The 57,671-nt window shown below is 43.4% G+C and carries 51 protein-coding genes and 1 tRNA gene (2 of these 52 cut by a window edge); 43 read left to right on the forward strand and 9 right to left on the reverse strand.

The features are described 5' to 3' along the window. From fabG to ACO03U_RS05200, 11 genes are all read left to right on the forward strand, one after another. Window positions 1-420 carry the 3' portion of a 3-oxoacyl-[acyl-carrier-protein] reductase gene (gene fabG / locus ACO03U_RS05150; protein WP_204686618.1) on the forward strand. It extends 318 nt beyond the left edge of the window, so only the last 420 of its 738 coding nucleotides appear in the window; the start codon falls outside the window, past its left edge; its stop codon occupies window positions 418-420. A 16-nt stretch (window positions 421-436) separates the two neighbouring features. Next, window positions 437-1,675 carry a beta-ketoacyl-ACP synthase II gene (gene fabF / locus ACO03U_RS05155; RefSeq protein ID WP_204686621.1) on the forward strand — a complete coding sequence of 413 codons (1,239 nt, stop codon included), beginning with the start codon at window positions 437-439 and terminating at the stop codon, window positions 1,673-1,675. A gap of 3 nt (window positions 1,676-1,678) precedes the next feature. Further along, window positions 1,679-2,188, forward strand: a complete 510-nt coding sequence (gene accB / locus ACO03U_RS05160) for an acetyl-CoA carboxylase biotin carboxyl carrier protein (RefSeq protein WP_204686623.1) — start codon at window positions 1,679-1,681, stop codon at window positions 2,186-2,188. 13 nt (window positions 2,189-2,201) lie between these two features. Next, complete coding sequence (gene fabZ / locus ACO03U_RS05165) at window positions 2,202-2,621, forward strand: 3-hydroxyacyl-ACP dehydratase FabZ (protein ID WP_204686695.1); 420 nt, start codon at window positions 2,202-2,204, stop codon at window positions 2,619-2,621. Window positions 2,622-2,629: 8 nt separating this feature from the next. Next, window positions 2,630-3,994 (forward strand): acetyl-CoA carboxylase biotin carboxylase subunit, encoded by a 1,365-nt coding sequence (locus ACO03U_RS05170; protein WP_204686625.1) that lies wholly within the window; start codon window positions 2,630-2,632, stop codon window positions 3,992-3,994. A gap of 73 nt (window positions 3,995-4,067) precedes the next feature. Further along, window positions 4,068-4,943 carry an acetyl-CoA carboxylase, carboxyltransferase subunit beta gene (gene accD / locus ACO03U_RS05175; protein ID WP_204686627.1) on the forward strand — a complete coding sequence of 292 codons (876 nt, stop codon included), beginning with the start codon at window positions 4,068-4,070 and terminating at the stop codon, window positions 4,941-4,943. Beyond that, on the forward strand, window positions 4,936-5,718 hold the full coding sequence (locus tag ACO03U_RS05180) for an acetyl-CoA carboxylase carboxyl transferase subunit alpha (RefSeq protein ID WP_161868911.1): 783 nt from the start codon (window positions 4,936-4,938) through the stop codon (window positions 5,716-5,718). Before accD ends, ACO03U_RS05180 begins: the two co-directional genes overlap by 8 nt. 196 nt (window positions 5,719-5,914) lie before the next feature. Beyond that, window positions 5,915-6,769, forward strand: coding sequence for a transporter substrate-binding domain-containing protein (locus ACO03U_RS05185; RefSeq protein ID WP_204686629.1), 855 nt, complete (start codon window positions 5,915-5,917; stop codon window positions 6,767-6,769). Between the two features lie 24 nt (window positions 6,770-6,793). Beyond that, window positions 6,794-7,483, forward strand: coding sequence for an amino acid ABC transporter permease (locus ACO03U_RS05190; RefSeq protein ID WP_204686696.1), 690 nt, complete (start codon window positions 6,794-6,796; stop codon window positions 7,481-7,483). 29 nt (window positions 7,484-7,512) lie between these two features. Continuing rightward, window positions 7,513-8,244 carry an amino acid ABC transporter ATP-binding protein gene (locus ACO03U_RS05195; RefSeq protein ID WP_204686631.1) on the forward strand — a complete coding sequence of 244 codons (732 nt, stop codon included), beginning with the start codon at window positions 7,513-7,515 and terminating at the stop codon, window positions 8,242-8,244. A 141-nt stretch (window positions 8,245-8,385) separates the two neighbouring features. Continuing rightward, window positions 8,386-8,456: transfer RNA gene (locus tag ACO03U_RS05200), tRNA-Gly, on the forward strand. Between the two features lie 480 nt (window positions 8,457-8,936). Here the strand turns inward: ACO03U_RS05200 and ACO03U_RS05205 are convergent. Next, window positions 8,937-9,440 carry a cysteine hydrolase family protein gene (locus ACO03U_RS05205; RefSeq protein ID WP_204686633.1) on the reverse strand — a complete coding sequence of 168 codons (504 nt, stop codon included), beginning with the start codon at window positions 9,438-9,440 and terminating at the stop codon, window positions 8,937-8,939. 192 nt (window positions 9,441-9,632) lie between these two features. Then, window positions 9,633-11,129, reverse strand: coding sequence for a phosphohexomutase domain-containing protein (locus ACO03U_RS05210; protein WP_204686635.1), 1,497 nt, complete (start codon window positions 11,127-11,129; stop codon window positions 9,633-9,635). A gap of 408 nt (window positions 11,130-11,537) precedes the next feature. Between ACO03U_RS05210 and ACO03U_RS05215 the strand changes: the two genes are divergently transcribed. The 17 genes from ACO03U_RS05215 (at window position 11,538) to dnaJ (ending at window position 28,952) form a co-directional block, all read left to right on the forward strand. Further along, window positions 11,538-11,978 (forward strand): MarR family winged helix-turn-helix transcriptional regulator, encoded by a 441-nt coding sequence (locus ACO03U_RS05215; protein WP_204686637.1) that lies wholly within the window; start codon window positions 11,538-11,540, stop codon window positions 11,976-11,978. Beyond that, window positions 11,975-13,690 carry an ABC transporter ATP-binding protein gene (locus ACO03U_RS05220; RefSeq protein ID WP_204686639.1) on the forward strand — a complete coding sequence of 572 codons (1,716 nt, stop codon included), beginning with the start codon at window positions 11,975-11,977 and terminating at the stop codon, window positions 13,688-13,690. The genes ACO03U_RS05215 and ACO03U_RS05220 overlap by 4 nt, the downstream gene beginning before the upstream one ends. A gap of 10 nt (window positions 13,691-13,700) precedes the next feature. Continuing rightward, window positions 13,701-15,485, forward strand: coding sequence for an ABC transporter ATP-binding protein (locus ACO03U_RS05225; protein ID WP_204686697.1), 1,785 nt, complete (start codon window positions 13,701-13,703; stop codon window positions 15,483-15,485). A gap of 182 nt (window positions 15,486-15,667) precedes the next feature. Continuing rightward, complete coding sequence (locus tag ACO03U_RS05230) at window positions 15,668-16,198, forward strand: YqeG family HAD IIIA-type phosphatase (protein WP_204686641.1); 531 nt, start codon at window positions 15,668-15,670, stop codon at window positions 16,196-16,198. Next, window positions 16,191-17,330, forward strand: coding sequence for a ribosome biogenesis GTPase YqeH (gene yqeH, locus ACO03U_RS05235; RefSeq protein WP_204686643.1), 1,140 nt, complete (start codon window positions 16,191-16,193; stop codon window positions 17,328-17,330). The genes ACO03U_RS05230 and yqeH overlap by 8 nt, the downstream gene beginning before the upstream one ends. Window positions 17,331-17,383: 53 nt before the next feature. Further along, complete coding sequence (yhbY, locus tag ACO03U_RS05240) at window positions 17,384-17,695, forward strand: ribosome assembly RNA-binding protein YhbY (RefSeq protein WP_204686645.1); 312 nt, start codon at window positions 17,384-17,386, stop codon at window positions 17,693-17,695. A 72-nt stretch (window positions 17,696-17,767) separates the two neighbouring features. Further along, window positions 17,768-18,385 (forward strand): nicotinate-nucleotide adenylyltransferase, encoded by a 618-nt coding sequence (locus ACO03U_RS05245; RefSeq protein ID WP_423104413.1) that lies wholly within the window; start codon window positions 17,768-17,770, stop codon window positions 18,383-18,385. After that, a complete protein-coding gene (gene yqeK, locus ACO03U_RS05250; protein WP_204686647.1) occupies window positions 18,375-18,959 on the forward strand; it encodes a bis(5'-nucleosyl)-tetraphosphatase (symmetrical) YqeK in 585 nt (194 codons plus the stop codon). Before ACO03U_RS05245 ends, yqeK begins: the two co-directional genes overlap by 11 nt. Window positions 18,960-19,002: 43 nt before the next feature. Next, window positions 19,003-19,344, forward strand: coding sequence for a ribosome silencing factor (rsfS, locus tag ACO03U_RS05255; RefSeq protein ID WP_204686699.1), 342 nt, complete (start codon window positions 19,003-19,005; stop codon window positions 19,342-19,344). Window position 19,345: 1 nt separating this feature from the next. Beyond that, window positions 19,346-20,092: a class I SAM-dependent DNA methyltransferase gene (locus ACO03U_RS05260; RefSeq protein ID WP_161868900.1), complete on the forward strand. Its 747-nt coding sequence runs from the start codon at window positions 19,346-19,348 to the stop codon at window positions 20,090-20,092. Between the two features lie 213 nt (window positions 20,093-20,305). Further along, window positions 20,306-21,250: a tRNA pseudouridine(55) synthase TruB gene (gene truB / locus ACO03U_RS05265; protein WP_204686649.1), complete on the forward strand. Its 945-nt coding sequence runs from the start codon at window positions 20,306-20,308 to the stop codon at window positions 21,248-21,250. Then, a complete protein-coding gene (gene ribF / locus ACO03U_RS05270; protein WP_204686651.1) occupies window positions 21,237-22,172 on the forward strand; it encodes a riboflavin biosynthesis protein RibF in 936 nt (311 codons plus the stop codon). Before truB ends, ribF begins: the two co-directional genes overlap by 14 nt. Before the next feature lie 277 nt (window positions 22,173-22,449). Next, entirely contained in the window at window positions 22,450-23,616 is a 1,167-nt protein-coding gene (gene hemW / locus ACO03U_RS05275) for a radical SAM family heme chaperone HemW (protein ID WP_161868897.1), read from the forward strand. Between the two features lie 312 nt (window positions 23,617-23,928). Next, window positions 23,929-24,978 (forward strand): heat-inducible transcriptional repressor HrcA, encoded by a 1,050-nt coding sequence (gene hrcA / locus ACO03U_RS05280; RefSeq protein WP_161868896.1) that lies wholly within the window; start codon window positions 23,929-23,931, stop codon window positions 24,976-24,978. A gap of 26 nt (window positions 24,979-25,004) precedes the next feature. After that, the gene (gene grpE / locus ACO03U_RS05285) at window positions 25,005-25,565 is read left to right on the forward strand and encodes a nucleotide exchange factor GrpE (protein ID WP_161868895.1); all 561 of its coding nucleotides are present in this window, start codon (window positions 25,005-25,007) and stop codon (window positions 25,563-25,565) included. Window positions 25,566-25,624: 59 nt separating this feature from the next. Next, window positions 25,625-27,463: a molecular chaperone DnaK gene (gene dnaK, locus ACO03U_RS05290; RefSeq protein ID WP_161868894.1), complete on the forward strand. Its 1,839-nt coding sequence runs from the start codon at window positions 25,625-25,627 to the stop codon at window positions 27,461-27,463. Window positions 27,464-27,779: 316 nt separating this feature from the next. Beyond that, window positions 27,780-28,952: a molecular chaperone DnaJ gene (gene dnaJ / locus ACO03U_RS05295; RefSeq protein ID WP_204686653.1), complete on the forward strand. Its 1,173-nt coding sequence runs from the start codon at window positions 27,780-27,782 to the stop codon at window positions 28,950-28,952. Between the two features lie 158 nt (window positions 28,953-29,110). On the opposite strand, the gene ACO03U_RS05300 is transcribed toward dnaJ, so the two are convergent. Beyond that, window positions 29,111-30,007, reverse strand: a complete 897-nt coding sequence (locus ACO03U_RS05300; protein ID WP_204686700.1) for an IS3 family transposase — start codon at window positions 30,005-30,007, stop codon at window positions 29,111-29,113. Next, the gene (locus ACO03U_RS05305) at window positions 29,995-30,684 is read right to left on the reverse strand and encodes a helix-turn-helix domain-containing protein (RefSeq protein WP_204686655.1); all 690 of its coding nucleotides are present in this window, start codon (window positions 30,682-30,684) and stop codon (window positions 29,995-29,997) included. The genes ACO03U_RS05300 and ACO03U_RS05305 overlap by 13 nt, the downstream gene beginning before the upstream one ends. Before the next feature lie 126 nt (window positions 30,685-30,810). On the opposite strand from ACO03U_RS05305, the gene ACO03U_RS05310 reads away from it, so the two are divergent. Beyond that, on the forward strand, window positions 30,811-31,923 hold the full coding sequence (locus ACO03U_RS05310; protein ID WP_204686657.1) for an iron-containing alcohol dehydrogenase: 1,113 nt from the start codon (window positions 30,811-30,813) through the stop codon (window positions 31,921-31,923). A gap of 107 nt (window positions 31,924-32,030) precedes the next feature. Here the strand turns inward: ACO03U_RS05310 and ACO03U_RS05315 are convergent, their stop codons facing one another. Both ACO03U_RS05315 and ACO03U_RS05320 read right to left on the reverse strand, forming a co-directional pair. Further along, a complete protein-coding gene (locus tag ACO03U_RS05315; protein ID WP_204686658.1) occupies window positions 32,031-32,768 on the reverse strand; it encodes an amino acid ABC transporter ATP-binding protein in 738 nt (245 codons plus the stop codon). A gap of 3 nt (window positions 32,769-32,771) precedes the next feature. Then, complete coding sequence (locus ACO03U_RS05320) at window positions 32,772-34,190, reverse strand: amino acid ABC transporter substrate-binding protein/permease (RefSeq protein ID WP_204686659.1); 1,419 nt, start codon at window positions 34,188-34,190, stop codon at window positions 32,772-32,774. A gap of 362 nt (window positions 34,191-34,552) precedes the next feature. Here ACO03U_RS05320 and uvrB point away from each other — a divergent pair, with 362 nt between their 5' ends. The 6 genes from uvrB to whiA all read left to right on the forward strand — a co-directional run bounded on the left by uvrB (window position 34,553) and on the right by whiA (window position 43,708). Then, window positions 34,553-36,547 carry an excinuclease ABC subunit UvrB gene (gene uvrB, locus ACO03U_RS05325; RefSeq protein WP_161868889.1) on the forward strand — a complete coding sequence of 665 codons (1,995 nt, stop codon included), beginning with the start codon at window positions 34,553-34,555 and terminating at the stop codon, window positions 36,545-36,547. A 41-nt stretch (window positions 36,548-36,588) separates the two neighbouring features. Continuing rightward, window positions 36,589-39,408 carry an excinuclease ABC subunit UvrA gene (gene uvrA / locus ACO03U_RS05330; protein WP_161868888.1) on the forward strand — a complete coding sequence of 940 codons (2,820 nt, stop codon included), beginning with the start codon at window positions 36,589-36,591 and terminating at the stop codon, window positions 39,406-39,408. A gap of 168 nt (window positions 39,409-39,576) precedes the next feature. Beyond that, window positions 39,577-40,305: an amino acid racemase gene (locus ACO03U_RS05335; protein ID WP_204686660.1), complete on the forward strand. Its 729-nt coding sequence runs from the start codon at window positions 39,577-39,579 to the stop codon at window positions 40,303-40,305. Between the two features lie 545 nt (window positions 40,306-40,850). Next, window positions 40,851-41,735 carry an RNase adapter RapZ gene (gene rapZ, locus ACO03U_RS05340; protein WP_204686661.1) on the forward strand — a complete coding sequence of 295 codons (885 nt, stop codon included), beginning with the start codon at window positions 40,851-40,853 and terminating at the stop codon, window positions 41,733-41,735. After that, entirely contained in the window at window positions 41,732-42,736 is a 1,005-nt protein-coding gene (locus tag ACO03U_RS05345) for a gluconeogenesis factor YvcK family protein (RefSeq protein ID WP_161868885.1), read from the forward strand. The genes rapZ and ACO03U_RS05345 overlap by 4 nt, the downstream gene beginning before the upstream one ends. A gap of 39 nt (window positions 42,737-42,775) precedes the next feature. Then, window positions 42,776-43,708: a DNA-binding protein WhiA gene (whiA, locus tag ACO03U_RS05350; RefSeq protein ID WP_161868884.1), complete on the forward strand. Its 933-nt coding sequence runs from the start codon at window positions 42,776-42,778 to the stop codon at window positions 43,706-43,708. A gap of 205 nt (window positions 43,709-43,913) precedes the next feature. Here whiA and ACO03U_RS05355 read toward each other — a convergent pair whose 3' ends face one another. Further along, on the reverse strand, window positions 43,914-44,429 hold the full coding sequence (locus ACO03U_RS05355; protein WP_204686662.1) for a thioredoxin domain-containing protein: 516 nt from the start codon (window positions 44,427-44,429) through the stop codon (window positions 43,914-43,916). A 268-nt stretch (window positions 44,430-44,697) separates the two neighbouring features. Here ACO03U_RS05355 and cdaA point away from each other — a divergent pair, with 268 nt between their 5' ends. The 6 genes from cdaA (at window position 44,698) to clpB (ending at window position 53,011) form a co-directional block, all read left to right on the forward strand. Beyond that, window positions 44,698-45,585 (forward strand): diadenylate cyclase CdaA, encoded by an 888-nt coding sequence (gene cdaA / locus ACO03U_RS05360; protein ID WP_161868882.1) that lies wholly within the window; start codon window positions 44,698-44,700, stop codon window positions 45,583-45,585. Then, entirely contained in the window at window positions 45,582-46,844 is a 1,263-nt protein-coding gene (locus ACO03U_RS05365) for a CdaR family protein (protein ID WP_204686663.1), read from the forward strand. Before cdaA ends, ACO03U_RS05365 begins: the two co-directional genes overlap by 4 nt. Window positions 46,845-47,006: 162 nt before the next feature. Then, window positions 47,007-48,362 (forward strand): phosphoglucosamine mutase, encoded by a 1,356-nt coding sequence (gene glmM, locus ACO03U_RS05370; protein ID WP_204686664.1) that lies wholly within the window; start codon window positions 47,007-47,009, stop codon window positions 48,360-48,362. Between the two features lie 451 nt (window positions 48,363-48,813). Then, entirely contained in the window at window positions 48,814-49,092 is a 279-nt protein-coding gene (locus tag ACO03U_RS05375; protein ID WP_161868876.1) for a DUF1294 domain-containing protein, read from the forward strand. 44 nt (window positions 49,093-49,136) lie between these two features. Then, window positions 49,137-50,180, forward strand: coding sequence for a lysylphosphatidylglycerol synthase transmembrane domain-containing protein (locus ACO03U_RS05380; RefSeq protein WP_204686665.1), 1,044 nt, complete (start codon window positions 49,137-49,139; stop codon window positions 50,178-50,180). A gap of 224 nt (window positions 50,181-50,404) precedes the next feature. Continuing rightward, window positions 50,405-53,011 carry an ATP-dependent chaperone ClpB gene (gene clpB / locus ACO03U_RS05385; protein WP_204686666.1) on the forward strand — a complete coding sequence of 869 codons (2,607 nt, stop codon included), beginning with the start codon at window positions 50,405-50,407 and terminating at the stop codon, window positions 53,009-53,011. A gap of 53 nt (window positions 53,012-53,064) precedes the next feature. Here the strand turns inward: clpB and ACO03U_RS05390 are convergent, their stop codons facing one another. Then, window positions 53,065-54,285 (reverse strand): GNAT family N-acetyltransferase, encoded by a 1,221-nt coding sequence (locus tag ACO03U_RS05390; protein ID WP_204686667.1) that lies wholly within the window; start codon window positions 54,283-54,285, stop codon window positions 53,065-53,067. Between the two features lie 370 nt (window positions 54,286-54,655). On the opposite strand from ACO03U_RS05390, the gene fabZ (ACO03U_RS05395) reads away from it, so the two are divergent. Both fabZ (ACO03U_RS05395) and lepA read left to right on the forward strand, forming a co-directional pair. After that, a complete protein-coding gene (fabZ, locus tag ACO03U_RS05395) occupies window positions 54,656-55,093 on the forward strand; it encodes a 3-hydroxyacyl-ACP dehydratase FabZ (protein WP_161868872.1) in 438 nt (145 codons plus the stop codon). A gap of 594 nt (window positions 55,094-55,687) precedes the next feature. Continuing rightward, a complete protein-coding gene (gene lepA / locus ACO03U_RS05400) occupies window positions 55,688-57,511 on the forward strand; it encodes a translation elongation factor 4 (RefSeq protein WP_423104414.1) in 1,824 nt (607 codons plus the stop codon). 88 nt (window positions 57,512-57,599) lie between these two features. Here lepA and ACO03U_RS05405 read toward each other — a convergent pair whose 3' ends face one another. Further along, a protein-coding gene (locus ACO03U_RS05405; protein WP_204686669.1) for a site-specific integrase crosses the window boundary here: on the reverse strand, window positions 57,600-57,671 show its 3' end. 666 nt of this gene lie beyond the right edge of the window; only the last 72 of its 738 coding nucleotides appear in the window; its start codon lies off the right edge, out of view; its stop codon occupies window positions 57,600-57,602.

The raw sequence follows: 57,671 nt of genomic DNA on the forward strand, positions 1-57,671 counted from the left end.
CAAGTGGTAAAAATCAACTTGGGGGGCACCTTCAATATGACGCAACATGCCTTGAAGAAAATGATGAAACTGCGGGAAGGGGTCATTATCAATATGGCTTCGGTCTCGGGATTGATGGGGAATTTAGGTCAAGCCAATTATGCGGCTTCAAAAGCTGGCGTGGTCGGTTTTACCAAATCAGTCGCTCGGGAAGCCGCTGCTCGCGGAATTACCGTCAATGCCATTGCTCCAGGGTTTATTGAAACAGAAATGACAGCGGTCCTTTCTGATAAAGTCAAAGAACAAGCGGCTCAAAGCATTCCTCTGAAGCATTTCGGACAAGTAGCTGAAGTAGCCCAAGCAGCGGTATTTCTCGCAAAAAATTCATATATTACAGGGCAAGTCCTCAATGTGGATGGTGGCCTGGTGATGCAAGGATAGGAAAGGGGTTAGACAAATGACACGGGTAGTAATTACAGGGTTTGGAGTCACTTCTCCCATCGGCAATGATGCCGAAACTTTTTTAACCAGTTTGAAAAACGGTAAAAATGGGATCGGTCCGATTACTCGCTTCGATGCGAGTGAAACGGGAATCACATTGGCCGGTGAAGTATCTGACTTTCCATTAGAAAAATATTTCGTCAAAAAAGATACCAAACGAATGGATTTGTTCTCTCTTTATGGCATCTATGCGGCACTGGATGCCATGGCGATGGCTGGATTGACCAAAGAAACCATTGCCGATCCTGATCGTTTTGGCGTGATGGTCTCATCCGGGATTGGTGGTTTACCAACGATCGAAGAACAAGTCATCAAAATGCACACCAAAGGAGCAAAACGGGTCTCACCAATGTTTGTACCGATGTCCATCGTAAACATGGTCGCCGGTAATATCGCTTTACGGGTGGGAGCAAAAGGAATTTGTACTTCGACTGTGACGGCGTGTGCTTCGGGAACCCATTCTATTGGGGAAGCTTTTCGCAATATTAAACACGGGTATAGTGATGTCATGTTGGCGGGTGGTGCAGAAGCCTCTATTTGTGAAATCGGCATCGCTGGGTTTGCCTCTTTGACCGCTTTGACTGCAGAAACCGATGCGGATAAAGCGTCCGTACCTTTTGATCGTTCCCGTTCCGGTTTTGTTATGGGGGAAGGTGCTGGGGTCTTACTATTAGAGTCATTGGAACATGCTCAAGCACGGGGGGCCAATATCTTAGGTGAAATCGTGGGTTACGGGGCTAACTGTGATGCCTATCATATGACTGCACCAACTCCAGATGGCTCTGGTGCGGGAAAAGCGATGTTGTTAGCCATGAATGAAGCCGGTATTGCAGCCAAAGAAGTGGACTATATCAATGCCCATGGTACTTCAACACCAGCCAATGATGTCGCTGAAGCCAAAGCGGTGGCGTATGCCTTTGGTGAAGCTGCTCAAGATGTTTATGTGAGCTCAACTAAATCCATGACGGGTCATTTATTAGGCGGTGCTGGTGGGGTGGAAGCTGTTGCGACATTATTGGCGTTACAAGAGCAGTTTGTTCCCCCAACCATCAATGTTAGTGAGCAAGACCCAGAAATCCAGTTAAATGTCGTGAAGAACCAAGCAATCGAAGGGAAGTTAACTTATGGAATGAGTAATTCCCTAGGCTTTGGTGGACACAATGCGGTGATTTTATTGAAACGTTGGGAGGCATAAGCGTTGAAAATTCAAGAAATTAAAGAGTTGTTGGGACAATTTGATGCCTCGACTTTGACGGAGTTTGACTTGAAAGATGGCGGCTTTGAACTGTATTTCAATAAAAACAGTGAGAGCCGTAAAACTGTTACAGCCGGTTCTGCAACTAGTACGCCAGCAGTTCCGGTAGCCATGGAAGGGTCTGCAAGTCATCAACTGCAGCTTGCCAATAACAGTTTGACTAACGAAACCATTCAGAATGTCGCACCGGAAGCGCCAGCGTCAGATGCGACTGGTACCGAGATTGTTTCCCCAGTGGTGGGAATCGTCTATCTCCAACCAGCACCAGACCAACCTGCTTTTAAAGCCGTGGGAGACCGGGTGAAAAAAGGGGAAGTGGTTTGTATCGTAGAAGCCATGAAAGTGATGAATGAAATCACAGCCGACATTGACGGTGAAATCGTCGCTATCAAAGTGGAAAATGAACAAGTGGTAGAGTTTAACCAGCCATTATTTATTGTGAAAGAAGGGTAAGCCAGTGAGCCTGATGACTATTGAAGAAATCAAAGCAATTATTCCCCATCGTTATCCATTTTTGTTGATTGATCGGGTGGAAGAAATGGAAGCTGGTAAAAAGATTGTGGCGAAGAAAAATGTCACCGTCAACGAACCATTTTTCCAAGGGCATTTTCCTGAAGAACCAGTGATGCCCGGTGTACTAATTATTGAAGCCTTAGCGGAAGCAGGGGCAGTCGCCTTGTTATCCCTACCAGATTATCAAGGGAAAACCGCTTATTTTGGTGCGTTGGACAAAGCGAAATTCCGTAAAAAAGTGGTTCCTGGTGATACGTTGATGTTGGAAGTAGAAATTACCAAAATCAAAGGCCCAGCTGGTGTGGGTAAAGGAATTGCTTATGTTGATGGCAAAAAAGCCTGTGAAGCAGAGCTAACATTTATGATCGGCTAGGTGAAAATATGTTTCAAAAAGTCTTAATCGCCAATCGCGGCGAAATTGCAGTTCGGGTGATTCGAGCCTGTCGTGAGTTGGGTATCCGGACCGTAGCGGTATATTCTGAAGCCGATCACGACGCCCTTCATGCCGAATTGGCTGATGAAGCAATCTGTATCGGACCCGCGAAAGCCGCAGATTCATACTTAAATGTGACTCAAATTTTGAGTGCGGCTTTAGTCACCCACGCAGAAGCGATTCATCCTGGATTTGGCTTTCTTTCGGAAAATAGTCGTTTTGCCTCTATGTGTGAGGAACTCAATTTGACATTTATCGGTCCCAAAGCGGCAACGATCGACGCGATGGGCAATAAAATCAATGCCCGTCAGTTGATGATTGAAGCCAACGTTCCGGTTATTCCCGGTAGTGATGGCGCGTTGACAGACGTCCATGAAGCATTAACCATAGCTGCTGAGATTGGCTATCCAGTGATGCTAAAAGCAGCAGCTGGTGGTGGCGGTAAAGGGATTCGAAAAGTACTTTCAGCCGAAGAGTTACCGCAGCATTTTGCTTCAGCACAACAAGAAGCCAAAGCAGCATTTGGCAATGATGAGATGTATTTGGAAAAAATCATCTATCCGGCAAGACATATCGAGGTGCAAATTCTCGGGGATGATTTTGGCAATGTGATTCATCTTGGGGAACGAGATTGTTCATTGCAACGAAACAATCAGAAAGTTCTCGAGGAGTCACCATCAGTGGTGATTACTGAGGAAAAACGCCAGCATCTCGGTCAAGCGGCGGTCCGGGCTGCCAAAGCTGTGGGGTATCGCAACGCCGGCACCATCGAATTTTTGATGGACCAAGCGGGGGCGTTTTACTTCATGGAAATGAACACTCGTATCCAAGTGGAACATCCGATTACTGAAATGGTCACAGGTGTGGATCTGGTGAAAAAGCAGTTGGAAATTGCTAGTGGTGAAGCCTTGAACTTAACTCAAGAGGAGATCATCATGACGGGTCATGCCATTGAATGTCGGATTAATGCAGAAAATCCTGCCTTCAACTTTGCGCCTTCTCCTGGTAAAATTCACAATCTCTTCTTGCCTAGTGGTGGCTTAGGCTTGCGGGTGGATAGTGGCATGTATTCCGGCTACACCATTCCACCGTATTACGATTCCATGATTGCCAAAATCATCGTTCACGGAGAAACCCGTTTTGAAGCTTTGATGAAAATGCAGCGGGCGTTGGGGGAATTGGTGACAGAAGGCGTTACTACCAATGCGGACTTTCAGATGGATTTGATCAGTCACCCCCAAGTGATTGCGGGAGATTATGATACGGCCTTTTTACAAGAATCTTTCTTACCAAATTGGACGCCGGAAAGCTAAAAACGTGCTGTAAGGCCAAAAGCAGCAACTCAGCGACAAATTGGTCGACCCTTTTACGTTAGGAGGATGAGGGATGGCGTTATTCAAAAAGAAAAATTATATCCGGATCAATCCTAATCGTGATGCAGTCCCCACGAAAAAAGGAAAACCGGAAGTTCCTGATAATCTTTGGGCCAAGTGTCCCAATTGCAAACACATGCTTTATACCAAAGATATTGGTTTGGAAAAAGTTTGCCCCCATTGTAGCTATAACTTTCGGATCAGTGTATGGGAGCGAATCGCGATCACCATTGATGAAAAAAGCTTTGAAGAGTGGGATGACGATGTGGTAACTAGTGATCCCTTGGCTTTTCCTGGCTATCAAGATAAAATCGCCAAAACCCAAGAACAGACTGGATTAAAAGAAGCCGTTTTAACTGGGAGAGCCACGATTAAAGGGCAGCCAGCAGCGATTGGTATCATGGATTCTCATTTCATTATGGGAAGTATGGGAACTGTGGTGGGGGAAAAGCTTACCCGCTTATTTGAAAAAGCCTTAGCGAAGGGCTTACCGGTGGTGATTTTTACCGCTTCCGGGGGGGCGCGGATGCAAGAAGGGATCTTTTCACTGATGCAGATGGCTAAAATCTCAGCGGCAGTCAAACGACATAGCGATGCCGGTTTGTTCTACTTGACGGTACTGACCGACCCGACGACCGGTGGTGTTACCGCTAGTTTTGCCATGGAGGGAGATATTATCCTGGCAGAACCCCAAAGCATGATCGGTTTTGCTGGACGTCGGGTAATCGAGCAGACCATTAAACAAGAGCTCCCGGAAGACTTCCAAAAGGCTGAGTTTTTATTGGCTCATGGCTTTGTGGATCAAATCGTGCCACGGACTCAATTAAGAGACCGAATCTGGCAACTATTACGACTGCATAGTCTTGAAAGGTGGGGCGCAGATGCCTAGTGCAAATGAAATTGTTCAATTAGCTCGAGCTAAAGAGCGTCCCACGGCTTTAGAATTCTTTGCCGAAATTTTTGATGACTTTCAAGAATGCCATGGCGATCGTTTGTATGGTGATGATGAAGCGATTGTCGGTGGGATTGCCTTATTGGATCACAAACCCGTGACGGTTATCGGGATTCAGAAAGGGCGGGACTTAAAAGAAAATCTCCAACGAAACTTTGGTGCTCCACATCCTGAAGGCTACCGTAAAGCCCTGCGTTTGATGAAACAAGCCGAAAAATTTGGCCGTCCGGTAATTACGTTTATCAATACGGCGGGGGCCTTTTGTGGTATTGGTGCCGAAGAACGTGGTGAAGGGGAAGCCATCGCCCGCAATTTGATGGAGATGTCTGGGTTAAAGGTGCCCATTATTGCTATCATTGTTGGGGAAGGGGGCAGTGGTGGCGCCTTGGCTTTGGCGGTAGGTGATGAAGTTTGGATGTTGGAACACGCCATCTATGCCATTTTATCCCCGGAAGGATTTGCCTCGATTTTATGGAAAGACGGAAGCCGTGCCCCAGAAGCTGCTGAATTGATGAAAATTACCGCACGGGAACTATTCGAGTTAAAGATTGTCGATAAAATCATCGCTGAAACAAACCGTGGTCATCGAATTGAAAGAGGCCGTATGATGAAAGAGCTACGTCTAAGTTTGATTAAGAAAATGAACGAGCTTGCCCAGCTCCCCACGGAAACATTGTTGGAAAAACGGTATCAGCGGTTTAGAACTTATTAAAAAGCGAGCGCATGTAAACACACGATTTTAAAAGTTGTGTTTACATGTGTTTTTTTGAATCAACATTTGGATAAATATACAAAAAAATCCAAAAAAAGATAAAAAATACGTGCAAATGCTTTTTGCGTATGTTAGGATGTATATAATCACAAAAACGATTGATAAAATGTATATTTATTTAAAGGGAGTGGCAAGGATGAAAAAGATGTTGAAATGGACATTAGCTTTATTAGCGATGGTTGTATTGGGGGCTTGTGGTAGTAGTAATGAAAGTACGGGGAAGAGTGCATCAAATACAAGTGATAGCCAGACTAAAACTGCGGGTAAGCTGGCTGCGATCCAGGAGAAGGGGGTTATTAAAGTTGGGACCTCCGCTGATTTTCCACCTTTTGAATTTCATACTTTAGTGGCGGGTAAAGATCAAATTGTCGGTGCGGATGTGGACATGGTAAATGCCATCGCGGAAGAACTCGGAGTCAAGGTGGAATGGAGTGATACCGATTTTGATACGATGTTAGCCTCTTTGCAAGCTGGTAATGTGGATATTGGCGTGTCAGGTATTTCGGCCACCGACGAACGGAAGGAAAATATGCTTTTTACGGATAACTATTATGTACCAAAACAAAATGTGGTTATCAAGAAAACAGATATGGATAAATATACGGAAATTGCTGATTTTAAAGGGAAGAAAGTCGGCGCTCAAAAAGGCTCGATTCAAGAAGGCGTTGTACAAGCGCAATTTACGGATTCCCAATTAGTTGCTATTGCGAAAATCCCGAGTTTAGTGATGGAAGTGAAAAGTGGTTCATTGGATGCATTGGTCCTTGAAGATAAAATTGCAGCTAGCTACGTTGCTCAAAATGAGGATTTAGTGATCGCTGATGTGGAAGTGACTTCAACCGATGACGAATCCTATTCAATTGCTTTACCAAAAGGCAGCGAGGATTTGCAAGAAGAACTCAATAGTATTTTAAAGAAGCTGATTGAGGAAGACAAGATTGCTGAATTTGTAGAAAAAAATGAAGCTTTAGCCAATGAAAAAGCTAAGTAAATCGATGGAGATGATGTCATGAACATCAATTTTGATTTTTTAACAACCTATTATCCTTACTTTATTTATGGCACCTTGGTGACGTTAATTATTTCAGTGATTACCATTATTTTTGGGACGATTATCGGTGTTATCATGGCTTTGCTGAAACTGTCAAAAATCCCGCCTTTGCGCTGGTTTGCGAATATTTATATTGAAGTTTTAAGGGGAACGCCGATGCTACTGCAAATTATGATTGGTTTTATTATTTTGCAAAACTACTTCCGCTTACCTGCCATTGACATTGGGATTTTATCGGTGGATCTCAGCCGCTTGATTCCGGGGATTATCGTAATTTCCTTGAACTCAGGGGCCTATGTGGCAGAGATTGTCCGGGGGGGAATCAATGCTGTGGATTACGGTCAGGCAGAAGCGGCGAGTTCGCTGGGATTACGTCCTTTCCAAGGGATGCGATATGTGATTTTACCGCAAGCATTGCGGAATATTTTGCCTCCTTTAGGGAATGAATTCATTGTTTTGATCAAAGATTCTTCGCTGCTATCGATTATCGGGATAGTGGAACTGATGAATAGCTCGCAAATTGTGATTACTAGCACCTTTACTCCTTTATCACCTTATTTTGTTGCAGCGGCAATCTATTTCATCATTACTTTTGCCACCTCAAGAGCCTTAGGAGTTTGGGAGAAGCATCTGGGGCGAGGGTATCATCGTTAGTTTGTCAAAACGTGGGAGGTGTTGATGGGATGGAAGCGTTAATTAAAGTACATGGTTTAACCAAGTCTTTTGGTGACAATCAGGTTTTAAAAGGAATTGATACTCAAATTGAAAAAGGGGAAGTCGTGGTTATTATCGGTCCTTCAGGTTCAGGAAAAAGTACGTTTCTGAGGTGCTTAAATTTGTTAGAAGTGCCTACATCAGGAAGTGTAGTATTTGAAGGAGTAACGATTACCGATAAGAAAAATGATATCTATACCATGCGGGAAAAGATGGGGATGGTTTTTCAGAATTTCAACCTCTTTCCAAATTTGACCGTCATGGATAATATCACGCTGGCACCCATCAAAGTTAAAAAACAATCCAAGAGCCAAGCGGAAGCCTGTGGCAATCATTTGTTAGCCAAAGTTGGCCTTGCAGAAAAAGCAGCGGCTTATCCCCAATCTTTGTCTGGGGGACAAATGCAACGCATCGCTATTGCCCGTGCTTTAGCGATGCAACCGGATGTCATGCTTTTCGATGAACCAACCTCAGCCTTGGATCCAGAAATGGTGGGGGAAGTGCTAGGGGTAATGCAGGATTTAGCTAAAGAAGGAATGACCATGGTGATTGTCACCCATGAAATGGGCTTTGCAAAAGAAGTCGGCGATCGTATCTTATTTATGGATGAAGGAGTTATCCTAGAAGAGGGGACGCCAGCTGAAGTGTTCAATCATCCGACAAATCCTCGAACCAGTGATTTTCTGGCAAAAGTTTTATAAGAGATGACAGCGATTATGAAAGTTTCTAAGTCGCTGTCACTTTTTTGTTAAGAAAATCGTGTAAATGAACCCGTAATTTTTTTCAAGAAAAGACTTGTCATCTTTTTGAAAAAGTAATATACTAGGTTCATCGGAAAAAATGCGGGTGTAGTTTAGTGGTAAAACAGAAGCTTCCCAAGCTTCCGTCGCGAGTTCGATTCTCGTCACCCGCTTAGCCTAGAAACCTTGGTGTACCAAGGTTTTTTCTTTTCGTCTCGATTTGTTGATATCATTGAATATCAGCAAATATCAAGCCCGTCTAAACTATTATCTAAACTACTTTTCGGATTCAGTCATCTCTACAAATGCTTGTATAACAAGGATTGAGACGATTGAATCCTTTTTTATTTCTAGACTCTAAACTATTTAGCTTAGAGCATTCGCTAAGGGATTGATCGAGTCGATTTTCTCTTCTTGATAAACTCCAGCGTAGGTATCCATTGTCATTGAAAAAGTTCTTCAGGATTTTCACCAATTTGATTGATATTAGGTGTGAATAAACAGTGTTTAGGTAGTGGATGATACTTAGCAATCTATTCAAGAAAAAACGACATCGACTAAGGGAATTTTTCCTGTAGCGTGTTGTTTTTAAGAAGAATATCGTATGTCTTTCGTATTTTCAAATGTGTAATTTTTGAGGTGGTATTCTTTGCTTATTTAATGAATGTCAAAAATCTTTGATCCCAAATCTCCTCATAGAAGGTAATCGTCGCTTCTGCTGTCATATAGTCGTTATTGTATGTCGTTGTTCCTCCCCTTCGCATCCATATCTCATATCCCAATCCATGGGCAAATTTAACGGTAGTGTCAATACAATACTCGGTCTGAGCACCACAAATTTCAAGGGAATAGCAGTCATTTTTTGTTAAAATCTCTTGTAAATTCGTGTGGTAAAAAGAGTTAGTATGAGTTTTCCTGACAAAATGGCTCTTTGTAGGTAGAATTAATTCTGGAAGAAGTTCCCACGTATTACTTTCGGGAATTAATGTTTTATCCTCATGTTGGATAAAAATAATCATTTTGTCGGCCTTATAGTAGTCGACAATCCTCTGATTGGTTTCTTTAACGATTTTTTTTAGGTTATGAATTGGTGTTTCACTATGACAAACACCAATTTGTAAATCGATAACGAGTAGTGCATCTGCGGTTAGTTTCATTGATTTCCTTCTTTCGAATTTTCTACTTAATAAAATAACTTTGGAGTAAGTATAAACAGAAGTGAGGATAGAAAACAAGCTTTTATCGTTAATCCAAAACAATGTTGAGTTTTCTTTGATTCCCCACAATTATTGATTAGTTAAACCACCACAAAAAGCCCTCAGGAAAGGCTGAGAGCTAGTCTTATCAAATTAATTTGTGGTCAACGTCGAGTTGTCGACCGCAGCATAACTCCCAAAGAAAGGTTGCAACGTTTGGATAACTTTTTTGTTGTTATCGATAATATCATTTTCAACTTGTAGCACTAGAAGTGGCTCGTGAAGACTCATTCGCAATAAGAACCAGCCAGTACCATAAGGAGCAGTTAGTTTAATGCGGATGCCTTCTTCATTTGCAGGATTAAGCTCCCAGCCATCAATTTGACTGACATAGTCAGCCAATTGGGCAATGACTTTTTCACCGACTTCACGGTAGTTATCGCCGGTAATCTTTAGTCGTAGTTCTAATGTTTCAGCCGGTTGTTTCAAGTCGGCAATCAAATCAGTCAAGTTGCGGCCTGCTTTAATGAGTTTTGGCAAGGTCATTAAAATTTTGGCAATAACATAAGCGCCATCATCAAGAAAATAGTTTTCTTTAAAAGCGGCATGACCACTGGTTTCAATCGCTAATTGGCAGTCCAGCCCGGCATTGTTTAGAGCGATAGCTTTATTGATCACATTGCGATAGCCGGAAATATAGCGAACTTGGATTCCTCCTAGGTTTTCAATGAAGTCTTTTAAATGATCGGTAGTTGGCGAATTGGTCACGATGCGAGTTCCAGGGTGTTCTGCTAAGATAATTTGACTGAGTAAGGCAATTAGATTGTTGCGATTTAAGACATTGCCATCAGCGGTAACTAGGGCTGCGCGATCGACATCGGTATCAAAAATAACGCCTAAATCGGCTTTGTGGTGTAGGACCGCAGCTTTAATACTTGCCATAGCTTCTTTATTATCGGGATTTGGTATGTGATTCGGGAAGTGACCATCGGGATCAAGAAACTGAGAGCCAGTCGTGTCTGCTCCCAGGGATTGGAGGACTTGACTGGCAAAAAAGCCACCAGCTCCATTGCCTGCATCCACCAGTATTTTCATCTTGGCTAACGGTTTGTCACTGGTTGTAGCCATGCCTTTTTTGATTTTGCTCACTAGGTCATGGGCATAAGGTGTGAGTATATCAGCATGGCGCAATCTGCCGGGAACGCTTGCTTTTGTCACTGTTTCAGCGTGGGATAAAATCCAGCTGATATCCTCTTTTTCAGCGCCACCATTTTGGGAGAAGATTTTGATGCCGTTGTAAAAGAAAGGAAGATGGCTAGCGGTAAGCATCAAACCCAAGTCACAGTTGAACTCGGGAAATTGGGTAGCCATGAACATCGCCGGGGTCGTAGCTAATCCAAAGTCGATTACATCCCCGCCGCCAGCAAGTAATTCTTTAATCAGGGCATCCGCCAAATCAGGTCCGCTGAGACGACTATCGCGACCGATGCCAATCAAAGGGGGACGCTTGTTTTGCTTGTGGCTCCAAGCCAATAAGCCCCCCGCGATTTGACGAATTGTTTCTGGGGTTAGATTGGCACTTTGTTCAGCGGTGGCGATTGCAATGCCACGAATATCAGAACCATTTTTCAATTCAAGTAGATTTCCCATAAAGTCCATCCTTTCAAAATGAGTATTACCAAGATCAGGTAGTTCTTTAGTAAAGAAAGCGGGTTTCGTGCTAAAGGAGAGCCAGATTTTTTTGTTACTTGTAGTATACCAAAGAACGAGTTTCTTTACAGTAAAAAATACCAAAAAGATTTTCTTCTGTCTGTGCTCATCGATAACACCTTCACCATTTTTGGGGCTAATGGCTAGCTGTTTCATTTATTAACAGCAGTTAACTCACCGAAAGTGAAGTCGAACTTTTGGCGTTAGCAGTTCTTAAAATAAACGTTGCACTCGCAACTATACTTCGCTATTCTAGAATAGAAATGAGTTGCGCGCTATTTTCTTCTATAAAAAGAATCTGCTGAAATGATAGTTTGTTTGCAAATAATTGGCACAGGAGGAGTCGTTTTGGAATCAACCATGCGCTTGATTAATCGTATTGCCCGTTTAGCCCAACTTTATCGCGAAAAGGAACTCGCAAAGTATGGTTTAGGTGGGATGCATCACACCTATATTTTGAATATTTGCCGTAACCCTGGCATTACCCAGGACCAACTAGCGAAACTGATTTTTGTGAATAAAAGTAATGTTACTCGCCAGTTGGCTAGCCTTGAAAAAGCGGGTTTTGTGACCCGCCAAGTGAGTGCTCAAGATGCTCGGAAAATAGAAGTTTATCCAACAGCAAAAGCTGAAAGTACGTTGCCTGCGATTCAGCATATTTTAAAGGAATGGAATCAAGAATTGATGGCAGGATGGTCGGAAGCACGTCAGCAAAATTTTATTGCGGAGCTTGAGCAATTGTTAACGCGAGCCCAGACGATGACTTATGGAGAAGAGGATAAGACATGAAATTTCTAATTACCTATGTCAAACCTTATACAAAACGGATGGCAGCAGGGATGAGCATCAAGTTTGCTGGAGCGATTATGGATTTGCTGCTACCGTGGATTTTAGCTTATATCTTAGACAGCGTTATTCCCACGGGAAGTCGACAACGGATTTATCTCTGGGGAGGGGTAATGCTCTTGTGTTCGGTGATGGCAATTGTCACCAACATTATTGCCAATCGTATGGCTGCCCGTGTTGCCAGAGATACTACCAAGAGTATTCGCGGTGATCTGTTTAGCAAAATTACTGAGTTATCCACTGCCCAAGTAGAAGAATTTACGGTACCTTCGTTGGTCTCGCGATTGACAACGGATACCTATAATCTTCATCAAACAGTAGGCATGATCCAACGCTTGGGGATTCGGGCTCCCATTTTGTTAATTGGTGGTATTTTTATCACCTTCAGCTTGGATCCAGTTTTGACTATGGTGTTAATTTCGATGGTCCCCTTCACGATTGTTTTGGTAACGATGATTTCTCGTAAAGGAGTTCCCTTATTTGCCCAACAACAAGTTAGGGTCGATCAGTTGGTACGCACGGTTCGAGAAAATATTGCGGGAGCTCGGGTGGTTAAGGCTCTATCGAAAGGGGACTATGAGAAAAAACGTTTTGCCCACGTGAATCAACAGCTGGTGGCTGCGGAAACGAAGGCAAATGTGACGATGGCTGCGACGCCACCATTAATGGATTTACTTTTAAACTTAGGTTTGACTTTGGTAGTGGTAGTTAGTGCCTTTCGTGTAAATAATGGGTTGACACAACCGGGGGTGATTGTCGCTTTTTTGACTTATTTTACGATTATTTTAAATGCGATGCTGTCCATCACCCGGATTTTTACGGTATTTTCGCGAGGCATTGCTTCGGCAGAGCGTATCGCAGAGGTGATGCGGGTGCCGCAGCAATTAAAGCAAGTCACCTCTGGTCATGTTTCTGAGGCGTACTTAGCCTTCGAGTCGGTTTCTTTTCATTACCCGAGTAGTAAGGAAACCATCCACGATTTAAGCTTTACTATGGCTCGCGGTGAAACCCTTGGTATCTTAGGTGCGACGGGAAGTGGCAAATCCACTATCGCGAAACTATTATTGCGCTTGTACGATCCGACTAAAGGCCAGATTGTTTTGGATGGGCGGGCGTTACAAAGCTATGCACCTTCAGAATTGTATGCCAAATTTGGTGTGGTTCTGCAAAAGGATGTGATTTTTGCAGATACCTTACGAGAAAATATTGCCTTTGGACGTGACTTTTCCGATGAGGTGCTTTGGGAAGCAGTTAAAAATGCCCAAGCTCTGGAATTTGTTCAGCAATTGCCAGGGGGCTTGGATTATCTCTTGGAATCGAAAGGCGCTAACCTCAGTGGTGGCCAGAAACAACGGGTTTTATTGGCTCGAGGGATGGCCGGACATCCCGAGGTTTTGCTTTTGGATGATTCAGCTAGTGCATTGGATTATCAAACCGATGCCAAACTACGCCAAGTCTTAGCAACCGAATTCGCCAGTTCCACAAAACTGATCATTGCGCAACGAATTAGTTCGATTCAACATGCAGACCAGATTTTGTTGTTGGAAAATGGTGAGCTTGTAGGATTGGGTGATCATGAGACTCTTTTAGCCACCAATTTACTTTATCAAGCGATTTATCAAGGCCAAACAGGAGGAGAAGCCCTTGTCAGCTAGCAAAAAGGCTGTGAACCAAAAGTACTTCCAGAATAATGAGTCAATCAAACCAAACAATCGTAAGCAGACATTAATTCGTTTAGGGCAGTACCTCTATCCACTGAAATGGTTATTTTTATTGGCGGCAGCACTTATGATGGTTGCTAACTTGTTTGCTTTGGTAGGACCGACTTTATCGGGTTATGCCATCGATGCCATCCAACTGGGACCTGGGAAAGTAATCTTTGAAAAAGTATTTTTCTATTGCAGTTTGATGGTTGTTTTTTATCTGACTTCGGCTGTCTTAAGCTACTTAATCAGTCGCTTAATGATTTATTTGAGCCAAAAGATTGTTTATTCCTTACGTAAAGAAGTGTTTGATAAGTTAATGACGTTGCCGATTCGCTATTTTGATCAAACACAAACCGGGGATATTATCAGTCGTATGAGTTATGACATTGATACCATTAACACTTCTTTAACCAACGATTCTGTCCAAATCCTGAGTAGTCTGGTGACGGTATGCGGTTCTTTAGTCATGATGGTGCTGATATCCCCGGTATTGGTCTTGGTTTTTGCCGTGACGGTACCGATTTCAATCCTATTAACTCGTTACTTGATGAAAAAATTCCGGCCTCTTTTTCGCCTGCGCAGTCGACGTCTGGGGGAGCTGAATGGATTTGCTGAAGAGATGTTATCCGGTCAGCAGACCATCAAGGTTTATCATCAAGAAGAACGGCTGAAAAAGGGGTTTAAAGAAAAGAATAACGCTGCGGTGGAGGCGTACTATAAGGCAGAGTACTATGGTAGTATGACGGGACCTTCCATCAATTTTATCAATAATTTATCGCTGTCTTTAATTAGTGTTTTTGGTGCCTTGCTTTTTTTACAAGGAAATCTGTCGTTGGGACAAGTGTCATCTTTTGTTCTCTATTCCCGAAAGTTTTCCGGCCCCATCAATGAAATGGCTAATATTTTCAGTGAACTTCAGTCGGCCTTGGCAGCGGCTGAACGGGTCTTTAATTTGCTGGATGAAGCGCCTGAGCCAGCAGATTTACCAAATGCACAGACGATGGACAAAGCAAATGGGGAGGTCACGTTTCAGCAAGTCAATTTTTCTTACGATGGCAGTCGTCCGATTATTCAAAATCTGAACTTGACAGTCAAAGCTGGCCAACTGGTGGCTATCGTAGGTCCGACTGGCGCTGGCAAAACCACCATTGTCAATCTGTTAATGCACTTTTATGATCCAGATTCGGGAAAAATCACCTTAGATGGACAGGACCTGATGACGATTACGCGGCGTAGTCTTCGGAAACGTTATGCCATGGTTTTACAAGATACGTGGCTTTTTACCGGTACAGTCTTTGAAAATTTAGTTTATGGTAATGAGGGAGCGACCTTGGCGGAGGTTATCCAAGTCACGAAAGCCGCTCATATCCACGAGTTCATCATGAAACTGCCAAAAGGTTATGATACGCTGATTTCTGAAGATGGTACCGGCCTTTCTCAAGGGCAAAAGCAATTGCTAACCATTGCCCGGGCGCTATTGTTGGATGCGGATCTGCTGATTTTGGATGAGGCCACCTCCAATGTGGATACTCAAACGGAACTGGTGATTCAACAAGCCATGGCTCAGCTGATGACTGGCAAGACCGCCTTTGTCATTGCCCATCGCTTATCAACCATACGCAATGCTGATTTGATTTTAGTAATCGACAATGGTCAAGTTGTCGAACAAGGAACCCACGAGGAATTGTTAAAGCTAAAAGGATTTTACGAGAAACTGTACCAAGCCCAATTTGAGATGCCTTGACAGCAACTTTCCCTTTTCAAGAAATCCTTCTTAAAAGAAAGCTAAATTAAAAGAGGGTCACTAGTTTTTTTAGGTGTTTTCCTGTATAATCAGCGTTTGAGGAGTGCAGAAGCTGTACTCCTCTTTTTGAGAAATGAAAACTGTCCGCTTAATGACGGGCATGTTTAGAAAAGGAAGTCGCTATGTTTTTAAGTTATAAACCTACTTGGATGGTGGAAGCCATATACCAAATTACCCCTGAGCAACTACAAAAAGCAGGGATTAAAGCGCTTTTGACAGATCTCGATAACACCTTAATCGCTTGGAATAATCCTGATGGTACCGAGGAGTTGCGACAGTGGTTAGCGGAGATGGCAGCAGCTGGTATCCCAGTCATCGTCGTGTCCAATAACAATGCTGAGCGGGTCCGGCAGGCGATTGCTCCTTTGGGGTTGGACTTTATTGCTAGAGCACTTAAACCCTTTGCTCGGGGGATCAAAGAAGCTTGTCGTAAGTTACAACTGCAACCATCCGAAGTCGTGATGGTGGGAGACCAATTGATGACGGACATCAAAGCGGCCCATTCAGCAGGGGTTCGCAGTATCTTAGTCAAACCAGTCGTAGCAACGGATGCTTGGAATACGCGGATTAATCGCTTTTTTGAAAGCAAAATCATTAAACATTTACAAAAAAATCATCCAGATATGGTCTGGCGAGGTGACTTGAATGACTGATAAACAAGCAACAATTGACGAAAGGGAAGAAGCCCTTCACTGTATCGGCTGTGGTGCGGTTATCCAAACACAGATCCCTGACGAGTTGGGCTATACGCCACAGTCGGCTTTGGATAAAGGGTTGGTCACAGGGGAAGTCTACTGCCAACGCTGCTTCCGTTTGCGGCATTACAATGAGATTCAAGATGTCTCATTGACAGATGATGACTTCTTGCGTTTGCTAAATGAATTAGGTCAAACGGAGGCTTTGATCGTCAATGTCGTGGATATTTTTGACTTTAATGGTTCCTTGATTCCCGGTTTACACCGGTTTGTGGGAGATAATCCCGTCTTATTAGTAGGGAATAAAGTCGATATCTTACCGAAATCTTTGAAAAAACCTAAGATGACTCAGTGGATGCGGGAACGTGCTCATGAAGCGGGCTTACGACCAGTAGAGGTCATGTTGACAAGTGCTAAAAAGCCTCAAGAGATGGAGCAATTGCTGAAAACTATCGAAAAGTATCGTAAAGGCCGTGATGTTTACGTGGTGGGAGTGACCAATGTCGGGAAATCCACCTTAATCAATGCTATTATCAAGCAAACGGCTGGCATCAAAGATTTGATAACCACTTCACGATTTCCAGGAACCACCCTTGATAAGATTGAAATTCCTTTAGACGATGGACATTTCCTAATTGACACGCCAGGAATCATTCACCGACATCAAATGGCCCATTATCTTGGAAGCAAAGATTTGAAAATCATCGCCCCTACAAAAGAAATCAAACCGAAAGTTTACCAGTTGAATCCGGGACAGACGCTCTTTTTCGGTGGTTTGGCGCGATTTGACTTTGTGAGTGGGAAACGGAGCTCGTTTGTTGCTTATATGGCCAATGATATTGAAATTCATCGGACGAAGCTAGAAAAAGCAGATGAATTTTATGTCAAACATGTTGGTGGTTTATTGCAGCCGCCACGCCCAGATGAGGTGGCGACTTTCCCTGAGTTGGCTGCTTTTGAGTTTGCAATCAAGGAGAAAACTGATATCGTTTTTGCCGGTTTAGGCTGGGTGACGGTTACCGAACCAGGTATCGTCCGAGGTTGGGCGCCGGTGGGTGTGGATGTTTTGCGCCGGAAAGCACTAGTATAAAATATGGCAGGGTCTAGCAAATCACTAGACAAAGGATAGAAAAGAGGAATAGCATGGAATTACGAGGAAAACAAAAACGTTTTTTGCGCAGTCAGGCCCATCATTTGCACCCTATTTTTCAAGTGGGCAAAGGTGGCCTAAATGCGGAAATGATCAAGCAGGTGGCAGAGGCCTTGGAAAAGCGGGAGCTGATTAAGGTGAGCCTACTGCAAAATACTGATGAAGTCGCAGAAGAAGTGGCAACTGTTTTGGAGCAACAAATCAATTGCCAAGTAGTGCAAATTATCGGTCGGGTGTTGGTGGTCTTTAAACCATCTTCCCAAGAAAAATATCAAAAAATTTCAAATGAAGTCAAAGGGATTTAGGGATTCAAATCAGACTTCTGGGACCTATTATTGATTGAGGTGAAAAAAGTGGAAGGAAAAGTAAATCATGGCGTGCAAACCTTGACGGCAAAACCACTTACCCAAGCCAATTGTCGTCGGCAAGTTGGTCTGCTAGGGGGGAACTTCAACCCTGTGCATATGACTCATTTGTTAATTGCCGATCAAGTTGGCCGGGCTCTGGGCTTAGAAAGCGTGCTTTTGATGCCGGAGTTTTTACCCCCTCATGTGGATCAGAAAAAAACGATTGCTGCCAAGGATCGTTTGGCCATGTTGGAACGTGCGGTGGCAGATAACCCTTTATTGGGGATTGAGACTTGTGAACTACAACGTCAAGGCAAAAGTTATAGCTATGATACCATCAAAGAATTGAAAGAAAAAAATCCGGATGTGGACTATTATTTTATCATTGGCGGTGACATGGTGGCCTATTTGCCGAAATGGTATAAAATCGATGAATTGATGCAACTGGTGCAGTTTGTCGGCGTGCGGCGGCCGGGTTATCCCGTAACCTCTACCTATCCGCTTATTTGGGTCGATGTTCCTTCGATGGATTTAAGTTCTACTATGATTCGGAAAAAAGTCGCGCAAGGCTGTTCTGTCCGTTATTATGTACCGGAAGCCGTCCGGGAATACATCATGGAAAAGGGGTTGTATCTGGATGAAGACTAACAATTATTCCGCATTAGACCGGGAAGCGTTGATGCAAAAAGTACAGATGCAGATGAGTACCAAACGCTTCAAACATGTATTAGGCGTGGAAGAAACCGCTGTTGCTTTAGCGGAGAAGTATGGCGCTGCTCCAGAAAAAGCGTCCATCGCTGCTTTGACGCATGATTATGCGAAGGAACGGCCCAACGAAGAGTTCCAAATGGTGATTCGGCGGGAAAACTTCGATTTAGATTTGTTAAATTGGAATAATGCTATCTGGCATGGTATTGTGGGAGCAAATTTTGTTCAACGGGAGTTAGGCATTGACGATGAAGAAATCTTACAAGCGATTCGCCTCCATACTACCGGAGCAGCGGAAATGACTTTGTTAGACAAAATCATTTATGTCGCAGATTATATCGAACCCGGCCGTTCTTTCCCTGGTGTCCAAGAAGCACGGGAGATTGCCTTGCTCAATCTAGACGATGCTGTCGCCTATGAGGCAAAACATACTTTGCTTCATTTATTAGAACAAGAACAACCAATTTATCCCAAATCTATTGAAACTTATAATCGCTGGGTAGCGAAAAAATAAGAGAAAAATTTAAGGAGTGTGACCTAAAATAGATAGTCAAACAATTTTGGAAGTTGCCGTAAAAGCAGCTGACAGTAAACATGCAGAAGATTTAATCGCCTTGGATGTGCGGGAAATTTCGCTGTTGGCGGATTACTTTGTGATCTGCTCAGCTAATAGTGAGCGTCAAATCAATGCTATCATTGAGGAAATCGTTGATAAAGAAGAAGCTGCGGGCGTCGAAGTCAAACGAATTGAAGGCAAAGATGGCGCAAAATGGGTCTTAATCGATTTAAATGAGGTAATCGTTCATGTCTTTTCCAATAGTGAGCGGGCTTTTTACAATTTAGAAAAATTGTGGTCAGATGCGCCATTGGTAGATTTGACGGCTTGGGTCGTGGACTAAGATGGCCTACGAAACATTTGCTTTTGTCTATGATGAAGTGATGGACACAAGCCTTTATGACAAATGGTTAGCTTTTTCTAAACGGCATCTGGGAACAAAAAAACAAGTCTTGGAGCTAGCTTGTGGGACTGGCGCTTTAGCAGTCGCTTTTGCTAAGGAAGGCTATGAGGTGACCGCGCTAGATTTATCTGAAGAAATGCTGATGATTGCTAGTGATCGTGCCTATGAAGCTGGGGCTGAAATCCAGTTTCTAGAAGGAGATATGTTGGATCTGGTAGGGATTGGTGAGTTTGAGGCAGTGACTTGCTTCTCTGATTCCATTTGTTACATGGAAGATGCCCTTCATGTCCAACAAGTCTTTGATGAAGTTTATCAGATTTTGGCAGAAGATGGTGTCTTCATTTTCGATGTGCATTCTCAATACCAAGTCAACGAAGTCTTTCCAGAGTATAGTTACCACTATCAAACGGATGATTTTGCTTTTTTGTGGGAATCTTATCAGGATGAACCAGACACTATCCAACATTTTCTGACCTTTTTTGTAGCAGAAGACGAGGTGGCTGCCGGAGAGGCTCCCGAACACTTTTTACGCAAAGACGAGCTTCATCAAGAACGAACCTATCCTCAGGAAGTTTATCTGCGCATGTTAGAAAATGCTGGTTTCTCTTCAGTGGAAAGCTATGCGGATTTTATTGATAGCGAACCTAATGAAAAAAGCCGGCGCTGGTTTTTTGTCTGCCATAAATAGCCTGGGGGAAGCTGTGACTTCGGTTGCAGCTTTTTTTACTTTAGTCAGCGGGCTTTTCAGAAAAGGCCTGCTGGAATGGAGCAGGATTAACTTTGATTCTGTTTGCTAGATGATTTTGCTAAAATCTTAACCTCTGATAGAAAACGGACAGAAATCTGGGTTTCTCTCAGGAATTTCTGCTATAATAACAAGGTTGAAAGGACGGTGGCGCAGATGGATGGCATCTTAGCTTTGTGGAAGGAACGAGGCATGACCAGTCATGACTGTGTTTTTAAATTACGAAAAATTTTACATATGAAAAAAATCGGTCATGGAGGTACTTTAGATCCTGAGGTCGATGGTGTTTTGCCAATTTGTCTTGGGAAAGGGACTAAAGTGATTGAGTTTATACAAGATAATGGCAAGGTTTACGAGGGAGAAATTACCTTGGGCTATGCCACCGCCACCGAAGACCGTTATGGGGAGGTCATAGCTGAGACACCCTTGACGCGGCCGTTTACCATTGCAGAAATCGATGGGGCGATGGCGGATTTTGTTGGCGAAATTACCCAGGTTCCACCGATGTATTCGGCAGTGAAGGTCAGGGGGCGTAAGCTTTATGAATATGCCCGTGCTGGCGAAAGCGTTGAACGTCCGAAACGCCAGGTGAGCATTACGGCATTTCAGCGGACGAGTGAACCGATTTGGAACCAACAGGAGCAAACTCAATCTTGGCGGTTTCGTGTCGTTTGTGGGAAAGGTACCTATGTCCGGACGCTGGCAGTAGATACTGGAGCGTCCCTAGGTGTCGCAGCTTGCATGACCGATTTGACACGCCTGGCTAGTGGTGGTTTTACCAAAGAACAAGCGGTTACTTTGGCTCAGGTAGCGGAAGCTTTTGAGACCGGAAAAATGACAGAGATTTTATTGCCAGTGGAAGCTGCTTTGAAAGATTTTTCCAGCGTCACCATTGATGAAAGAACATGGCAACGGGTAAAAAACGGTAGCCGAATGTCTTATCAAGAACTTGGTTTGTCGCAGCTGCCGCTTCAGCCCGTAGCTGTTTATTATCAAGGGCAAGCAGTTAGTCTTTATCAAGCAAATAGTAAAGAAAAAGATGGTATGAAGCCTTTAAAGGTTTTACGAACGGAGTTGGAACCAAAAAATGGAAATTATTAAGATTCGTCATCCTTATGATTTGCAACAAATTCCACCAAAGGATGTTGTGTTAGTATTAGGCTTTTTTGATGGGGTACATCGGGGCCATCAAAAAGTCATTAATACTGGTCGTCAGAAAGCTGACGAGCTAGGATTGGATTTGGCGGTGATGACGTTTAATCATCATCCTTCTGTTGTTTTTAAAAAGATGGGTCAAGAAGAGTTAAAGTACCTCACCAGTCTTCCACAAAAAGAACGGCTAATGGATTGGCTAAAAGTGGATTATCTTTATGAAGTCGCTTTTACTTCGGATTTTGCGCATTTAAGTCCTCAAGCTTTTGTCGACCAATACATCGTCGGCCTGCACGCAAAAGTAGCAGTTTCCGGCTTTGACTACACCTATGGCCCGAAAGAGATTGCTGATGTCGCTCATTTGCCGGGTTATGCGAAGGGCCGTTTTGAAGTGGTGACCGTGGCCAAAGAAACCGATGAAGGGGAAAAAATTAGTTCTTCCCGCATTCGGAAATTACTCGAAGCTGGCGATATGGAGGAGACCAATCAATTGCTGGGCTATCCTTATAGTATCGATGGTGTCGTAGTCCATGGGGAAGCTCGGGGACGAGAGCTAGGGTATCCAACGGCTAATATCAAGTTTAGTCATTATGCACGCTTGCCGATGGAAGGGGTCTACGTCTGTGAGTTTTTAGTCGGGGGTCACGTCTACCCGGCTATGGGTTCGATTGGTCACAACGATACTTTCGGTGCGGGACGTCAACTAACCATGGAAATCAATATTTTAGATTTCCACCAAGATATTTATGGCGAGCAAGTCAGTGTCCGCTGGCTACATCTAATTCGTGAGCAAGTAAAATTCGATGGAGCACAGGCTTTGATTAAACAACTTGAAGCAGATGCTGAAACAACTCGGCGTTATTTTGCCTAATATCTGAAATCAAAGCAATCGCAAAAGCCGTACCCCAATAGGTTGCAGTTTTTGCGATTGCTTTTTAGTTAGTCGCTCTGAGGGATTTTTACTTAGCGGTAACTAGAGCAGCAACTGTTTTTTACACCAGGACGACTTTCATTTGACAATTCGAGAATACTCCGTCAAGTCAGAGCACCCTGATTTTCACAGGACCGATACAATAGTAGTTTTTCGAATCGTTGTGTTTCTGCTGAGAAAATGCTAGACTGAACAGCGAATCTGAAGGAAATGGAGGATGAAGTGGATGATTCAAAGTGACTCACAGGCAATCTCAGCCTACATTCACATTCCTTTTTGTGAACATATCTGTTACTACTGTGACTTCAATAAAGTCTTTCTTGAAGGGCAACCAGTGGATGAATATCTTGAGCTACTGTTAAGAGAGATGGACTTACAGTTGGCCCAGACGCCCATCGACCAAGCGCCGACACTATACGTCGGTGGGGGCACACCAACTGCACTGACTGCTCAACAGCTAGATCGTTTACTGGGAGGGATTGTCCAACGCTTTCCCATGAAGACAGTGGAAGAATTTACGGTAGAAGCGAATCCTGGTGACTTGACGGTGGACAAACTGAAGGTCATGCAAAACTATGGTGTGGATCGCCTGTCCATGGGGGTACAGACTTTTGATGATCGCCTCTTAAAGAAGATTGGTCGTAAACATACGGCAGATGATGTCTATCAAACGATGGCTTTTTTGGAAAAAGCTGATTTTCGTAATGTGTCCATCGATTTAATATACGCCTTGCCTGGCCAGAGTTTGGCTAGTTTCCGTGACACACTGAAGCGAGCTCTTGACCTCGATTTGCCCCATTACTCTTTGTATTCCTTGATTTTAGAAAATAAAACCATGTTCATGAATTGGGTACGACAAGGACGTTTGGAGTTACCAGATCAAGAAGAAGAAGGTCAAATGTTTGAAGAGACGATCAAGGCGATGGAAAAAGCTGGACGAAAGCAATACGAAGTCAGTAATTTTGCGTTGCCAGGACATGAATCCAAGCATAATACCGTCTATTGGCATAACCAACACTATTTTGGCTTTGGCGCTGGAGCGAGTGGGTATCTGGGGAACCGACGTTACAAAAATTATGGGCCCATTCAACATTATTTAAAACCGTTACGTCAAGGTATTTTGCCAGTGATGGAAAATGAAGTCTTAACTCGCGAAAATCAAATGGAGGAAGAAATGTTTTTGGGCTTGCGTTTAAAAGAAGGAGTTTCCTTCCAACGCTTCCAGGAAAAATTTCAATGTTCTCTGGAATCGGTTTATGGGGATGTCCTGTCGACAGAAGCAAAGGCTGGCCATTTAGTGGTGGAAAATGGCAGTGTTCGTTTGACGGCACAAGGGTTATTGATTGGGAACGATATTTTTGAAAAGTTTTTATTAGATGAATGACAGGAAAGTCGCTATTGAGGAAGCTATCTCCAGTGGCGGCTTTTTATTATCGTGAACAACAATCAAAAGCTAGCAAAACTAGAAAAAAGCGTGAATATTCTTTGAAGACGCTGACTCAGATAACTCTGTCATGGCTAGCAATCAGCTAAAAAGCTTGATCTATCACTCTTTTTCAGTACAATTTTGAATTAGCACTCGGCAATCGTGAGTGCTAATTTTTGATGTAAAATTCTTGACATCTCAAGTAAATGTGGTATATTTATAATCGTGTTAGCACTTAGAGTTAATGAGTGCTAATGAGAGGTGATAGAAATGTTGACAAATCGGCAACAAGATATTCTACGTCTCATCATCCAGCATTACACACAGACCGGACAGCCGGTTGGTTCAAAAAAACTAATGGAAGAAGGAATCGATGCCAGTTCGGCGACGATCAGAAATGAAATGAAGGCCTTAGAAGAGTTAGGGCTCCTTCAAAAAACCCATTCTTCTTCCGGACGTGTTCCTTCGATTGAGGGATACCGTTACTATGTGGACCATCTGTTGCAGCCGAGTCGAGTCGCTAAAAAGGAGATGCAGACGATCCGCCAATCTTTTGGTGGGGAGTTTCATGAAATCAATGAAATTATCCAACAGTCTGCCACGATTCTTTCTCAGTTGACCAGCTATACGGCTCTGTCTTTAGGTCCGGATGTCAAAGACCGAAAATTGACCGGTTTTCGGATTGTACCATTGAATAATCGCCAAGTCATCGCCTTGATTGTGACGGATAAAGGAAATGTGGAAAGCCAAGTCTTTACCATTCCGGCCGCCATCAGTGGGGAAGATTTGGAGAAGATGGTCCGAATCATCAATGATCGGTTAGTGGGAGAACCGCTAGTCACTGTCTATAATCGGTTGCGAACGGAAATCCCAATGATTCTCCATAAGTATTTTCAAACCACAGAAGGCATCTTATCCTTGTTTGATACCATGTTGGGACAAGCTTTCGAATCGAAGGTCTATGTCGGTGGTCGGATGAATATGCTTGATTTTGAGGGAGCTCAAGATGTGGATCATTTCAAAACGATGTATACGTTGATGAAAGATTCAGAAAAATTGAGTCAATTGCTAGTGCCACAGGATCGTGGAATTCAGATTCGGATTGGCAATGAACTGGGTAGTCAGCTCTTTCAAAATATGAGCTTGATCCAAGCAACCTACGAAATCGACGGCCACGGTCAAGGAACCATTGCATTGCTAGGTCCTACCAGCATGCCCTATTCGAAGATGTTCGGTTTGATTGATGCTTTTCGCCACGAATTAGCGTCAAAACTGGCGGATTACTATCGTTCGCTGGACAATAGTAGCGAGTGGAGTTAAGGAAACTAAAGAAGGGAAGTCATGATGTGTCCAAAAAAGACCAAGAGTTCAAGGCGGAAGTTGAAGAACTAGAAGATTTAGTTGCTGGCGAAAATGCCGAAGCGACTGAGTCTGCTGAGGTAAGCGATGAATTGTCAGAACTGGAAAAAGTAACAGCTGAGAAAGCTGCGTTGGAAGATCAATACTTGCGGGCGCAAGCAGAGATCGCCAACATTACTAAGCGCAATCGTAGCGAGCGGGAAATGCTACAAAAATACCGTTCCCAAGATTTAGCAAAAAAATTGCTCTCTTCCATTGATAACTTAGAGCGAGCATTAGCGACTGAAGTCACTGATGATCAAGGAGCAAGTTTGAAAAAAGGTGTGGAAATGGTGCTGGAAAGCCTGTTAAACGCCTTGAAGGAAGAAGGAATTGAAGAGATTCCTGCAGCAAAAGGCACCGCCTATGATCCAAATGTTCATCATGGTGTGCAAACAGTCCCCGCTTCTGAGGAACTGCCTGCAGATACCATCGTAGAAGTCTTTCAAAAAGGTTACAAACTCCATGACCGCGTTTTGCGACCAGCCATGGTCATCGTAGCCCAATAAACAAGTTGTTCACGTAATTTATTACGATAAAAACACATTTACAAAGGAGTGCTTTAATTATGAGTAAAATTATCGGTATTGACTTAGGTACCACCAACTCTGCCGTTTCCGTATTGGAAGGCGGAGAAGCAAAGATTATCGCCAATCCAGAAGGCAACCGTACGACACCATCTGTGGTTTCCTTCAAAAACGGTGAAATCCAAGTCGGGGAAGTTGCTAAACGTCAAGCAGTGACTAACCCAAATACAGTAGCTTCCATCAAACGCCACATGGGTGAAGCTGGCTATAAAGTTCAAGTGGAAGACAAATCTTATACTCCACAAGAAATTTCAGCAATGATCTTGCAATACTTGAAAGGTTTCGCTGAAGATTACCTTGGGGAAAAAGTTGAAAAAGCGGTTATCACTGTGCCGGCTTATTTCAATGATGCTCAACGTCAAGCAACCAAAGATGCTGGTAAAATCGCCGGTTTGGAAGTGGAACGGATTGTCAACGAACCAACTGCCGCAGCCTTGGCTTACGGTATGGACAAGACGGATAAAGATGAAAAAATCTTAGTCTTTGACCTTGGTGGTGGGACCTTCGACGTATCCATCCTTGAACTTGGTGACGGCGTCTTTGATGTTTTGTCAACAGCTGGGGACAATCACCTCGGTGGGGATGACTTCGATAACAAGATCATTGACTACATGGTAGCTGAATTTAAGAAAGAAAACGGAATTGACTTGTCCGCTGACAAGATGGCTTTGCAACGGTTGAAAGATGCTGCTGAAAAAGCGAAGAAAGACTTATCTGGTGTGACTTCTACTCAAATTAGCTTGCCATTTATCACAGCTGGTGAAGCTGGACCAATGCACTTGGAAATGACTTTGACTCGTGCGAAATTTGACGAAATCACAGCTGATTTAGTTGAACGGACAAAAACACCGGTTCGCCAAGCGTTGAAAGATGCTGGCTTGAACCAATCTGAAATCGATGAAGTCATCTTAGTTGGTGGTTCTACTCGTATTCCAGCGGTAGTTGAAGCAGTTCGTAAAGAAACCAACAAAGAACCTAACAAGTCTGTGAACCCAGATGAAGTTGTCGCTATGGGTGCTGCTATCCAAGGTGGGGTTATCACTGGTGATGTGAAAGACGTCGTATTGTTGGACGTTACGCCATTGTCATTGGGGATTGAAACCATGGGTGCGGTCTTCACAAAATTGATTGATCGTAACACAACTATCCCAACTTCTAAATCACAAGTCTTCTCCACAGCTGCTGACAACCAACCTGCTGTAGATATTCATGTTTTACAAGGGGAACGTCCAATGGCTGCCGATAACAAAACCCTTGGTCGCTTCCAATTGACGGATATTCCACCAGCACCTCGGGGGATTCCTCAAATCGAAGTTACCTTTGACATCGACAAAAACGGGATCGTTAATGTTTCTGCCAAAGATTTAGGGACGCAAAAAGAACAAAAAATTACTATCAAATCTTCTTCAGGTTTGTCCGATGAAGAAATCGATCGCATGGTGAAAGATGCAGAAGCCAATGCGGATGCCGACAAACAACGGAAAGAAGAAGCAGATCTTCGCAATGACGTAGACGCTTTGTTGTTCACAGTTGATAAAACTTTGAAAGAATTAGAAGGCAAAGTGGATGCAGATGAAGTCAAGAAAGCAGAAGATGCGCGGGATGAATTGAAAGCTGCTGTTGAAGCGAACAACTTGGAAGAAATGAAGACAAAACGGGATGCTTTGAACGAAATCGTGCAAAACTTGACGGTTAAGCTTTATGAACAAGCTGCGCAACAACAAGCGCAAGAAAATCCGGAAGCAGCCCAACAAGCTCAAGGTGGCGCAGATGATGTTGTCGATGCTGATTTTGAAGAAGTTGGCGACGACGATAAATAATCTTTCGCTTGCTTGAAAGCTGATTTTTCGCAAACGAAGTGACTGATACGGCTTATGCCGAAACGCTTGAAAGCCAAAGTATGATTACTTTGGCTTTTTTGCAAGGTTAGGTGGGGACGTTTGCTTAAAAGTTTGCGAAAGATATTTAGCTTGCTTTCGAGATATGTTAGAATACACGAGTGCAGATTAAAGCTGGAATCAGCTTTCAAGGATTGCGTTTGACAGGTTGTGTTTTCGTGATTTTGATACGCTTGTCGACACAGACTGCGTCAATGAGCGATGGCTAGTTTGACGTAGAAAAGTAGGAGGAAAGCCAATGGCAGAGAAACGAGATTACTACGAAGTCCTAGGCGTGGCCAAAGGGGCTTCCGATGATGAAATTAAAAAAGCATACCGCAAGCTTTCCAAAAAGTATCATCCAGACATCAATAAAGAAGCGGATGCCGAAGAAAAATTCAAGGAAATCACTGAAGCGTATGAAATCTTGAGTGATCCTCAAAAACGGGCAGCTTACGATCAATATGGCCATGCCGGAACCAATCCCAATTATGGTGGTGGTGGTTTTGGTGGCGGTTATAGTGACTTTGGCGGCTTTGGTGGTGGCTCTGGCTTTGGGGGCTTTGAAGATATCTTTGAATCCTTCTTTGGTGGTGCCGGTGGTGGTCGCGGGGCTAACCCCAATGCGCCACGACAAGGAGCAGATTTACAATATCCGATCAATTTGAAATTTGAAGAAGCCATTTTCGGTGTGGAAAAAACGATTAAGTACAATCGAGAAGAAACTTGTCACACTTGTGGCGGTAATGGGGCTAAACCTGGAACACAACCGGTGACTTGTTCTAAATGTGGTGGCTCCGGTCAAATCAACGTGGAACGCCAAACACCGCTTGGTCGTGTGATGAGTCGTCAAACTTGTGATATTTGTCACGGGACTGGGAAAGAAATCAAAGACCCATGTCCAACATGCCAAGGGACAGGTCATGAAAAACGCGCCCATGAAGTAAAAGTCAACGTTCCAGCTGGTGTGGAAGAAGGGCAACAAATGCGCCTTTCAGGACAAGGGGAAGCCGGTGCAAACGGCGGACCTTATGGGGACTTGTATGTGATTTTCCGCGTGGAAGAAAGTGATATTTTCGATCGAGATGGTTCGGAAATCTATTATGAAATGCCGTTGAATTTTGTTCAAGCCGCTCTCGGGGATGAGGTCAATGTACCAACAGTCCATGGTGATGTGAAGCTGAAAATCCCGGCTGGTACGCAAACTGGTACCGTTTTCCGTTTGCGAGGAAAAGGAGCGCCGAAACTGCGAGGTTCCGGCACTGGCGATCAACAAGTTAAAGTTAAATTAATCACACCGAAAAATTTGAGTGATGAACAGCGGGAAGCTTTGCGGAATTTTGCCGAAGTTTCTGGAACAAAGCTTAATGAACAACAATCAGAAGGTTTCTTTGACAAAATGAAAGATGCTTTTAGTGGGAAGAAGAAATAAACAATAATAGAGGAGTAGCTCAAGGTATGAACCGCTCCCTGTCAAGTAGACAGTGAAAAAAACAAAAAAAGATTTGTTCGAGTTTTACTCGAACTGGCCTTCAGAGGAGATAGAGAAAGGAAATTTCTCTATCTCCTCTTACAGGTTAATAGGAACCCCTAAGCGACGGCTTTATTTCTGATTTCCATCGGAGTAAGGCCGTCGTATTTTAATGTGACTCGTGCGTGATTGTAGAACTGGATATAGTCTTCTACATCCGTGATTAAAGCTTCTTTGGTCGGATATTTGTTCATATAGTAACGTTCGGCTTTCAAAGTGCCCCAAAAACTTTCAATTGGCTGATTATCAAGACACTTTGATACTCGGGACATACTGGCGGTAAATTTGTACTTATCTCGCAAGCTTTTATACGCATGTGAAGTGTACTGAAAACCGCGATCACTGTGGATGAGTGGTTGTGCTCCTATGTTTGCTTCAAAGGTACTTATCAAGGTTTCCATAACGATCTCATTATCATTTTTTAGGCTTAATGCATAGGAAACGATCGATTTATCCCAAAGGTCAACGATTGCACTGAGGTATAATTTCTGCCCATTTCCATACTTAAATTCAGTGACATCTGTACACCAAATTTGGTTCGGCGCCGTGGCAGCGTCGAAATTACGATTCAAAATATTCTCTGCTAAATGAACAGGGTTTGATCGTTGCCAAGAAGGACGGGGTCTTCTAATAACCGAATAGAGTCCTAGGATACGCATAATACGGCGAATCCGTTTGGGGTTATAGCGCATTCCCAGTTTCTTGTTTACAGCCACTGTCATTCGGCGATACCCATAGATTTTCTTACATTCAAGATGAATTTCTTTGATAGCTTCAGCGATGTGTTGCGTTTCTCCTTCTCGGCTAGTCGGAATACGTTTGAGCCATTTGTAATACCCCTGCGTTGAGACAGCTGCTATTTTACAAAGCCGGTTTATTGGCCAATCACGCTCTTCGTTAAGCTCTTTGACTATTAAAAACTTCTCTTCTTTTCGGGATAACGCTAGTGTTTGAATCGATTTCGAATTTCCTGCAACTTTTTTTGGACAGCTACCTCCATTTCAAGCTGTTCTTTTTCTGCTTGAAGCTTCTTATTTTCTAGTTTTAGACGATCCAGCTCTGTCAGTTCCTCTAAATCCTTTTTACGACCACGTCCGTCTTTCAAACCTTCTTCTCCAAGCAATTGGTATTTCCGTACCCACGAATAAACCTGTTGGTAACTCACTTGATACTTTTCGATTGCCTTATCATAGTCAAGTCCATGAGCGATAGTGTACTGTGCGATTTCAATCCGTTCTTTATAATCTGTTTTTCTGCCTTTAGTCATATGAGATTTTGAACTTCCTTTGCCAGTAGATTTGATTTCATCACCACTAGTATACTTGGAAATCCACTTATCCAAAACACTGGTACTGGAAATAGCATACTTTTTGACTACAGACCTTTTGGATTCGCCTCCGTCGATGACGGCTTTGACAGCACATAGCTTGGTTTCATCTGAGTATCTCGTCCAAGTTCTAAGTTCCTGAAGTCGTCCAGCACCACCTTCTTCGAATTTACGAAGCCAATCATTCAAAGTTTTATGACTGATACCGATTCTTTTTGCTTCAGCTTTTCTGGATGTCACCCCTTGGATTACTTGATTAACGGAATACAACTTTTCATCAATACTAAACTTTACTCTTTTTGACATATAAAAACTCCCAACATAGTAGACTAGAAATTTTTGTTTTTTCTAGTGTCTACTATGTTGGGAGCATATCAGTAAGCTTGGGTTAACTCCTCTGTTTGCTTATTCGGAAGAAAGGAAGATGAAAAGGTGATCCGATCATTTGCCAGTCCACAGTTATATATTCAAGGTCCGGGTGCATTTGATACACAGTTAGGCCAGTTGCGCCGTTTGGGGAACCAAGCCTTGGTAGTTACCGATCAGTATGTTTATGATTTAGTTGGCAAAAGTTTAATAAGTAATTTGACGGTGGTAGGGATCCATGGCTGCCCCTTTTTTATCGATAGTCAAAGGGAGACCTTCGCAGAGCAGATGCGGGCAGGAACGCTAACCGCTTGGGTTGCTGATTTGCTTGGTGTGTCGGGAGATAAAGAGAAAGAGTTTGGCAAGCTTTTTGTGATTGGTTTAGGGGGTGGTGGCGCCTTGGATGTGGCGAAAACGCTGGCCCGGGCGTTACAGGTGAATGTCGCTGTTCTACCCACCTCCGCAGCAACAGATGCTGCCACGTCAAGGATTTCAGTGATTTACGATGAAGCGGGGGTCTTTCAACGATATGATTATTATAAGACAAATCCTGCCATCGTTTTGGTGGATAGCCAAGTTATTTTTGCGGCACCTGCCAAGATGCTAGCACAGGGAATCGCGGACGGTTTAGCTACCTATGTGGAAGCCCGCGCCGTTTGGGAAGATGGCAGTAGCAACACAGTGGGTACGAGACCAACGTTAACGGCTTTAGGAATTGCCGAAAAATGTCGTGCTGTCTTATTTGCAGAAAGTCAACAAGCTCTTAAAGATCAAGAAGCTGGGCGTTTGACAGCGGCTTTCGAAGCGGTAATCGAAGCCAATATTTTATTGAGCGGATTAGGCTTTGAAAATGGTGGTTTAAGTTTAGCCCACGCTTTTCACAATGTGCTACAAGGAAATCCAGACCTGCAAGTACCAAGAACTCATGGAGAAGTGGTAGCCGTTGGTTTGTTATTGCAATTGGCTGCCGAAAAACGAGGGACAGAGTTTGAAGAATACTACAGCTTATTAAAAGCTTTGGATTTACCTGTTTCTTTGCAAGCTTTGGGACTTACTTTGGAACCAAATCAAGTGAAAGAGCTGGTGGCAGGAATCCTAGCTACCAAAAAAGCTAGCAACCACTTGCCGGTAAAAATGTCAGCAGCTGATTTGTTAGCGGCTTTTAAAAAAATGAACTAGGTAAAAATAAAAAAGCCGCGAACTCTCGATGCACCTTGAGAGTCCTCGGCTTTTTCACGTTAGGCTTGCTACCTTTTAAGGAAGCAAATTGTCTATTCTTTTGTCGATTAAATATTCAACACTTTGTCCAAAAAGTCTTGGGTTCGAGGGTTGGAAGGGTTATTGAAGACTGTCTCTGGTGTGCCATCTTCTAAAAAGCGGCCTTCATCACAGAAGAGGACTCGGTCAGCCACTTCTTTGGCAAAGCCCATCTCATGGGTGACGATCAGCATCGTCATTCCTTTGTGAGCGAGTTTTTTCATAACGTTTAGCACATCCCCTACCATTTCTGGGTCAAGGGCAGATGTTGGTTCATCAAAGAGCATGATATCTGGATCCATCGCTAAGGCGCGGGCGATGGCGACTCGTTGTTTTTGACCGCCAGACAAACTATTTGGCTTGGCGTTTAACTTGTCTTCAAGGCCGACTGTTTCCAACAGCTGAGCGGCTTTTGCTTGGGCCTCAGCTTTGGAGAGTTTGCCTAAGTCAACGGGGGCCAAGGTGATGTTTTCCGCTACCGTCAAATGAGGGAAAAGATTGAAATGTTGGAAAACCATGCCGATGTGCTGGCGTGTTTTATTGATGTCCGTCGACTTGCTCATTAAATCGGAGCCATCGACAATGATGTGACCACTAGTTAGTTCTTCTAAACGGTTTAGACACCGCAGAAAGGTACTTTTACCAGAACCAGAAGGACCGATGATGCACACCACTTCGCCTTCTTGGATGGTGACCGAAATATCGTTAAGCACGGTGTTGTCTCCGTAACGTTTGACGAGATTGTTTACTTGGATTTTTTCAGCCATCTGTTATGCCACCTTCTTTTCGAGTTTCCGTGCGATACGGGTTAATGTTGTAATGACGATCAAGTAAATCAGAGCGATGATCAGGTAGGTATAGGTACTTTGAGACGTTCGTGCCACGATGATCCGGCCTGTTTGAAGCAATTCAGCAACCCCGATGACGGAGATGATTGTCGTGTCTTTCAAGGTGATGACAAATTGATTGACAAAGGAAGGAATCATGATTTTTACGGCTTGTGGCAAAATGATTTTTTGCATGGTGCGACTGTGGGAAAGGCCCAAACTACGGGAAGCCTCCATCTGACCTTTTGGTACCGCGTTGATCCCACCACGGACTAGCTCGGCGATATAGGCGCTGGCATTTAAGGTGAGGGTGATTACGCCGGCGGTAAAATCAGGGATATTAAAGGGGAAGCCGAAGAAAATGAAGAAGGCTAAGACCATCATTGGGATTCCGCGGATGATATCCACGTAAGCGCCGGTGATCACTCTGAGAGCCTTGATTGGGGATACGCTGAAGAGGCCGAAGATGATACCGACAATTGTTGCCAAGGCAAAGGAAAGAACCGCCAAGCCAATCGTTTTTCCGAGACCTTTCAAAAGGATTGGCCAGTTGTTTTTCAATAAGCCGATAAAGGTGTTTTCACTAGATGCGGTAGGGGCGGCCGTGGTGATATAGGTATCGATGATTTCTTGGTATTTGCCGCTATCTTTGAGTTTGGCTAAACCGGCATTGAAAGCTTCTAAGAGTTTTTGATTGGTTCCTTTTTTCACAGCGAAACCATAGGAGTTCCCTTTTTCTGGTTCGCCAATTAGTTTTAGTGGTTGGCCGTTGTTGATAGCGTAGCCTAAAACGGGAAAATCATCGAAAATCGCTTGGACCTTGTTGCTGGTAAGGGCATTGTACAAGGCATCAGCCGCATCATAGGTTTTGATGGAGTAGCCATATTTTTCTTGGTTATCTTGTAAGAAGGTGGCACTTTCTGTTCCGACTTTGGCAGCGACGGTCTTGCCTGCCAACTCTTCGTAGCTAGTGATTTCAGTGTCATCTTTTGCTACCGCCATCTGAATCCCGCTATCGAAGTAAGGCTCGCTGAAGTCAAAATTAGCCTTGCGTTCTTCAGTGATACTCATGCCGGCGATCATACCATCTAATTGGCCGGACTGAACGCCTTGAATCGAGCTATCAAAGCCCAGAGGTCGTAGTTCGACTTCAAAGCCTTGGTCTTTGGCAATGGCGTGAAGGATATCGATATCAATCCCTATGTATTCGTTGTCCTCGTTTTGAAATTCGAAAGGGGGAAAGGTCAAGTCAGTGCCGATTTGGTACGTTTCAGCTGCAAAAACTTGAGGGCTGCCCCAAAGAAATGTTAGAAATCCTAACAAGATGACAACTCTTGTTAGCAGTCGTTTGTGTTGTGTCATATTTCAAACCTCCATTATTTTTGAATGTTCTTTGAGAAAAAAGTTGATTTAGCCACTGTTTTTCCCATAAGAAAAAATATTCTCTAGGGATAATTATAAAGTTCTTAGGAAAACCAAACAAGACAATCCTGTGAATTTCTGTAATTTCTGCTGAGAAGATAACGTTAGATGTTAGGTTATCTTACATATACAGGTTGGAGTAAACTTCCAAAGTATCTGTTAAATTTCCAGAGAGGCCTTACTTAAAAATAGCGAAAATATGTTCGGTGTGATACAATAAGACAGTTGAAGTGTCTCCTGTTTTGCTTTTAGCTGCGAAGCGATTACACTGAGTATAATCATAGAAAAAGGGGTGTGTTGTGATGTTTGAACGAGATACGACCCGCCAGTTTAATCTGGTATCCAAATACCAGCCCGCCGGTGACCAACCGGAAGCCATTGCCCAATTGGTGGAGGGCGTGGTTGGTGGTAAAAAAGCCCAGATTCTCTTAGGTGCTACTGGGACTGGGAAAACTTATACCATTTCCAACCTAATTAAAGAAGTCAACAAACCGACCTTGATCATTGCCCATAATAAAACCTTAGCTGGGCAACTATACGGAGAGTTTAAAGAGTTTTTCCCGGAAAATGCTGTGGAATACTTTGTGAGTTATTATGATTATTACCAACCAGAAGCCTATGTACCGTCTTCAGACACATACATCGAGAAAGATTCGAGTATCAACGACGAAATCGACAAGTTGCGCCATTCAGCAACGAGTGCCTTATTGGAACGCAATGATGTTATTGTTGTGGCTTCGGTTTCTTGTATCTTCGGTTTGGGTTCGCCGATGGAATACCAAAAACAAGTGGTTTCATTGCGAGTAGGGATGGAAGTCAGTCGTGATCAATTGTTACGGCAACTGATTGATATCCAATTTGAACGCAATGACATCGATTTTCAGCGGGGGCGTTTTCGAGTTCGAGGGGATGTCGTGGAAATTTTTCCTGCCTCTCGGGACGAACGAGCCTTGCGGGTGGAATTTTTTGGTGATGAAATTGACCGGATTCGTGAAGTCGATGCTTTGACTGGTGAAATATTAGCAGAGACAGAGCATGTATCGATCTTTCCGGCGACTCACTTTGTCACTGATGAAAATCATTTGGAACAGGCGATTGCAAATATTCAAGCTGAGTTGACGATGCGTTTAAAAGTCTTACGAGACGACAATAAACTATTGGAAGCCCAGCGCTTGGAACAACGCACCAATTACGATATCGAGATGTTACGGGAGATGGGTTATACTTCGGGGATCGAAAACTACTCCCGCCATATGGATGGCCGTAAAGAAGGAGAACCCCCATATACTTTGCTGGATTTCTTCCCAGAGGATTTTTTGATTGTCATCGATGAATCCCATGTCACCATGCCCCAAATCCGCGGGATGTACAACGGAGATCGCTCTCGAAAGCAGATGTTGGTGGATTACGGGTTCCGCTTGCCTTCTGCGTTGGATAACCGGCCGTTGCGCTTGGAAGAGTTTGAACAACATGTCAACCAGATTGTCTATGTCTCGGCGACTCCGGGACCTTATGAAGCCGAACAGACAGATACGGTGGTGCAACAAATTATTCGACCAACCGGTTTGTTGGATCCGGTGATTGAAGTGCGACCAATCATGGGGCAGATTGATGATTTGGTTGGAGAAATAAATGAGCGAGCAGAAAAAGATGAACGGGTCTTCGTCACTACTTTGACCAAGAAGATGGCAGAGGACTTGACGGATTATATGAAAGAACTAGGTATTAAAGTCAAGTATCTTCACAGTGATATCAAAACTTTGGAACGAACAGAAATCATTCGCAATCTCCGCCTCGGTGAGTTTGACGTCTTAGTCGGTATTAACTTACTTCGGGAAGGGTTGGATGTGCCAGAAGTATCTTTGGTGGCGATATTGGATGCTGATAAGGAAGGTTTTTTGCGAAGTACTCGTTCGTTGGTGCAAACCATTGGCCGAGCGGCTCGTAATGCAGAAGGTAAGGTAATCATGTATGCCGATAAAGAAACGGATTCCATGAAACAAGCCATCGAAGAAACGGCCCGACGTCGTAGTATCCAAGAGGCATACAATCAAGAACACGGCATTGTACCGAAGACGATTATTAAAGAGATTCGTGATTTGATAGCCATCACTAAGGTAGCTGAAGATGGCGATACTTATCAAACATTGGCGGATTATGAAGATATGTCCAGTGAAGATCGGGAAACGCTGATTTTGAAACTGGAAAAAGAAATGAAAGATGCCGCTAAAGCCTTGGACTTCGAAACCGCCGCAACATTACGGGATACGATTTTGGAACTAAAAGCCGGCAGTTAAGCTTGAAGTGAAGCTAGCAAAAGTGATTTAGGAGGCCGAAGATGGCAAACGATAAAATTGTAATTCATGGGGCACGGGCCCATAATTTGAAAAATATTGATGTGACGATTCCTCGTGATCAGCTGGTGGTGGTGACTGGTCTATCCGGTTCAGGCAAAAGCTCGCTGGCGTTTGATACCCTCTATGCAGAAGGACAACGGCGCTACGTGGAAAGCTTATCTGCCTATGCTCGACAATTTCTTGGCCAGATGGATAAGCCGGATGTGGATGCCATCGATGGTTTAAGTCCAGCGATTTCCATCGATCAAAAAACGACCAGCAAAAATCCCCGTTCTACGGTCGGGACGGTGACAGAAATCAATGATTATCTGCGCTTGCTCTATGCTCGGGTGGGTCATCCCATCTGTCCTAATGATCATATCGAAATCACGAGCCAATCGGTGGAACAGATGGTGGATGAAGTAATGGCATTGCCTGAACGTACCAAAATCCAAATCTTAGCCCCAGTGGTTTATCAGAAAAAAGGTCAACACAAAAAAGTTTTTGAAATGATTCAACGAGAAGGTTATGTCCGGGTTCGGGTAGACGGTGAGATTTATGAAATTAGTGAAGTTCCGGAACTTGAAAAAAATCGCAAACATGAAATCGCGATTGTCATCGACCGGATCGTGGTCAAAGAGGGGATTCGCTCTCGGTTATTTGATTCTTTTGAAACGGCACTGCGCCTAGCAAAAGGGTATGCAGTTGTAGATGTCATCGGGGAAAAGGAGATGCTTTTTTCTGAGCATTATTCCTGCCCTTACTGTGGCTTTACTGTTGGCGAATTGGAACCCCGGCTCTTCTCCTTTAATGCTCCCTTTGGCGCTTGTCCAGAATGTGATGGTTTAGGGATTAAATTAGAAGTGGACGTGGATTTGGTGATTCCTGATCCTACCAAGACCCTTCGTGAAGGGGCGATTGCACCATGGAATCCCATCAGTTCTCAGTATTATCCAGAGTTGTTGCGACAAGCTTGTGAGAAGTTTGGTATCGATATGGATACGCCTTTTGAAAAACTGCCGGAAGCCCAACAAGAAATCATTCTCCGAGGATCAAACGGTGAGGTTTTCCACTTCCATTATCAAAATGATTTTGGCGGCGTCCGGGATGTCGAAGTTCCTTTTGAAGGGGTCCTCACCAATATTAAACGGCGTTATCATGAAACCAATAGTGATTTCACCCGCGATCAAATGCGTTTATATATGACAGAGCTGACTTGCCAAGCTTGTCACGGTTTTCGTCTAAATCCACAAGCCTTATCCGTGCAGGTAAACGAAAAAAATATTGGGGAAATCAGCGAATGGGCGATTGGCGACTCTTTGGCGTTTTTAAGTCATTTAACATTGACGCAACAAGAAGCAACCATCGCCAAACCCATCATTAAAGAAATCAATGATCGTTTGAACTTTTTACGAAATGTTGGCTTGGATTACCTGACGTTGAGCCGGGCAGCTGGGACCTTGTCTGGTGGGGAGGCCCAACGAATTCGTTTGGCTACCCAGATTGGCTCCAACTTATCCGGTGTCTTGTATATTTTGGATGAACCTTCCATTGGTTTACACCAGCGAGACAATGATCGCTTATTAGATTCGTTACGAAAGATGCGGGATTTAGGCAATACGCTAATCGTTGTCGAACATGACGAAGATACGATGCGGGCAGCTGACTACCTGATTGATGTCGGACCGGGAGCTGGGGATCAGGGAGGCGAAATTGTTGCGGCTGGAAAACCCGAAGAAGTGGCAGCCAACCCTGACTCGATTACTGGTCAGTACCTTTCTGGTAAAAAGAAAATTCCTGTACCGCAAACCCGGCGTGAAGGAAATGGTCAGGCGATTGTGGTAGCTGGTGCTAGTGAAAACAACCTCAAAAATATTACCGTGAAATTTCCACTTGGGAAGTTTATTGCTGTTACTGGTGTTTCTGGTTCGGGGAAATCCACCTTGGTGAATGATATTTTGAAAAAAGCCTTGGCACAAAAAATTAATCGTAATTCCAACAAACCTGGCCGTTACAAAAAGCTAAGTGGCTACGAAAATATCGAAAAAATCATCGATATCGATCAAAGTCCCATTGGCCGGACACCGCGGAGTAACCCAGCCACCTATACCAGTGTCTTTGATGATATTCGTGATTTGTTTGCCAAGACCAATGAAGCCAAAGTACGCGGCTATAAAAAAGGACGTTTCAGCTTTAATGTCAAAGGCGGCCGGTGTGAGGCTTGTAAAGGCGACGGTATCATCAAAATCGAAATGCACTTTTTACCAGATGTCTACGTGCCTTGTGAAGTGTGTCATGGCAAGCGCTACAACTCTGAAACCTTGGAAGTGCATTACAAAGGTAAAAACATTTCAGAAATTTTGGATATGACGGTGGCTGACGCTGTTGAATTCTTTAAGCATATTCCGAAAATTCATCGTAAACTCCAAACGATTGTGGACGTTGGGCTAGGCTATGTCACGTTGGGTCAGCCAGCCACGACCTTGTCTGGTGGGGAAGCCCAACGGATGAAGCTGGCTAGTGAACTGCATAAAAATTCTAATGGGAAGAGTTTTTATATTTTAGATGAACCGACGACGGGCTTGCATACTGATGATATTGCCCGCCTGCTCCAAGTCTTGCAACGGTTGGCGGATGCTGGCAATACGGTATTAGTGATTGAACACAATCTGGATGTTATCAAGACAGCCGATTGGGTGATTGATTTAGGTCCAGAAGGTGGGGCTGGTGGCGGCACTATCATTGGTACCGGTACCCCTGAGGCGATTGCTGCTATTCCTGAAAGCTATACAGGACAGTATTTGAAACGAGTCTTGGTTTAGGACTGGGATTTAGGAGTAAAAGCTTTGTTAAAGTAAATCCTGACAAAAGCGTGAAGCCTTGCTTTACGCTTTTGCTGTGGTATGATAACACTATTAAAAAAATATCTGTGCCAAACAATCGTTTTTTAGACGATATTTGGTAGCAGCAAGTGGAAAGTGGGAAGATTTGTGGAAAATTTCTTCAGTATTTTAGGCGGGATGGGCACCTTGGCTACCGAAAGCTTTGTGCGGATACTTAATCATCGCACCGTCACCCACAAAGACCAAGATTACTTAAATTATGTCTTATTCAACCATGCGACTGTGCCAGACCGTACTGCAGCCATCATCGATCCAGAAACGGCTGAAAGTCCACTGCCTTATTTGCTAGATGACATTGCGAAACAAAATTTGCTACAACCGAACTTTATCGTGTTGACTTGTAATACGGCGCATTACTTTTTTGATACTTTACAAGAGGCAACTAAAATTCCGATTTTACACATGCCCAGAGAAGCTGCTAAAGAATTGCAACGGCGCCAAACTGGTGGTAAAGTTGCCTTTTTAGGAACAGAAGGCAGTGTTAAAGCCGGCGTTTACGAAAAAGAATTGCGGGCTTGTGGCTTTGATGTCATGATTCCTAAACCAAAACTCCAGCAAAAGGTCAATGATTTGATTTATCGCGACATTAAAGAACAGGATTTTTTGAATAAGGATTTGTATTATGAAATTTTGTTTGAGGCGGTAGAGATTTGTGGCTGTGAAAGTGTTGTCTTGGGCTGTACCGAGCTGTCCTTGATGGAAGAATTTGCCAATGATCACTCCTACCAAGTCATTGATGCTCAATCGATTTTAGCTGATTGTACCATTGAACGGGCCCTAAATGATCGTCAGGCGGAAAAGGCTGGGAAACAGTGATCCTCCCTGGGAGAGAAGCAAACTTTTAAAACAAGCGAAACCGATCTGTAGGTGATTTAGCAGATCTGTTTCGCTTTTTTGCTATTTTAAACTCCTATAAGTTTAAAATGATGTGAACTCCTATTTACCAGGTTTTTAGAGAATTTTATATGGTTTTTCGACGGCACAAAAATGGTGAAACGTCGCTTTGTAGAAAGGAAAAGCTGAACTGAAACGGGAAACGCCAAAAATTAAACGTGCTTGGCATTTACCGGTCCAGCAACACCAGAGGAAATCTCTGGAAGCAAGCCCCACTGTTTTTTAAGGGTTGTTTAACAGAAGAGTGGGCTAGTATAGACTATCGCTCCTTGGCCAGCTCTAATTCAGCGCTGTATTTTCGTAAATTTCAGTAAAATGATAGTAAGGACACGCCCGGAATGCTATAATCATTGAGGAACAGTAAAATTAATGAAGGAATCTTTGCGATAGCCTTCGTTTACTTACGAAAATTGATTTGTAAATTTTAGATGAAAATCAGCACCTTTATTTAAGAAAGGGGTAGAACCATGCAAGAAAATTTAAAATTAGTCATTATTACCGGTATGAGTGGGGCTGGAAAGACAGTAGCTATTCAAAGCTTTGAAGATATGGGCTTTTTTTGTATCGACAATATGCCACCTTCTTTGATTCCAAAGTTTTGGGAACTCATCAAGGAATCCGGAAAAATCACCAAAATTGCATTAGTGGTGGATTTGCGATCCCGGTCCTTTTTTGAAGAAATCCAAAGTATGTTAATCGATATTGAAAATACGAACTTTATTGATACCCAAGTCCTATTTTTGGATGCTTCCGATGAAGAACTCGTGTCTCGCTACAAGGAAACTCGCCGGACCCATCCAATGGCGATGGACGGGCTGATTACAGAAGGGATTCGGAAAGAGCGGGCCATCTTGGAAGATTTGAAAACCAAGGCTACGATGGTAATTGATACCACTACGTTGACACCACGGCAGTTACGGGAACGGATCAATGAGCAATTCAAGACTTCTGAAACACAAGGTTTTCGGATCGAAATGGTTTCCTTTGGTTTTAAATATGGCTTGCCGATAGATGCCGACATCGTGATGGATGTGCGCTTTTTGCCAAACCCCCACTATGTCCAAGAACTGCGACCTTTGACAGGGATGGATCAACCGGTGTACGACTATGTCATGTCTTCTGCAGAAACAGAAGATTTTTACGAACGCTTCATCGGTCTGTTGCAAGCCATCATGCCAGGTTACGTCAAGGAAGGCAAAAGCAGTCTGACCGTGGCGATTGGTTGCACAGGTGGGCAGCATCGTTCTGTAGCTTTGACAGAGAGAGTGGGTCAGGCTTTGGCCAAAGAGTACAAGGTGAACATTACCCATCGCGACAAAGATAAGCGGAAAGAGACGGTGAATCGTTCATGAAGATGAAAACCTATCGCATTCGCAAACCGAAAGTTGTAGTGATTGGTGGCGGGACTGGGTTGCCAGTAATCTTAAAAAGTCTTCGCAATGAAAGTGTTGAAATCACCGCCATTGTCACGGTAGCTGATGACGGCGGTTCCAGCGGTGAGATTAGAGAATCCATCGCCATGGCCCCTCCTGGTGATTTGCGCAACGTCTTAGTGGCGATGTCGGATATGCCAAAATTGTATTCGGATATTTTTCAATACCGGTTTAATAAAGAAGATAAATTTTTAGCTAACCATGCCTTAGGAAATTTGATTATTGCGGCCATTGCAGAAATGCGAGGGAGTACCTATGATGCAGTCCAACTATTGACCAAAATGATGCATGTGGATGGACATGTTTATCCTAGCAGTGAAAAACCGTTAGTCTTACATGCCGTCTTTAAAGATGGGACGGAAGCTGTTGGAGAATCAAAAATCGCCTGCGATCGTAAAACGATTGATCATGTCTTTGTCCGTAATCAAGAAGGAGGACATGAGCCAAAAGCAGCTCGCAAAGTGGTTACAGCGATTATGGAAGCGGACATGTTGGTTTTAGGTCCTGGGAGTTTGTTTACTAGTATTTTGCCGAACTTGATGATTTCTGAAATCGGGGAAGCCATCCGTAAAACTGAAGCGGAAACGGTCTATATCTGCAATATTATGACCCAAAAAGGGGAAACCGAGCACTTTACCGATGCCAATCACGTAGAGGTCTTGCATCAACATCTGCAAGATAATTTCATCAATACGGTCTTGGTTAACACCGAAAAAGTCCCAGAAGGCTATATGGATTTTGAGGTCTATGATGAGTATTTGGTCCAAGTAAAACATGATTTTAAAGGTTTACGGGCACAAAATTGCCGAGTGGTTTCCACCGATTTCTTGAAATTGCGAGACGGTGGTGTTTTCCATGATGGGGATAAAGTCGTGGAAGAATTACTAACGATTTTATACGGTGCAAAATCGGTGCACTAATGTAAATGAACGAATCTGAAAAGAAAGGAGGAGTCATCGATGTCTTTTGCTGCTGATGTCAAAAAAGAGTTGACGGGGCTTGAAGTCCATCGGGAACATGCCAAGGCTGAGCTAGCTGCTTTGATCCGGATGAATGGTTCCTTGAGCTTGACCAATCATCAATTTGTCTTGAATGTACAAACTGAAAATGCTGCGATTGCTCGTCGGATTTATACGTTATTGAAGGATCATTTCGATGTTCGTAGTGAATTATTGGTGCGCCGCAAGATGAAACTGAAGAAAAATAATGTCTATATCGTACGCCTGAAGCAAGATACTGAGCGAGTTTTGACAGAGTTGGATATCATGGATGGGATGATGTTCCATAGTCATGTCTCCAATGAAATCATGGGAAATGCTCAAAAAATGCGCTCATACTTGCGAGGTGCCTTTATGGCCTCTGGTTCGGTTAATAATCCTGAGACCAGTCGTTACCATTTAGAAATTTATTCTTTATATGAAGAACATAACCAAGATATTTGCGATATGCTGAATTACTATGATTTGAATGCTCGTACCTTGGAGCGGCGCAACGGCTACATTGCCTATCTAAAAGGGGCGGAAAAAATTGCTGATTTCCTGACTTTGATTGGGGCGACCAACTCCATGTTGAAGTTTGAAGATGTCCGAATTGTGCGAGATATGCGAAATTCCGTCAATCGCTTGGTGAACTGCGAAACCGCTAATATGAATAAAACTATCGATGCGGCCTCTAAACAGATTGAGAATATCCGCTTTATTGAAAATCATGTTGGCCTGCAAGCATTACCAGAAAAACTGCAAGAGATTGCCGAATTGCGTATGGAGCATCCTGAGGTGAGTTTAAAAGAATTGGGTGAGATGATTCCTTCTGGGGCAATCTCAAAATCGGGCATCAATCACCGCATTCGTAAAATCAACGAATTTGCGGATCAATTACGTGAAAATCGTTAACAAAAGAAGCTTATCTTCCCGAAAAAGGAGATAAGCTTCTTTTGTTATACACTAAGGAATCATAAGTTTTAGCAGAAGTCACTAAACTGAGCTAGCAAAATGACAACTGGTCTTTGGTTGGCATTTACCGGTCCACTACAACCCGAGGCACTTACCGGAAACATGACCAACCGGTTTTCTTATGATACTTAAAAAATTATTAGGCTTAATCAAGATAGGTGGATAATTCGGCGATTTCAATACTTTCATCAAAAATATGGTCGTCTAAAATCAAAGTTGGTACGAATTGAATTCTGGCTGATGCCGCTTCTTTTTGGATAGCTGCTGATGTGTGTAGGTCCTGAGCTGGCGCGAGTTCTAGCTGGTTTTGGGCAAATTCCGCCACCTCTTCTAGAGAGAGGGTGCCCCAGGTGTCTTGAGTTTCAAAGATTTTTTCGATAGCTGCCAGTGTTGCTTCCGGATCATCTTTCGGAACAAACTGATGCATGACATTGCCTCGTTGCAAGCTTTCTTTGTCCTTATCTAGTAATTTAATGACGCGGTAAAGTTGACCGGTAGCGACAGCTTCTGTTAACAGGGGATTGGCTTTTTGATACCATTGGCGACAGTAAGGACAACGAAGATTAAGAAACTCCAATAGCAGGTGAGGTGCTTGTGGGTTGCCGATTTTGATGCCATCTGTCTTGTTGGTTGCTTGCGGTTTGATAATGGTGATATCCATGGGTTCCTCCTTGTAATTGGTCTATTTCTTTCTCTTAGTCTAACTGATTTATAAAGAGCCTGCAAAGGATTGTGATTTTATTGTCTGGATGCGACGATTTGCGCCTTCATCGCCATCTTCGTGACTTGAAGGCGTTCGTTCTTGTATTGACACTGAGCGGAATCTCAGAAATTGTTGGCTTCATTAGGCTTTTTAAATGAAAACTCCATCAACTTTTCAAGATTATGTTATACTGTTTAAGAAATATCTGTGCAAAGGGAGTCTGCCTATGTCTTTTAATTTAACGGAATTTTTCGATTTTCGATATTGGAAAGAGATTTTTAGTACTGACATTTTTTCCGTAAGTTTTCTAGTGAATGTTCTGGATATTTTGGTCGTTTGGTATATGATCTACAAACTTATCCAGCTTGTCCGGGGCACCAAAGCGATTCAGCTTTTTAAAGGAGTGGCGATTTTCATTGCGATTCGCTTTGCTGCTGAGTTGATTGGTCTACACACCTTGTCTTGGTTGATGGATCAGATTATTACCTATGGGGTGATAGCCGCGATCGTGATTTTCCAACCGGAAATCAGGCGGGGGTTGGAACATCTCGGTCGCAGCACCTTGTTTAAGACCTCTAAGCAAGAACAGCGAGAAGAAGAAAAGTTGATCAAAGCGTTGGAAAAAGCCGTACAGTATATGTCCAAGCGACGTATCGGAGCTTTGATAACCATCGAACGCAATACTGGTTTGGAAGAGTATATCGAAACCGGCATCCCACTAGATGCGGATATTACCGGTGAGTTACTGATTAATATTTTTATTCCCAACACGCCCCTTCATGATGGTGCGGTGATTGTTCGGCAAGATAAGATTGCCGTAGCCTGTGCTTATCTCCCTCTTTCGGAGAGTATGCTGATTCCAAAAGAATTTGGGACTAGGCATCGGGCAGCAGTAGGGGTCAGTGAAGTCAGTGATGCCTTGACAGTGGTAGTCTCTGAGGAAACCGGTGATGTCAGTATCACTTTAAACAATGAACTGCGCCCTGGACTTACGCAAGAGGAATTTTTAGACACCTTGAACCGTGAGTTAATTCCAGAAGAAAAAACGGACAGCAAGCGCAACCTTCTGCAATCCTTCATCGATGGCGTGACGAAAGGAGGAGGGAAAAAATGATTAAACCCAAATTACGGAGCAACTTGATGTATGGTGTGGTGGCTTTCATTTTTGCCTTAATCCTCTTCTTCAACGCCAATGGTCGCGCTATCCAGTCGCCGATTGGTGGCTCAACTGTCACGACAGAATCCTTTGAAGAGACGGTTAACAATGTGCGCATTGAGGCGTTGTACGATGATGAAAAGTATTATATTCACGGCTACAATCCAACTGTGGCAGTGAAGCTATCCAGTATCAATCGAATCCAACTAAACACTGAAGCCAATGCTGACACCCGAGGCTTTCAAGTCATTGCTGATTTGACTGGTCTAGGGGAAGGCACCCATGAAGTCAAGCTGCGAATTCAAAATATGAGTTCCGCCGTGACCGGTACCATTGAACCAACCAAAATTACTGTAACTATTGAAAGCCGCACCAGTGCTGAAATGCCAGTCGAACCCGCTTATTCAACCAGTAATTTGGAAAGTGGTTTTACCGTTGATAGTGTGGCAGTAAATCCTGAGAAGGTGAATATCACAACTGGCTCCCAAACATTAGCCGAAATCGATCGCTTGGTGGCGACGGTGGATCCGACGAAGCTTACCGACCACAACCTTGAAGAAACCGTGCGAGTTCAAGCTATGGATAAAGAAGGCAACGTCTTAAGCGTCGTGGCAGATCCGCCAGAAGTGACCGTGAATATCACCGTAACAGCACCACAAAAGCAAGTCTACCTTTACCCAGAACAAACGGGAAAGCAGGCTTCAAATGTCGCCAGTTATAATTTATCTTTGGCTGAAAATACGGCTATTATTGGTGGCGAGCAAAGTAAATTGGACACCATCGAAAGTATTGCCGTACCGGTGGATGTTTCCGGCATTACCAAAGAAACAAAACAAAAAGTCCATGTTCCAGTGGAAAGTGGTTTGACTGTCGATCCCACCGAAGTGACGGTGACTATCTCTCCGCGGCTGATGCCAAGTAGCAGTACGCCTAGTAGCTCAGCTGTAGATAGTGGCAAGAGCGAGGAACAGACAAAACCAAGTACTACATCTACAAGTACAGATGAAGAAACAACCACTGAGCAATCAGAGAGCGCTGATGATTCAGCCAGTAAGACGACTAGTGAGGAGTCTGAAGTCTCCACTAGTTCCTCAACTGAAACCACTAGTGAGAGCAGTCAAACTGCTCAAGGGCCCAGTCAAACTACCAGTCAAGGAGATTCTCTCCAAATGGCAGTCAATGATGCTGACGAATCCTCTTCTACTGAAATGAAATAGCAAAAAGCATCTAGTCGATCAGGATTGATGCATCTGTTACAATGGGCAAACTAGTAAGTAAAAGCTAGCGCTGCTTGATTTTTGAGTGTGGCGCTTTAGTAAGACAGCTTGGAGCAATTTACAATACACAAATTATGAAAATGAACGAGGGGTATTAAGAATATGGGAAAATATTTTGGAACTGATGGTGTCAGAGGCGAAGCAAACGTAGAATTGACGCCGGAATTGGCTTTTAAATTAGGTCGTTGTGGAGGCTATGTCTTAAGTCAACACGAAAATAGCGATAAGCGTCCGCGGGTTTTAGTCGGCCGCGACACGCGAATTTCTGGACAACTTTTGGAAACCGCACTGATTTCCGGTTTGTTATCAGTGGGGATTGAGGTCTTTCAATTAGGCGTTATTTCCACACCCGGAGTTGCTTATTTGACTCGTGTCCAAAAAGCCAGTGCCGGTGTCATGATTTCAGCTTCTCACAATCCAGCCCAAGATAACGGCATTAAGTTTTTTGGTGGAGATGGTTTCAAATTGGTAGATGAGCAAGAGCTGGAAATTGAAGCTTTGTTGGATGCCGAAGAAGATTTGCTCCCACGACCATCGGCGGAAGGCTTAGGGACCGTGGAAGAATTTCCAGAGGGGCTATTGAAATATTCTCAATTTCTAGAACAGACTATCCCAGGAGATTTAGCTGGAATGAAGGTTTGTCTAGACGCAGCAAATGGAGCGACTGCCACCACCGTGAATCGTTTGTTTGCTGATCTGGAAACTGAATTTTTCACGATTGGGACAAAACCCAATGGCCTGAATATCAACGATGGCGTCGGTTCGACTCACCCAGAAGCCTTAGCTCAATTTGTAGTTGAAAAAGGAGCAGATGCTGGTTTGGCTTTCGATGGTGATGGCGACCGTGTGATTGCTGTAGACGAACTGGGAAATATCGTGGATGGCGATAAGATTATGTATATCTGTGCGAAATACTTAGCTGAGAAAAAACGCTTGAAACAAGCTACTATTGTAACCACAGTTATGAGTAATCTGGGTTTCCATAAAGCCGTTGAAAATATTGGCTTGAAAGATGTGATCACGCAAGTTGGCGACCGGTATGTCGTCGAAGAAATGCGTAAAAATGATTACAACTTCGGCGGGGAACAATCCGGTCATATGATCTTCCTGGATTTCAATACAACTGGTGATGGGATGCTTTCCGGGATCCAACTGTTGAACATCATGAAGCAAACCGGAAAAAAACTTTCTGAATTGGCTAGTGAAGTGACAATTTATCCGCAAAAATTGGTAAATATCCGCGTGTCTAACAAAGACGGAGCGATGGAAGTACCAGCTATTGCTAAAGTAATCGCAGAAGCGGAAGCTGAAATGAATGGTGAAGGTCGCATTTTAGTCCGCCCTTCCGGTACCGAGCCTTTACTCCGGGTAATGGCTGAAGCACCAACCGATGAAAAAGTAGCCTACTATGTTGAGAAAATTGCAGCCGTTGTTCGTGAAGAGATTGGTTTGGATTAATTTAAAAATGTGACTGAAGGGGTTGTGACAAAACCCTCAGTCTCGCCTGCAGAAATTGAACGTTACTATACGTGAGAAGCAAGTAAAAGAAGCTGATCCTCCAATATTTTTTATTGGAAGATCAGCTTCTTTTCAATTCCTATAAATTTCAAACGCTGACTAGAATACCGTAATTCAATAAGTGATAAAAAAGTTTACCAACAAAATCGGTTAGTCCTATTGTAGGTAAGCTCTATAGTTAGCATTTACTGCTCCTATACCCGAGAAATTTATCGAAAACAAGGCAACCGACTTTTTTACTCAAGTTTAGCAGCCGGTGGTCAGCTTGCTGAAAATAAAGCCATTTTTGGAACTAAGGAATAAAACGTGACCTAGCGAAGGGGATGAAACCCTAAAGCTTTACGGTTACGCCTTAATTGCGTTATTCTTAATAGAGAATGGAGGGGTTGAGATGGACTTTATCAAACAACACCCATTAGCAATTTATTTAATCATTGTCAATATCAGTCTTTTTTTATTAATGGGCTTAGATAAACTGAAAGCAAAGATGGATAGCTGGCGGATTTCTGAAAAAACGCTTCTATTATTAGGATTAGTTGGTGGCGGTTTAGGTGGGATTCTCGGTCAGCAAGTCTTTCACCACAAAACACGAAAAGTATACTTTACGATCTGTTTTAGCTTAGGGTTGCTGTTCGCAATCGGAGGCGTGGTTTGGTATTACTTCAGGTAAAGTCAAAAAAAGCGGGGCAGGCCTTGCATATTGAGGAGTAAACTATGAAAAAGCGAGCGGCACTAAAGGCCCTGCTAAATATTCTATTTGTGATTGGGATATTTATTATTTTGGGTTATTTGATCAAAAATTCCTTAAGAGATATTTTGGCACAATTATTTCAGACACCACCTTTGATAGTAGGAGGTGTGATTCTTTGTGGAAGCCTGTACATACTAGTCGAGGGGGAAAACCTGCGAAAGATGGCGGGAAGCTTTCAGAAAACGTTTAGCAGAGGCGATGGGGCTCTGGCTATGTGTTACGCTGCTTTTTATCGTTTGGTTACTTTCGGCGCAGGAACTTTAGTGGCGGAGGTCAATTTTTATCATAGCAAGGGATTGCGTCTATCTCAGGGAGTCGGGGTCACCGCGCTGCACATGGTGATGTATAAGGTCGCCTTATTTACCTGGGCCTTGATCAGTCTGATCCTGCAGCTGGTCTTCTTCCAAGGAGTACGACCGCTGATTCTCTGGCTAGTTTTATTTGCCATGGTTGTGACTTTTGTGATTGTTGCGGTGTTGTTATCTTTAACCTTGAGTCTGAAGTTTCAGGTTTTGTTTGTCAAATTTAGCAATAAATTTATGAAACGCAAACAATTTCAGAATGCCGTGGATAAGATCAACTTGCAAATCTATTCATTGCGAGAAGCTGTGGACAGTATCCTACTAGAGCGGCCGTTAATCTTTCGTATTTATTTGTTGAATCTTTTGAAAGTGGTTTTCTGGTTTGTCATCCCTTACTTGGTACTGGCACCAAAACACCCGGAGTTGAATTTCTTTTTAGCTTTTGGGTTGACGAGTTTCGCAGTGATTTTAGCCGGATCAATCCCTACACCAGCGGGAATTGGGTCCTTTGAGTTTGTCTATTTGCTCTTATTTAAACCCTTAGTAGGAACTGTCGATGCGGTTAGTTCACTGCTTTTGTATCGTTTCGCATCATATGTCTGGCCCTTTTTGATTGGATTTGGGTATTTTTTGGTAAGTCAGCGACGGAAGATTCAGACGGAGATTCAGGAAAGTAAAGAAGATGAGGGGAAGGAAGAAACTTAAGGGACCGGTTGTTTTACAGATGAAAAGAATAGTAAAAGTAAGTGTAAATGTTTGACCAATGTTGACCAAAAGAGTATACTAATTTTTGTAAGGTTGGGTGCAACCTTATCCTTCATGACAATTACTAGCTTTGAGTAATCTGCTCAGAGCTTTTTGGTGAATCAAGGGGTCTCGTTAGGCTCTTTTCAATCACCAACTGAACATGCTAGAAAGGGCGTGAAGTAATGAACATTGAAAAAATGACAACGACTTTACAAGAAGCCATAGCTGAGGCACAACAAATCGCAGTGACTCGCCACCACCAAGAAATCGATATTCTCCACCTGTGGAAAATTTTTCTACAAGCCAATCATTTTGGGCGTAATTTTTATACCGATGCCGGCTTAAACGTGGAGGCTTTTGAAGCAGAAGTCGATCGTTTATTGGATGAATACCCAACGATTGAAGGTGGCAATGTCCAATACGGTCAATCGATGAGTCAAAATTTGTATCGCTTATTGCAAGAAGCAGATCAGCTACGTCAAGGTTTTGAAGACGAATTTTTATCAACAGAAATCGTGATCTTGGCTTTGATGAAGCTTAAAAACTTTTCTTTGACCAAATACTTAACCAGTCAAGGTTTGACGGAAAAAGAAATTCGTAAAAATATAGAAGAGATGCGGGGAGGGGAAAAAGTGACCTCACAAAATCAAGAAGAACAATACAAAGCCTTAGAAAAATATGGGGTGGACCTCGTTCAACAAGTCAAAAATGGCAAGATGGATCCGATTATTGGTCGAGATGAAGAAATCCGCGATGTCATCCGGATTTTGAGTCGTAAAACGAAAAACAATCCTGTTTTAATCGGTGAGCCTGGTGTGGGTAAAACCGCTATCGTCGAAGGGTTAGCCCAACGAATCGTGCGAAAAGATGTTCCTGAAAATTTGAAGGACAAGACGATTTTTTCTTTAGATATGGGAGCGTTGATCGCTGGTGCCAAGTTCCGTGGTGAGTTTGAAGAACGTTTGAAAGCTGTGTTGCAAGAAGTTAAAAAATCAGATGGACGCATCATACTCTTTATCGATGAAATCCATAATATCGTAGGTGCTGGCAAAACAGAAGGCTCCATGGATGCGGGAAATCTATTGAAACCGATGCTGGCTCGTGGTGAACTTCATACCATCGGTGCGACGACTTTGGATGAATATCGCCAATATATGGAAAAAGATAAAGCCCTAGAGCGTCGTTTCCAAAAAGTCTTGGTGAAAGAACCAACTTTGGAAGATACCATTTCCATTTTGCGAGGCTTAAAGGAACGTTTTGAAATCCATCATGGCGTAAATATTCATGACAATGCTTTGGTAGCGGCAGCAACCTTATCAGATCGTTATATTACCGACCGCTTTTTACCGGATAAGGCGATTGACTTAGTGGATGAAGCCTGTGCGACGATTCGTGTGGAAATGAATTCGATGCCGACTGAATTGGACCAAGTAACCCGTCGTTTGATGCAGTTAGAAATTGAAGAAGCTGCGTTGAAGAAAGAAACCGACGATGCCTCGAAAAAACGTTTAGAAACCTTGCAGGAAGAATTGGCCGAACTTAGAGAAGAAGCCAACGCTATGAAGATGCAGTGGGAGACGGAAAAAGAAGAAGTCAATGCCGTTTCCACTAAACGAGGAGAAATTGATCGAGCACGCCACGAGTTGGAAGATGCCGAAAACAATTACGATTTGGAACGAGCAGCAGTCTTGCGGCACGGTACAATTCCTCAATTGGAAAAAGAATTGGCGCAATTAGAGGACAAAGCCCAAAAAGATGATTTGAAAATGGTTCAAGAATCGGTGACGGAAAACGAGATTGCCACTGTCGTTGGACGCTTGACCGGTATCCCCGTGACCAAGCTGGTGGAAGGGGAACGGGAAAAACTCATGAAACTCAATGAGACCCTTCACAATCGCGTAATCGGTCAAAATGAAGCGGTCGATGCAGTCAGTGATGCAGTTATCCGGGCACGGGCGGGTTTACAAGACCCGAATCGACCATTAGGCTCATTCCTATTCTTAGGGCCAACTGGTGTCGGTAAAACGGAGTTGGCTAAAGCTTTGGCTGAAAACCTCTTTGATTCGGAAGACCACATGGTGCGGATTGACATGAGTGAGTATATGGAAAAACACGCGGTCAGTCGTTTGGTGGGGGCACCTCCAGGCTATGTGGGCTATGAAGAAGGAGGCCAATTAACTGAGGCGGTCCGACGCAATCCTTACACGATCGTTTTGTTGGATGAAATCGAAAAAGCCCATCCCGACGTCTTCAATCTGTTGTTGCAAGTCTTGGATGACGGTCGTTTGACAGATTCACAAGGCCGAGTTGTCGATTTCAAAAATACCGTTTTGATCATGACCTCAAATATCGGTTCACAACTGCTCCTAGAAGGGGTAACTGCCGATGGGAAGATCCCAGAAACTATTTCAGAACAAGTGATGACCTTATTGCGAGGCCACTTCAAACCAGAGTTTTTGAATCGGATTGACGATACGATTTTGTTTACCCCTCTTTCTTTGGAAAATGTCAAAGGAATCGTGGACAAGATTATCGCACAACTTTCCCGTCGCTTGGAAAACCAAGAAATCTATTTGGAAATAGACGATAGCGCCCGTACTTGGATCGCAGAAAAATCTTATGAACCAGCTTATGGTGCTCGGCCGTTGCGTCGTTTCATCACTCGTGAGTTGGAAACACCATTGGCTAAAGAGATTGTTTCTGGTCGGGTGATGCCGAAAACGAAAGTGACGATTCATCTGTTGGACAATCAGCTAGTCTTTCAAAATGAAGCATTAGTGGAAGAATAAACCAATAAAAGAGAGGATAGGCAGCATTTGCCAATCCTCTCTTTTCGTTTTCATCAAAAATAATCGCTAAAATAAGCTTCGGTATCGGGGATGATATGCTCCAAAGTTTTCAAGGTTTGAGCATCTGTGGTTAAGCGTTCAATGCGAGCCAGATAAGAGGCTCTGCGATAATTCATCAACAGACAACTTAAAGTCTGGATATCAAGAACGACCGCTTCACCCAAAGCTTCGCGGGTGACGAGGGCGCGATTGTCTTTTGCCGACCAAGTGAGAGAGAAATTATCATTGTTCCAAGTAGCCACTGGATCAGTCACCTGAAAATGAAAACTCTGGTCAAAAGCGGTGAAGGGAAATTGTGCCAAAAATTGCTCGACATCCACGATTCGGGCCATGTAGTAAGGCTCGATAGTTTCTTTAATCTGACTGTCCTCCAACAAGAAAGCTAAGGGTTCATTTTTATATATATCCCCTTTGACCCAATAGACCATCGAAAAATGAGCGGAGACGAAATTCCAGAGACCATTTCTAGCCTCTTGATTTAAATAAAACATCTCTTTAATATGAAAGACTTCTTCGGCTACCCAATAAAAGAGTACCCCTTGAGGCTTCCCTTGGGCATCATAGTAAATCGCGGCAGTCCGTTCCTCTTCATTTTCATAACGCCAGTATTCTTCCCAGTGAAAGCTTGAGCGGGTTAAGGCACCGTGATTGGCAGCCGCAAACTGATTATAAACCGTGTAAACATCGGCATCAGTGACTCCTTTACGTTCCACCGTTCCCGAGACGGTGACAGGTTTTGGCAACTGGGTGTCGCGGATTTTGAAACTGAGTTTATCACTCATAATTTCCCAGCCTTTGCGACGATAGTAGGGGATGTTATAGGGATATAGATAACTAATCCACTGCTCATCTTCTCGCATATTACTCAAAGCCACCCGGATCAATTCTTGCATTAAACCGTGACCAGCATATTCCGGATAGGTACCTACTCCGGTGACCCCTCCCATTTTGTAGCTAGTTCCGTGGATATTGACTTCACAAGGATAAATGGCAATCTGACTGATTAACTGATCCTGGTGAAACCAGCCAAAGACCTTGGACAAATCCAAGATTGGTTGTTTGGATTTGATCATTTCCTTTTTACTATCATAGCCACTTTCTTCAATGTCCGCATCGGTGATTTGAAAAACATAAGCCAATAATTCATTAAATTGTTGCACGTGTTCGGGACCCAAGGGGCGGATTTCTAGATCTTGTCTGAAATCTGATTCCATACTTTCAACTCCAATAGACTTTTTTTCATTATAGCAGAAGTTTCCAGCTCCTTCATGTTTGTCTGATTCTTAAGAGAAACTTTTTCGATGGATTCAAATGAAATCATCTCTTAAAAAATCAAGAAGAGGAATCACTCCGTTTTTAGCAGGAAAGATTTCTTGTCAAGGAAGATAATTAGCGATGAGAGTTCTTGGTCCATATTCTTGGTCTATTGATGAAAGGGGTGTGCTTGGCTCAAAGGGAAAATGACCAGCGACAACGATCCAGATTTTCTCTTGTGATACAAGCAAAAAACTTTGCTCACTGATTGAGATGTGTTATTTTTGGCTCCGTAAGCTGAATCTATTCAGCAACAAAGGAGGAAATCTAATGAGCGAGTTAAACGTACAAGAGGTTATGGCTTTAATCCCAAATCGTTTTCCAATATATTATATTGATGCCGTGGAGTCCTTAGAGCCGGGTAAAAAAATCCGCGCCAAAAAGAATATCACCTTCAATGAAGACTTTTTCCAAGGGTATTTCCCTCAAGATCCTCAGATGCCGGGAACCTTGATTTTAGAAACCTTGGCGCAAGCCGGGTCCGTTTTAATTTTGAAATCACCAGCCTTTCTGGGGAAACGAGCTTATATCGGTGGGATTAACCGGGCCAAATTTCATGAGAAAGTCTACCCTGGAGATGTACTTTTCTGTGAATTTGAAATAATCAAGCTAAAAGGCCCCGTGGGAACAGCCAATGCGGCGGCTTACGTTGGCGAAAACTGTGTCTGTGAAGCAGAATTCACCTTTATCGTTAATCAAGAAGCTTAAGAAAATAAGAAATCATCGGTCGTTACTGCTAAAATCGAGGAGTCGCCTTTTAGAAAAAATCTAAGGGCGACTCCTCTTTGAATTAGCTAGACCTAGAAAGCAGGAACACTAGCCATCATAGTAACGAAAGTCAGCTCTTTCATAGTCTCGATGAGCATCTAGTTTATGAAGAATCATACTGTTATAAGTAACAAAATAAAAGCAGCCCGTGTTGCTAAACCAGGGTTTTTTACGGAAGAAAACTACACTTCTTGTTGTGTTAAGGATGTTCGAGAACTGAAGACGCTTTTGTACATAGGCTACATCTAAGCAGAAAAACTATGCTAGACTAGCAAATGTCACCAGTTTTTAGTTGATATTACCCATCACACCACAATAATGAGGGTCTCTCAAGAAGCAAGGTTTCCCCCTTTTCTGATAGCTGACGGAAAATTCCTTTAAATTCCTCAGTTTCGTTGGTATAATGAGAAGGCTGGAGTAAATTATCAAAAGCCGTAGTGAAATGCTGCGAGGCATTTTTGAAATTGAAGGTACCAGGCTCAGAGGGGCATTTGAAAGAATATGAAATGAGGAATCAAGTTGAACTTACAAGAAATGCAAAAACGGCAAGAACGGATTCGTAATTTTTCCATTATTGCTCATATCGATCACGGAAAATCCACCTTGGCGGACCGGATTTTGGAACAAACGCATACCGTGACCAAGCGGGAAATGCAAGATCAACTGTTGGACTCCATGGATTTGGAGCGGGAACGAGGCATTACAATCAAGTTAAATGCCATTGAATTAAATTACACAGCTAAAGACGGGGAAACCTATATTTTCCATTTGATTGACACGCCTGGACACGTGGATTTCACTTACGAAGTGTCCCGAAGTTTGGCGGCTTGTGAAGGTGCTGTATTGGTAGTGGATGCGGCTCAAGGGATTGAAGCGCAAACGTTGGCTAATGTTTATTTGGCCTTGGATAATGATTTAGAAATCTTACCGGTGATCAATAAAATCGATTTGCCGGCTGCCGATCCCGAACGTGTTCGGCAAGAGATTGAGGATGTTATCGGTATTGATGCGTCTGAAGCTGTCCTCGCCAGCGCCAAAGCCGGTATTGGGATTGAAGATATTTTGGAACAAATCACCACCAATGTTCCAGCTCCTGATGGCGATCTCGAAGCACCTTTGAAAGCGTTGATTTTTGACTCTGTTTATGATAGTTACCGTGGGGTTGTCTTAAATATCCGAGTGATGGATGGTGTCGTGCGTCCTGGCGATAAAATTCAGCTGATGAGTAATGGGAAGACCTTTGAAGTGACCGAAGTGGGCGTCTTTTCACCAAAAGCTATTCAACGGGATTATTTGATGGTAGGGGATGTTGGCTATATCACTGCTGCTATCAAAACCGTAGCAGATACGCGAGTGGGGGATACTGTCACTTTAGCCGAGAATCCAGCTACAGAAGCACTCCCTGGGTATCGAAAAATGAATCCGATGGTTTATTGTGGGTTATATCCAATCGATACATCTCGTTACAATGATTTACGGGAAGCCTTGGAAAAACTGCAATTAAACGATGCGGCCTTACAATTTGAACCAGAAACCTCTCAAGCTTTAGGGTTTGGTTTCCGATGTGGTTTCTTAGGATTATTGCATATGGATGTTGTCCAAGAACGCTTGGAGCGAGAATTCAATCTGGAATTGATTACCACTGCACCATCTGTTATTTATCATGTTAACAAGACCGATGGCAGTGTGGCAGTCGTGGACAATCCAGCTGATTTTCCTGATCCGGTGACGATCCAAGACGTGGAAGAACCTTATGTCAAAGCTCAAATCATGGTGCCAAACGATTATGTGGGGGCAATTATGGAGCTTTCCCAACGAAAACGTGGCGATTTTGTCACGATGGATTATTTGGATGAATACCGGGTTAATGTGGTTTATGAAATCCCTTTGTCTGAAATCGTCTTTGATTTCTTTGACAAACTGAAATCCTCCACCAAAGGCTATGCTTCTTTTGACTACGAAATGTCTGGCTACCGGCCAAGCAAATTAGTGAAGATGGATATCTTGTTGAACGCCGAAAAAGTCGATGCTCTAAGCTTTATCGTTCACCGAGATTTCGCATACGAGCGAGGCAAGGCGATCGTGGAGAAACTAAAACAATTAATCCCCCGTCAACAATTCGAAGTCCCAATTCAAGCTGCTATCGGACAAAAAATCGTCGCTCGCTCCGATATCAAAGCCTTGCGGAAAAACGTCTTGGCGAAATGTTACGGGGGGGATGTTTCCCGAAAACGCAAACTTCTTGAGAAACAAAAAGAGGGGAAAAAGCGCATGAAGCAAATCGGTTCAGTGGAAGTGCCACAGGAAGCCTTCATGGCCGTTCTGAAAATGGACGAGGACGAACCTAAGAAGAAATAAGGGTTTTGGGCGTATGCCCAGAACCCGTTTTTTTGATTTTCCCACATTTTTCCCACACGAAACTTCAATGTGGGAAAAATTAGTTAAATTAAAGTTGGTTTGATTGCATCATCTGCTCGAAAATATCCACGGTATCTTGTTTCATTTTTTTAGTCACATG

The organism is Enterococcus diestrammenae (assembly GCF_049384045.1).
Taxonomy (GTDB): Bacteria; Bacillota; Bacilli; order Lactobacillales; family Enterococcaceae; genus Enterococcus_C; species Enterococcus_C diestrammenae.

Bases quoted from the DNA above. Each gene is read 5' to 3' on its own strand.
- fabF (WP_204686621.1), top strand. From the start codon at position 437: ATGACACGGGTAGTAATTACAGGGTTTGGAGTCACTTCTCCCATCGGC.
- fabZ (WP_204686695.1), top strand. From the start codon at position 2,202: ATGACTATTGAAGAAATCAAAGCAATTATTCCCCATCGTTATCCATTT.
- ACO03U_RS05170 (WP_204686625.1), top strand. From the start codon at position 2,630: ATGTTTCAAAAAGTCTTAATCGCCAATCGCGGCGAAATTGCAGTTCGG.
- accD (WP_204686627.1), top strand. From the start codon at position 4,068: ATGGCGTTATTCAAAAAGAAAAATTATATCCGGATCAATCCTAATCGT.
- ACO03U_RS05180 (WP_161868911.1), top strand. From the start codon at position 4,936: ATGCCTAGTGCAAATGAAATTGTTCAATTAGCTCGAGCTAAAGAGCGT.
- ACO03U_RS05185 (WP_204686629.1), top strand. From the start codon at position 5,915: ATGAAAAAGATGTTGAAATGGACATTAGCTTTATTAGCGATGGTTGTA.
- ACO03U_RS05195 (WP_204686631.1), top strand. From the start codon at position 7,513: ATGGAAGCGTTAATTAAAGTACATGGTTTAACCAAGTCTTTTGGTGAC.
- ACO03U_RS05205 (WP_204686633.1), bottom strand. From the start codon at position 9,440: ATGAAACTAACCGCAGATGCACTACTCGTTATCGATTTACAAATTGGT.
- ACO03U_RS05210 (WP_204686635.1), bottom strand. From the start codon at position 11,129: ATGGGAAATCTACTTGAATTGAAAAATGGTTCTGATATTCGTGGCATT.
- ACO03U_RS05220 (WP_204686639.1), top strand. From the start codon at position 11,975: ATGAAATTTCTAATTACCTATGTCAAACCTTATACAAAACGGATGGCA.
- ACO03U_RS05230 (WP_204686641.1), top strand. From the start codon at position 15,668: ATGTTTTTAAGTTATAAACCTACTTGGATGGTGGAAGCCATATACCAA.
- yqeH (WP_204686643.1), top strand. From the start codon at position 16,191: ATGACTGATAAACAAGCAACAATTGACGAAAGGGAAGAAGCCCTTCAC.
- yhbY (WP_204686645.1), top strand. From the start codon at position 17,384: ATGGAATTACGAGGAAAACAAAAACGTTTTTTGCGCAGTCAGGCCCAT.
- yqeK (WP_204686647.1), top strand. From the start codon at position 18,375: ATGAAGACTAACAATTATTCCGCATTAGACCGGGAAGCGTTGATGCAA.
- ACO03U_RS05260 (WP_161868900.1), top strand. From the start codon at position 19,346: ATGGCCTACGAAACATTTGCTTTTGTCTATGATGAAGTGATGGACACA.
- truB (WP_204686649.1), top strand. From the start codon at position 20,306: ATGGATGGCATCTTAGCTTTGTGGAAGGAACGAGGCATGACCAGTCAT.
- ribF (WP_204686651.1), top strand. From the start codon at position 21,237: ATGGAAATTATTAAGATTCGTCATCCTTATGATTTGCAACAAATTCCA.
- hemW (WP_161868897.1), top strand. From the start codon at position 22,450: ATGAAGTGGATGATTCAAAGTGACTCACAGGCAATCTCAGCCTACATT.
- hrcA (WP_161868896.1), top strand. From the start codon at position 23,929: ATGTTGACAAATCGGCAACAAGATATTCTACGTCTCATCATCCAGCAT.
- dnaK (WP_161868894.1), top strand. From the start codon at position 25,625: ATGAGTAAAATTATCGGTATTGACTTAGGTACCACCAACTCTGCCGTT.
- dnaJ (WP_204686653.1), top strand. From the start codon at position 27,780: ATGGCAGAGAAACGAGATTACTACGAAGTCCTAGGCGTGGCCAAAGGG.
- ACO03U_RS05305 (WP_204686655.1), bottom strand. From the start codon at position 30,684: ATGTCAAAAAGAGTAAAGTTTAGTATTGATGAAAAGTTGTATTCCGTT.
- ACO03U_RS05315 (WP_204686658.1), bottom strand. From the start codon at position 32,768: ATGGCTGAAAAAATCCAAGTAAACAATCTCGTCAAACGTTACGGAGAC.
- ACO03U_RS05320 (WP_204686659.1), bottom strand. From the start codon at position 34,190: ATGACACAACACAAACGACTGCTAACAAGAGTTGTCATCTTGTTAGGA.
- uvrB (WP_161868889.1), top strand. From the start codon at position 34,553: ATGTTTGAACGAGATACGACCCGCCAGTTTAATCTGGTATCCAAATAC.
- uvrA (WP_161868888.1), top strand. From the start codon at position 36,589: ATGGCAAACGATAAAATTGTAATTCATGGGGCACGGGCCCATAATTTG.
- rapZ (WP_204686661.1), top strand. From the start codon at position 40,851: ATGCAAGAAAATTTAAAATTAGTCATTATTACCGGTATGAGTGGGGCT.
- ACO03U_RS05345 (WP_161868885.1), top strand. From the start codon at position 41,732: ATGAAGATGAAAACCTATCGCATTCGCAAACCGAAAGTTGTAGTGATT.
- whiA (WP_161868884.1), top strand. From the start codon at position 42,776: ATGTCTTTTGCTGCTGATGTCAAAAAAGAGTTGACGGGGCTTGAAGTC.
- ACO03U_RS05355 (WP_204686662.1), bottom strand. From the start codon at position 44,429: ATGGATATCACCATTATCAAACCGCAAGCAACCAACAAGACAGATGGC.
- cdaA (WP_161868882.1), top strand. From the start codon at position 44,698: ATGTCTTTTAATTTAACGGAATTTTTCGATTTTCGATATTGGAAAGAG.
- ACO03U_RS05365 (WP_204686663.1), top strand. From the start codon at position 45,582: ATGATTAAACCCAAATTACGGAGCAACTTGATGTATGGTGTGGTGGCT.
- glmM (WP_204686664.1), top strand. From the start codon at position 47,007: ATGGGAAAATATTTTGGAACTGATGGTGTCAGAGGCGAAGCAAACGTA.
- ACO03U_RS05375 (WP_161868876.1), top strand. From the start codon at position 48,814: ATGGACTTTATCAAACAACACCCATTAGCAATTTATTTAATCATTGTC.
- ACO03U_RS05380 (WP_204686665.1), top strand. From the start codon at position 49,137: ATGAAAAAGCGAGCGGCACTAAAGGCCCTGCTAAATATTCTATTTGTG.
- clpB (WP_204686666.1), top strand. From the start codon at position 50,405: ATGAACATTGAAAAAATGACAACGACTTTACAAGAAGCCATAGCTGAG.
- ACO03U_RS05390 (WP_204686667.1), bottom strand. From the start codon at position 54,285: ATGGAATCAGATTTCAGACAAGATCTAGAAATCCGCCCCTTGGGTCCC.
- fabZ (WP_161868872.1), top strand. From the start codon at position 54,656: ATGAGCGAGTTAAACGTACAAGAGGTTATGGCTTTAATCCCAAATCGT.
- lepA (WP_423104414.1), top strand. From the start codon at position 55,688: ATGCAAAAACGGCAAGAACGGATTCGTAATTTTTCCATTATTGCTCAT.